Consider the following 55,554-nt stretch of genomic DNA (forward strand, 5'->3'; position numbering starts at 1 on the left):
GGCTTTACAAGCACCCTGTTGAGTTCTCAAAGAACAACCACACACCGATCAGAAGACCCAACCAGTGGGCCACCATCCCGGGGCTTTTCGTACCGGTGCTCGGCGCTTTCCAGCGCCAGGCACTTTTACTACGTTACCCGCTGGTTTCTGCCGTGTCAAACCGGTGTTTCGCGGTTCGTCGTGCTTTAACCCGTGTTGCGGGCACCATGTCTCGACCGGCTTGCGCCGCTCTCGTCACGGTGGTGGCAGGCCGGCCGCAGCGGTTTCCCGCTTGCTCGCCCGTTTCCCTGCCGGCTGACTACTTTACCCGGTCGGTTCCGCCGCACCAAATCCGCCTCGCGGCGTTTTCCGTGGGCACCACCCGGCGGGATCCGGCCGGCGAACCCGCCTGACCCCGAAGTCGTCGCCGCGCTCCGGCCGCTTCAGGCTTTCGCCTGTTTCGTCCGTTCCGCGCTGGCAGAGAGAAAGTTACGCGTCCGGCCCGATGATCGTCAAATCTGCCGGACGCGTCCCCCGTCACATCGTCGACAACCGACTATTCGCCCAGCTCAACGCCTGCGAACGACCGCTTTCCCCGGCGCAGCACCAGGTACCGACCGTGCAGCAGGTCGTCCCTGGACACCGTGGCGTCCACCTCGGTCACCCGGTTGTTGTTCACGTAGGCGCCGCCCTCGGCGATCACGCGCCGCGCCTCCTTGAGCCCCGTCGCCAGCCCGGAGTCCCGCAGGAGACCCGCCACGTCCGGCAGCTCGCCAGGGATACGCACCAGACCGGCCTCGGTCAGCGCCGCGCGCAGCGTCTCCGGGGCCAGATCGTCAAGCGAACCGCGCCCGAACAGCGCCTGGCTGGCGGCGACCGCCTGCCGGGTCTCCTCGGCGCCGTGCACCAGGGTGGTCAACTCCTCGGCCAGCGCCCGCTGGGCCAGCCGGGCTGCCGGCCGCTCGGCCGTCGCCTTCGCCAGCTCCTCCAGCTCGTCCCGGGAGCGGAAGCTGAAGTACCGCAGGTAGCGGTCGACCTCTCGGTCGTCGACGTTGAGCCAGAACTGGTAGAAGGCGTACGGGCTGGTCATGGTCGGGTCGAGCCAGACGGCGCCGCCCTCGGTCTTGCCGAACTTCGTGCCGTCGGCCTTGGTGACCAGCGGCGTGGTGAACGCCTGGACCGGCCCCGCGCCGCGCCGCCGGATGTAGTCGACGCCGGCGGTGATGTTGCCCCACTGGTCGGACCCACCGAACTGAAGTTGGCAGCCGTAGCGGCGGTGCAGCTCGAAGAAGTCGTTGGCCTGCAGCAGCTGGTAGCTGAACTCGGTGAAGCTGATGCCCGTCTCCAGCCGCGCGCGCACCACCTCCCGGGCGAGCATCTTGTTGACCGGGAAGTGCTTGCCCACGTCGCGGAGGAACTCGACGACCGACATCTCGCCGGTCCAGTCGAGGTTGTTGACCAGCTGGGCCGCGTTCTCACCCGTGTACGACACGAAGGGCGCGAGCTGCTCGCGGATCCGCTCGACCCAGCCGGCGATCACCTCCGGCGGGTTGAGCGTCCGCTCGGCGCTCTCCTTCGGGTCGCCGATCTGCCCGGTCGCCCCGCCCACCAGCAGCAACGGGCGGTGACCCGCGAGTTGCAGACGGCGGGCCGTGATGACCTGCATGAGCGAGCCGACGTGCAGGCTCTGCGCGGTGGGGTCGAAGCCCACGTAATAGGTGGTGGCCTCCCCGCCGTCGAGCAGCTCGCGCAGCTCGTCGAGGCCGGTCGAGTCCTGGATCAGGCCACGCCAGAGCAGGTCGTCGGTCAGGGAGTACCGCCCGGGCGGCGGGAGGCTGCTGTCGGTCACGGTCACCAATTCTCCCCCATCGCCGGCTCCGACCCGTACCGGGTTTGACGCAACCCGCTCCGGCTAGGCTTGCGCCCCGTTGATCGAGGAGGGGTTCGCCGTGGAGATGCCGGATCTGACGGGTGGTTTCGTCGCCCTGCTCGGCCTGAAATTCGAGGAGGCCACCGCCGACCGGGTGGTCATCAGCTGGCAGGTCCGCCCGGAGCTGCACCAGCCGTTCGGCATCCAGCACGGCGGGGTGTACTGCTCGGTGGTGGAGACCGCGGCCAGCATCGGGGGGGCGCTCTGGCTGGCCGACCGGGGCACGGTGGTCGGGGTGTCGAACCAGACCGATTTCCTGCGGGCCGTCCGCGACGGCGAGCTGCGGGCGGTCGGCACTCCGGTGCACCGGGGTCGCAGCCAGCAGCTCTGGCAGGTGGAGATCAGCGACGCCGACGAGCGGCTGGTCGCCCGTGGTCAGGTCCGGCTGCAGAACCTCTCCCGCGACTGACCGTCGGGCTCGAACGGGCCCGGCCGCGGCAGCGTCGCGCGGCCGCTCACCCGGGGACGGTCAGTTGCGGGCCTCGTCCAGCACCGGCTCGATCGCCTGGTCGGCGTCGTCATCGTTGTCGTCGCCGTCCTCGGCGGGGACCTGGCTCAGACGTACCTCGGTGATGGCCCGGTGGTCGATGCCCGCCACCGTCAGCACCCAGCCGTCCAGGCTCACGTCCTCCCCGGCCACGGTGGGGATGTGCCCGAGGCGGGCCAGCACCAGTCCGGCGACTGTGGTGTAGTCGCCGGCCGGGCGCGAGGGCAGCTCGACGCCGATGTCCGTGAGGTCGTGCACCGGGAAGGTGCCGGGCAGCACCATCGCGCCGTCCGGCTCGCGGCGCACCGAGTAGCCGTCCCGGTCGGTCTCGTCGTAGATCTCCCCGACGATCTCCTCCAGGATGTCCTCCAGCGTCACGATGCCGTCGACGGCGCCGCGCTCGTCCACGACCAGCGCGATGTGCTGGCGCTCGGCCTTGAACTGCCGCAGCGCGTCCACCACCGGCAGCGAGTCGGGCAGCAGCATCGGCGGGCGGGCGATCTCGTCGACCGGGCGGTCGTCGGGCACGCCGACCAGGTCACGCAGGTGGATCACACCGGCGGTGTCGTCCAGGCCGCCGTGGCGCACCACCGGCGCCCGGGAGTGCCCGGTGGCGGCCAGCACCAGCCGCGCGGCCTCCGCGGTGGTCCCGCTGTCGAGCGTGAACACCCGCAACCGGGGTACGAGCACCGCCCGCAACCGCCGGTCGGCGATCTCCACGGCGCCCGCGATGATCGTGCGCTGCTCCTTGGTGAAGCCGTGGTTGCCGGCGACGATGTCGCGCAGCTCGTCCGGGCCGATCTCCTCCGGCTGGTGCTTCGGGTTGAGCCCGACCAGGCGTACGACCAGGTCGCTGGTGGCGCCGAGGGCCCAGACGGCCGGGCGGGTGAGACTGGCGAGCAGGTCGAGCGGGCGGGCCACCAGCAGCGCCCACCGCTCGGCGGACTGCATGGCGATCCGCTTGGGGGCCAGCTCGCCGAAGACCAGGGTGACGAAGGTCAGCGCGAGGGTCACCACCACGATCGCCACCGTCTCGGCGGCGCTCCCGAACACCCCGAGCAGCGGAACGAGGGGCTTGGCCAGGGAGACAGCCGCGGCGGCGGAGGCCAGGAAGCCGGCGAGGGTGATGCCGATCTGGATGGTGGCCAGGAAGCGGTTCGGATCCTTGGCGAGCCGGGCCAGCACCCGTCCCGCCCGGCTGGTGCGCTCCAACCGCTGGATCTGGCTGTCCCGCAGCGACACCAGCGCCATCTCACTGCCGGCGAAGAGCGCGTTGATGACGACCAGGATCCCGACCAGGGCCAGTTGGCTCCCGTAGCTCTGCACGCCCGGTTCGCTCCCTCACGGTGGTGGCACCGGCCGTACGCACGGCGCCCGCCGGTCGGCTGGCCCGCCCGGCGTACGCGCTTCTGTGCCCCGTGCGGCCGCGGCCGAATCCTGCTCCGGCGACGCTACGCCGAATCGGTCGCCGGTGACGCGGGCAGGTCGAGCACGTACGAGTCGCCCTGGGGGCGGAAGCCGAGCCGGTGGTAGTAGGGGGCGACCATGCCGGGCGGGCTGACCACCCGGTGGAAGCCCCGCTCGGTGAAGAGGCGGCTGCGCCGGTAGACGAACTCGCCGGGGGTGAAGTCGCGGAACTTCGGGGTCACGTAGTCCAGGTCGATCTGGGCGACCCCGCGCGCCTCGGCGTGCGACAGCACCACCCCGACCACCTCGTCAGCGGTGACCACGAGGAAGGCCGACCGGTCGGTGGCGGCCGGGTCCCAGTGGAAGTCGGGGTTGAACCGGGCGATGTCCGGCGCGTGGATCCGCAGCGTGTGCGCCAGGAACTGGTCGCCGACGCCGACCTCCACCACCTGGTAGGTCTGCTCGTCGTGGCGGGTCGCGAGCATCCCCCGCAGGTACCAGATGTTGATCACCGCGAGGACGATGTTGAGCCCGACCATGGGCCAGACCTCAAGGGCGGCGTTGTAGCCGATCAGCACGACGCAGCCGACGAGGTTGAGCGCGCGCAGCCGCAGGATGCGCGACTGCAGCAGCGACCACACCAGCACCGCGGAGCCGGCCCAGCCGACCAGATCCAACCAGTTCACCCCGCGAGACTAGTGCCCGCCCAGGTCAGGGGCGTCGGCGGGCAGCTCCAGCAGCCACTCCTCGACCTCGGCCCCGCGCCCGTTGGCGTACCCCGAATCCTCGCCGACCACGACGAACCCGCACTTGCGCAGCACCGCGAGGGAGGCGGCGTTGTCCTTGGCGGCGCGGGCGCGCACCGGCCGGGGCAGCTCGCGCAGCAGGGCGGCGAGGGCCGCGGTGGCGTGGCCCCGGCCCCAGCGGGCCGGGTCGATCCAGTAGCTGACCTCGGTCTGGTCGTCGACCGGGAAGGCGCTGATGTAACCGACCACCTCGCCGTCGGCCTCGATGGTGCGGACCCGGTTCGCCGGGTTGGTGAGCACCCGCGCCCAGTGCCGGGCGAACTCGCGGTGGTCGGACGGGTCCTTGGGGCCGAACGCGGCCATCCGGTTCGCCTCGGGGTCCTGCTGGTGCAGGAAGAACTCCACGAGGTCGTCCTCGTGGACCGGCCGCAGCCGCACATCGGAGGTCATCCGGCGAGGGTACGCAGCGCCGGTGACAGTTCGGAGCCGGTGGCGCGTCGACGGTCGACCGCCGTCCGGCGCGTTCGGCGTCACCGCGGGCCCCGCGCCGCCGACAATGGGTCGACCGACCCTGGGAGTGCCGATGGACCGACCTGTCGTCGTGGGTGTGGACGGCTCGCCGTCCAGCCTCGTCGCCGCCGAGCACGGGGCCCGCGCCGCCCTGCTCCGGTCCCGGCCGCTGCTCCTGGTGCACGGTTACCTGCACCCGCTCGGCTACGGCGTGCCCCTCAACCCGTACGACCTCGGGGTGCCGGCGCCCACCGACCAGGCGCGGAAGATGCTGGAGCGGACGGCTGCCGACCTGGCCGACCGGTGGCCCGGCCTGGCCGTCGAGGCCCGTCAGGTCGCCGGCGGCCCCGGCGCGACGATGGTCGAGGAGTCCCGACGGGCGGATCTCGTCGTGGTGGGCAGCCGCGGTCTGGGCGGGTTCGCGGGTCTGCTGCTCGGTTCGGTCGGCGCGCAGGTGGCCGTGCACGCGCACTGCCCGGTGCTGGTGGTCCGACCGGACGAGCAGCCGATCGACGCGGACGCGCCGGTGCTGGTCGGCGTGGACGGGTCCGAGTCGTCCCGGTTGGCCGTGGGCTACGGCGCCACCGAGGCGGCGCTACGAGACGTCCCGCTGGTGCTCGTGCACGTCGGCCCGCTGGACGGGGACCGGGCGGTGCCGGACGAGGTCGACGAGGCGCAGGCCGCGTACCAGGCCGAGGCGGTGCGGCTGTTGGCCGAGGCGTCCGCGGCTGTCCGGACCGGGCATCCCGATCTGGTGGTGCGGGAGCACCCGGTCCGGGCGGCCGGCGCGGCCCCGGGGCTCATCGAGGCCAGCGGCACGGCGTCGCTGCTGGTCGTGGGCACCCGAGGCCGGCACGGCTTCGCCGGTCTGCTGCTCGGCTCGGTCAGCCAGGCTGCGATTCAGCACGCGCGCTGCCCGGTGCTGGTCGCGCACCCGTACGACCCTCCGAGGTGACCGGCGCGTCGTCGCCCCCGCCGAGCATCTGCAGGAAGTCGGTGGTGAGGGCGAACGGGTCGGCGGGGCCGCTGGCGGGCAGCCGGCGCTCGACCTGGTCGGCCAACTCGCCGGCGGCGCGACGGATGCGGCCGCGCAGGGCGCCGTCGGCGGTGCCACCGGACCAGTCCTCCGGGGCGGCGAAGACGGAGGTGGGGACCACCACCGCCCGCAGGTAGCCGAACATCGGGCGGAGGGCGTGCTCCAGGACGAGGGAGTGCCGGGCGGTGCCGCCGGTGGCCCCGATGAGGACCGGACGGTCGACGAGCGAGTCGGCCTCCAGCACGTCGAAGAAGGACTTGAACAGCCCGTTGTACGACGCGTTGAAGATCGGCGTCACGGCGATGATGCCGTCCGCCCCGGTCACCGCGTCGATGGCCTCGCGCAGGCCGGCCGGCGGGAACCCGGTGAGCATGTTGTTGACCACGTCGTGGGCGTACTCGCGCAGGTCGACGACCCGCAGCTCCACCTCGGCGCCGCGCCGGACCAGCTCGTCGCGGGTCGCCCCGGCGAGCTGGTCGGCGAGCAGCCGGGTGGACGAGGGCTGGCTCAGCCCCGCCGAGACGACGGCGAGCGTACGGCGGGTCATCGGGTCGCCCCCTCCGGCGCCTTGCCCGTCACGTCGTCGACGGCGTGCACGGTGCTGTCCTTCACGCCACCGGCCGCGGCGACCAGCGAGGCGTGGGTGGGCGCCTCCGGCACGTGCGCCGGGCGCAGGGCGGCGAACTCCTTGCGCAGCACCGGCACGACCTCCTCGCCGAGCAGGTCGAGCTGCTCCAGCACCGTCTTGAGCGGCAGGCCCGCGTGGTCCATGAGGAACAGCTGCCGCTGGTAGTCGCCGACGTACTCGCGGAAGCCGAGGGTGCGGTCGATGACCTGCTGCGGGCTGCCCACGGTCAGCGGGGTCTCCCGGGTGAACTCCTCCAGTGACGGCCCGTGCCCGTAGACCGGGGCGTTGTCGAAGTACGGCCGGAACTCCCGGACCGCGTCCTGCGAGTTGCGCCGCATGAACACCTGGCCGCCGAGGCCGACGATGGCCTGGTCGGCGGTGCCGTGACCGTAGTGCGCGTACCGCTGGCGGTAGAGCTCGACCATCCGCTGGGTGTGCTCCTTGGGCCAGAAGATGTGGTTGGCGAAGAAGCCGTCGCCGTAGTACGCGGCCTGCTCGGCGATCTCGGGGCTGCGGATCGAGCCGTGCCAGACGAACGGTGGCACACCGTCGAGCGGGCGCGGCGTCGAGGTGAAGGACTGCAGCGGGGTGCGGTACTTGCCCTTCCAGTCGACCACGTCCTCGCGCCACAGCCGGTGCAGCAGGTCGTAGTTCTCGATCGCGAGGGGGATGCCGGCGCGGATGTCCTTGCCGAACCACGGGTACACCGGGCCGGTGTTGCCGCGGCCCATCATCAGGTCCACCCGGCCGTCGGACAGGTGCTGGAGCATCGCGTAGTCCTCGGCGATCTTCACCGGGTCGTTGGTGGTGATCAGCGTGGTCGCGGTGGACAGCAGCAGCCGTTCGGTGCGAGCCGCGATGTGACCGAGCATGGTGGTCGGGGACGAGGGGACGAACGGCGGGTTGTGGTGCTCACCGGCGGCGAAGACGTCGAGCCCGACCTCTTCGGCCTTCAGCGCGATGGCAACCATCGCCTTGATCCGCTCATGCTCGGTCGGCTCCCGACCGGTGGTCGGATCGACCGTGACGTCACCGACGGTGAAGACTCCGAACTGCATGACAGCTCCTCGCGTGTCAACCGGGTGCCGTCGTAGTACCCGGACGCAGCCCACAACTTATTTGACAAGTCAACTATTCCGTCGGCGGCCTACCTGGCAGTGGCGCCGGTCACCCGCGGGAATCAGCCCCCGGCGACCGAGGGGAGCACCTGCACCTGGGCGCCCTCGCCGACCGGTGTGGCCAGCCCGCCGGAGTGCCGGCAGTCCTCCCCGTCGACGTAGACGTTGACGTAGCGGCGCAGCTCGCCGCGCTCGTCGCGGATCCGCCGAGCCAGCCGGGGATGATCGGCGGCGAGCTCGTCGAGGACCGCCCCCAGCGTGCCGCCCGCGTCGACACTGAGCCGGCTGGCGCCGCCGGCCTCGCCGCGCAGCGGGCCGGGCAACAGCACGGTGACCACTCAGACCACCGCCGCCCGGACGCACAGCACGTCGGGCAGGTGCGCGGCCACCTGCGACCAGGAGTCGCCCTCGTCCCGGCTGGCGTAGACCTCGCCGGAGCGGGTGCCGAAGTAGACGCCGCCAGGTGTGGCGTCGTCCGCGCACATCGCGTCGCGCAGCACCGCCGGATAGAACGGGCCCTCGGGCAGGCCCACCGACAGCGGCTCCCACTTGGCGCCGGCGTCGGCGGAGCGGAACACCCGGCAGCGGTGGTCGGTGGGGAACCGCTCGACGTCGGCCACCAGCGGGAACGTCCACACCATCCCGGGCCGCCCGGGGTGCGACACCATCGGGAAGCCGAAGTCGCTGGGCAGCCCGTCGGCGATCGACGACCAGGTGCGGCCGTCGTCGTCGGAGCGGTAGACGCCGAAGTGGTTTTGCGCGTACAGCCGCTCGGGGTTGCCGGCGTCCCGCGCGACCTTGTGCACGCACTGGCCGAACTCCGGCCACTCGTCGGCCAGGCCGGCGGCGCGGATGCCCACGTTGCCCGGAGCCCAGCTCGCCCCGGCGTCCTGCGAGCGGTAGACGCCACCGGTGGACATGGCGACCAGCACCCGGGCCGGGTCGCGCGGGTGGGGCAGCACGGTGTGCACGGCCTGGCCACCGAACCCGGCCTGCCAGTGCGGGCGGTGCGGGTGGTCCCAGAGGGCGCGGACCAGCTCGAAGCTGCGGCCACCGTCGGTGGAGCGAAACAGCGCCGACGGCTCGGTGCCGGCCCAGACCACGTCCGGCTCGTCGGCGCCGCCCGGCATCAGCTGCCAGACCCGCCCCAGGGTCGCGCCGGTGTCGGCCGGGAACGCGACCGGCGCGTGGTCGGGCTCGTCCCAGGACGCGCCGAGGTCGTCGCTGGTCGCGACGCTGGGCCCGAAGTGCGAGCTGGTCACCCCGGCGAGCAGCCGCGGGGTGGCCCGGCGGGTGTCGAGCGCGACCGCGTAGACGCTCGTCCCCGGGTGGTGCGGGCCGCTGACCTCCCAGGTGCGCCGGTCATCGGTGCTGGTGACGAGGAACAACCCCTTCGCGGTGCCGATCGCGAGCAGCGTTGGCATGGACGTCCTCCGAGCCGTCGGTGGGCAGGTGGGGTGATTATGGCCACACCCCCCGACAGATCCCGCCGGCCACACGCCGGAAGCCGCGCTCAGCGCCGGACGCGGGGCACGTGTCGCCGGTACGCGCTGACCGTCGGATCGCCGTCGAGCCAGAACCGCCAGGGCAGATCGTGCGCGCCGGTCACGCCGACCCGGGGCCCCGCCACCACCGTCTCGTCCGGCACCGGCCGAACCGGCGGACGCAACCGGACCGGACCGTCGCCGAGCAGGTACGCGCCGTACGCCGCGCGGTCGATGCCGAGCGTGGCGCAGAGCCGGGCCGGCCCCCGGGCCAGGTCCACGTCCCGCCGTACCGCCGGCCGGCGAGCCCGCGCGGTGTCCAGGCCCTCGACCACCGCACCGGCGCGCAGCAGCACGGCGGCGGCCTCCCCCTCGACCCCGGTGACCACGTTCATGCACCAGTGCATCCCGTAGGTGAAGTAGACGTAGGCGTGCCCGGCGGGGCCGAACATCACCACGTTGCGCGCGGTGCGGCCCCGGTGGGCGTGCGAGGCCGGGTCACCGGCCGTGCCGGCGTACGCCTCGACCTCGGTGATCCGGACGGTGACCCCGCCGGCGGACAGCCGGCAGCCCAGCAGGCCCCGCGCGGCCGGCAGCAGTGGACCGGCGAGCAGGCCGGCCAGCGCCCCCCGGTCGGCGTCGGTGCTGCGGTCGTCCGGCGCGAGCTCCATGACCCGAACGGTACCCAGCGGCAATCTGATCACCCCGTCGCCGCGCTTCAACAATCTGTTGACAAGGTCACGTTGATGGGGTGTGCTCGGAGCATGACCACCGAGGAGCTGTTCACCGCGCCCGACCCGGCCCGGGCCCGCGCCCACCGCACCCACGAGGCGCTGCAACGGATCAGCGAACGCCACGCCGGCTCCGATGCCCGACGGGGACGCTGGGCCCACCCGTACGTGCTGGACCCGTGGGAGGCGGTGGCTCTGGTCACCGCCCTCGCCGCCGGCGGCGCCGAGCGGGAGCCCACCGAGGAACCGGTGGACGCCGCCGATCTCACCGCCGCGCTGACCCTGCTGCCGCACGTGCGCGCCGAGCTGGACGCCCTGGAGGCAGGGCTGCTGACGCTGGCCCGCGACCGGGGGCTGACCTGGCAGTCCATCGCGTACGGGCTGGGGCTGGGCAGCGCGCAGGCGGCCCGGCAGCGCTACGAGCGGGTCGCCGCCCGCTCGGCCGAGCAGATTGCCTGAGCCACCGGACACGACGCGACCGGCTGACCCCCGACGACCGGGCGGGCGGATCGGCCGGGCACCCCCGCGGCGGCGGCCGGGGCGGGCAGACTGTGCGCACGACGAGGAGGCACCCATGGAACGCGCGGAGATGCTGACGTACTGCCTGGCGAAGCCGGGAGCGTGGCTGGACCGGCCGTGGGAGGGCGACGAGGTGGTGAAGGTGGGCAGCCGGATCTTCGCGTTCCTCGGCAACGGCGACGGAAGGCCCACGGTCGGCATCAAGTGCGGCCAGACCCGGGAGATCGCCGACGAGTGGCTGCGCCGCCACCCCGAGGACGCTCGCCCGATGGCCTACATCGGCCGGTCCGGCTGGAACACCCTGCGCCTCGACGGCGGGATCGACGGCGACGAGCTGACCGAGGCGGTCGACGCGTCGTACGACATGGTGGTGGCCAAGCTCCCCAAGCGGGAGCGCCCGACGGCCTGAACCGACAGTGGCGCCGGCGGCTCGCGCCGACGCCACGGCGAGGTCAGCGGGGTACGACCCGCTCGGTGGCCCAGTCCCGCCAGCCGGCCAGCCGGTCCGCGGCGGCGGCGAGCTGGTCGGCGACCGGGCCGGGGCCGGTCGAGCCGGGGGTGGTCCGGGCCGCGAGGGCCGACCGCACCGAGAGCACGTCGCGCACCGACGGGTCGAGGTGTTCGCTGACCGCGGCCAGGTCGGCGTCGGAGACGTCCTCCAGCTCACACTCCCGGGCCGCACAGAGCGCCACCAGCCGACCGGTGATCTCGTGCGCGTCGCGGAACGGCACGTTGCGCCGGACCAGCCAGTCGGCGACCTCGGTGGCCAGCGAGAAGCCGACCGGGGCGGCGGCGACGAGGCGGTCCACCCGGACCGTCATCGTGGAGATCATTCCCGCCAGGGCCGGCAGCAGCAGCTCCAGGGTGTCGACCGCGTCGAACGCGGGCTCCTTGTCCTCCTGCATGTCCCGGTCGTACGTCATCGGCAGGCCCTTGAGCATGGTCAGCACCGTCATCAGGCCGCCGACCAGCCGCCCGGACTTGCCCCGGGCCAGCTCGGCGATGTCCGCGTTCTTCTTCTGCGGCATGATCGACGAACCGGTCGCGAATGCGTCGTCCAGCTCGACCCAGCCGAACTCGTGTGAGGTCCAGAGCACCACCTCCTCGCCGAGGCGGGACAGGTGCACCCCGATCAGCGCGGTGGTGAAGAGGAACTCGGCCACGAAGTCCCGGTCGGCGACCGCGTCCATCGAGTTGGCGAACGACGTCCGGAAGCCCAGCTCCTTGGCCACGGCCACCGGGTCCAGCGGAAGCCCGGACCCGGCGAGCGCGCCCGCGCCGAGCGGGCTGATCGCCGCCCGGTGGTCCCAGTCGCGCAGCCGCTCCAGGTCGCGCAGCAGCGGCTGCACGTGGGCGAGCAGCCAGTGCCCGAAGGTGACCGGCTGGGCGTGCTGGAGGTGGGTCATGCCGGGCGCGGCGGTGCCGATGTGCCGTTCGGCCTGCTCGGTGAGGGCCTCGGCCAGCTCGACGAGGCGGCTGGCCACCCCCCGCGCGTGGTCACGCAGGTAGAGCCGCAGGTCGGTGGCGACCTGGTCGTTGCGCGACCGGCCGGCGCGCAGCTTGCCGCCGAGGCTGCCCAGGCGCTCCAACAGGCCCCGCTCCAGCGCGGTGTGCACGTCCTCGTCGTCGACTGTGGGCCGGAACGCCCCCGAGGCACAGGCCGCCTCCAGGTCGTCCAGGGCCGCCAGGATCCGGCCCAGCTCCTCCGGGTCGAGCAGGCCGGCGCCGGCGAGGACCCGGGCGTGCGCCCGGGAACCAGCGATGTCGTACGGGGCCAGGCGCCAGTCGAACTGCACGCTCACCGACAGTCGGGCGAGCGCCTCCGCGGGGCCGCCGGCGAACCGGCCACCCCACAGGCTCGTCCGGTTGGTGCCGGCGCTGTTCTCGGTGAGGCTCTTGTCGTCCACGCCGCCCATTGTGGTCCCCATGGTCGTCAGCCACCCAGCCGGGCGTCGCGGGCCGCGGCCATCCGACTCGGAAGGCCCCACAGCTGCACGAAGCCCTTCGCGAGGGACTGGTCGAAGGTGTCGCCGGTGTCGTAGGTGGCCAGTCCGAAGTCGTAGAGGCTCTCCTCGGAGCGCCGGCCGGTGACGGTGGCCCGGCCGCCGTGCAGGGTCATCCGCACCTCGCCGCTCACGTGCCGCTGCGCGTCGTCGATGAACGCGTCAAGCGAGTCCTTCAACGGCGAGAACCACAGGCCGTCGTAGACCAGCTCACCCCAGCGCTGGTCCACGCTCTTCTTGAACCGGGCCAGGTCCCGCTCGACGGTCACCGCCTCCAGCTCCTGGTGGGCGGTGATCAGCGCGATCGCGCCGGGAGCCTCGTACACCTCACGGCTCTTGATGCCCACGAGGCGGTCCTCGACCATGTCGAGCCGGCCCACGCCCTGGGCGCCCGCGCGCCGGTTCAGCTCCAGGATCGCCTGGTACGGGGTGACGGTCTCGCCGTCGATCGCCACCGGCACGCCGCCGTCGAAGGTGATCACGATCTCGTCGGCGTCGCGGGGCTCCGCCGGGTCGTCGGTGTACGAGTAGAGGTCCTCGATCGGGGCGTTCCAGATGTCCTCCAGGAAGCCCGTCTCCACGGCGCGGCCCCACAGGTTCTGGTCGATCGAGTACGGGGACTTCGCCGACACGTCGATCGGCAGCCCCTTCTCCTCGGCGAACGCGATCGCCTTGTCCCGGGTCCAGGCGAAGTCGCGGGCCGGGGCGATGATCTTCAGCTCGGGGGCGAGCGCGCCCAGGCCCACCTCGAATCGGACCTGGTCGTTGCCCTTGCCGGTGCAGCCGTGCGAGACGATCGTCCCGCCGTGCTTGCGCGCCGCCGCCACCAGGTGCTTGACGATCAGCGGCCGGGACAGCGCCGACACCAGCGGGTAGCGGTCCATGTAGAGGGCGTTCGCCCGGATGGCCGGCACGCAGTAGTCGGCGGCGAACTCGTCGCGCGCGTCGACGACCTCGGACTCGGCGGCGCCGCAGTCCAGGGCGCGCTGCCGGATGGCGTCGAGGTCCTCCCCGCCCTGCCCGACGTCGACCGCCACCGCGATCACCTCGGCGCCGGTCTGCTCGGCCAGGTAGGGAATCGCCACGGAGGTGTCCAACCCCCCGGAGTACGCGAGGACGACCCGCTCGGTCATGACGTGGTCCCTTCAACGGTGTCGTCCCGGCGGGCCCAGCCGGCGAGCTTGTCACCGAGCGCGGCCCCGCCGACGGCCTCGCGGGCCACGACGAGGATGGTGTCGTCGCCGGCGATGGTGCCGACGATCTCGGGCAGGCCCGCCCGGTCCAACGCGCTGGCCAGGTACTGGGCCGCGCCCGGCGGGGTGCGCAGCACGGCGATGTTGCCGCTGGCGTCCACCCCGTTGAGCAGTTCCCGCAGCAACCGCACCAGCCGGGCCGGCGCCGCCTCGGCGTCGCGCAGCGGGCGCTGGCCGTCCTCGGGGATCAGGTAGACGGCCGGACCGTCGCCGCCGCGCACCTTGACCGCGCCCAACTCCTCCAGGTCCCGCGAGAGGGTGGCCTGGGTGACCCCGACGCCGTCGGCGGCGAGCAGGTCGGCCAGTTCGGTCTGCGACCGCACGGGCCGGTCCCGGATCAGCTCCACGATCCGGGCGTGCCGGGCGGCGCGGGTCAGCGGGGCGCTCATCGCGTCGTCCCGGACGCCGCGAGCAGGAACGTCAGCAGCGCCTTCTGGGCGTGCAGCCGGTTCTCCGCCTGGTCGAAGACCGCGCTCTGCGGGCCGTCGAGCACCTCGTCGGTGATCTCCTCGCCGCGGTGGGCGGGCAGGCAGTGCAGCACGATCGCGTCCGGTGCGGCCTGGCCGAGCAGCTCCTTGTTGACCTGGTACGGCAGGAACGGGGTGACCCGGTCCAGTCCGTCGGCCTCCTGCCCCATCGACGTCCAGGTGTCGGTGGCGAGCACGTCGGCGTCGCGGACCGCCTGGGCCGGGTCGGTCAGCACCCGTACCGACCCGCCCGTGCCGGCGGCGATCTCGGCGGCCTGCCGCACCACCGCCGCGGCCGGCGCGAACCCGGCCGGGCCGGCGATCCGCACGTGCATCCCGGCCGTCGCCCCGGCCAGCAGGTACGACTGCGCCATGTTGTTGGCGCCGTCGCCCACGTAGGTGAGGGTGCGGCCGGCCGTGCCGCCGCAGCGCTCCCGGATGGTGAGCAGGTCGGCCAGCAGCTGGCAGGGGTGGAAACCGTCGGTGAGCGCGTTGATCACCGGGACGCTCGCGCCGCTCGCCACCTCGGCGATCCGGTCGTCGCCGTGGGTGCGCAGGACGATGGCCGCGACGTAGCGCGACAGCACCCGGCCGGCGTCCGCGAGCGTCTCGCCCCGACCGAAGTGGGTGACCTGGGTGTCCACGACCAGGGGGTGCCCGCCCAGCTCGGCGATGCCGGCGTCGAACGAGATCCGGGTGCGCAGGCTCTGCTTGTCGAAGAGCACCGCCACCGAGCGGGGGCCGGCCAGCGGCTGGTGGCCGAAGCGGTCGGCCTTCATCCGCGCCGCCAGGTCGAGCACGCTGGACTGCTCGGCGGGCGAGAGGTCGTCGTCGCGCAGAAAGTGCCGGATCATGCGGTCGTCCTCGTCGTGGTGGTGGTCGGCGTCCGGTCGGTTCCAACGGCCGTCGCGTCCAGAGCCGCCGGGAGCGCGGCGAGGAAGGCGTCGACCTGGGCGGCGGTGAGGATCAGCGGCGGGGCGAGCCGGAGTACGCCCGGCTGCACCGCGTTGACCAGGAAGCCGGCGTCTCGCAGCGTCTCGGCGAGCACCGGCGCCACCGGCGCGGTGAGGGTCACGCCGAGCAGCAGCCCGGCCCCGCGTACGCCGTCGATCAGCGGGTGGCCCAGCGCCTCGACGCCCCGGCGCAGCCGTTCGCCGACGCGCTTGACGTGGTCGAGCAGCCCCTCGTTGGCGATCGTGGCCACCACGGCGAGGGCGGCGGCGCAGCTCACCGGGTTGCCGCCGAAGGTGGTGCCGTGCGAGCCGGGGGTGAGCAGGTCGGCGGCACGGCCGAAGGCCAGCGTCGCGCCGAGCGGCAGCCCGCCACCCAACCCCTTGGCCAGGGTCACCACATCGGGCTCCACACCCTCGGCCTGGTGGGCGAACCAGTGCCCGGTGCGGCCGATGCCGGTCTGCACCTCGTCGAGCACCAGCAGCGCGCCGTGCCGGTCGGTGATCCGCCGCGCCGCCGCCAGGTAACCGGCCGGCGGAACGACCACGCCGTTCTCGCCCTGGATGGGCTCCAGGATGACCATGGCGGTGGCGTCGGTGACCGCCGCCTCGAGGGCGGCGACGTCGCCGAAGTCGACGTGGGTCACCTCGCCGGGCAGCGGCCGGAACGGGTCGGCCTTGGCGGGCTGGCCGGTCAGCGCGAGGGCGCCCATGGTGCGACCGTGAAAGGCGCCGTTGGTGGCGACCACGTGACTGCGCCCGGTGCGCCGGGACAGCTTGAACGCGGCCTCGTTCGCCTCCGCTCCGGAGTTGGCGAAGAAGACCCGGCCGGGCCGGCCGGCGAGCGCCAGCAGCAGCTCCGCGAGGGCGACCGGCGGCTCGGCGACGTAGAGGTTGGAGACGTGCCCGAGCGTCGCGACCTGCTTGGACACCGCCGCCACCACCGCCGGGTGGGCGTGACCGAGGGCGTTGACAGCGATCCCGCCGACCAGGTCCAGGTATTCCCGACCCGCGTCGTCGACCACCACTGCCCCCGCGCCGGAGACCAGCGCCAGCGGCGGCGTGCCGTAGTTGTCCATCATGGACTGCGTCCAGCGTTGCAGCAGGCTGCTCATGCCCCGACCATCCCGTCCTGAAGGACCACCATCGTTCCGAACCCCTCCGAGGTGAAGACCTCCAGCAGCGTGGAGTGCGCCACCCGCCCGTCCACGACGTGCGCGGCGGGCACTCCCCCGCGCACCGCCCGCAGGCAGGCCTCCATCTTCGGCACCATCCCCGACTCGAGACCGGGCAGCAGCTTGGCCAGGTCGTCCGCGGTGATCTCGGAGATCAGGCTGGTGGTGTCCGGCCAGTCCGCGTACAGGCCGGCCACGTCGGTGAGCACGACCAACTTGCGGGCCCGCAACGCGACAGCGAGGGCGGCGGCGGCGGTGTCCGCGTTGAGGTTGTGCAGGACCCCGTCGGCGTCCGGCGCGACAGTGGAGATCACCGGGATCCGACCGGCGTCGATGAGGTCGGTCACCGCCGACACATCCACCGACTCGACGTCGCCGACCTGGCCGACGTCGACCGGCAGCCCGTCCACGTACGCGGGGCGGCGCACCGCGGTGAACAGCCGGGCGTCCTCGCCGGAGAGCCCGACGGCGAACGGACCGTGCGAGTTGATCAGCCCGACCAGCTCCCGGCCCACCTGCCCGACCAGCACCATCCGGACCACGTCCATCGCCTCGGCGGTCGTCACCCGCAGGCCGCCCCGGAACTCGCTGGCGATGCCGAGCCGGCCCAGCATGGCCGAGATCTGCGGGCCGCCGCCGTGCACCACGACGGGCTTCAGACCGGCGTACCGCAGGAACACCATGTCGGCAGCGAACGCCCGTTGCAGCGCCGGCTCGGTCATGGCGTTGCCGCCGTACTTGACCACCACTGTGGAGCCGGAGAAACGCGCCAGCCAGGGCAGGGCCTCGATCAGCGTCTCCGCCTTGACCTGGGCGCGGGTGAGATCGCCGCTGAGACTCATGTCGAGTACGCCGAGTTCTCGTGCACGTACGCGTGGGACAGGTCGTTGGTCCAGATCGTCGCCACCGCGTCGCCGGCGTGCAGAGCGATCCGGATCGTCACGTCCCGGCCGGTGAGGTCGACCTTCGAGCGGTCCTCGGCGGCCGCGCCGCCCCGGCACACCCACACCCCGTTGACGGCGACGTCCACCTCGTCGGGCTCGAAGGCGGCGGCCGTCGTGCCGACCGCCGCGAGGATCCGGCCCCAGTTCGGGTCGTTGCCGAACAACGCCGTCTTGACCAGGTTGTTGCGGGCCACCGAGCGGCCCACCTCGACGGCGTCGTCCTCGTCGGCGGCGCCGACCACGTCGATGGCGACCTGCTTGGTCGCGCCCTCGGCGTCGGCGATGAGCTGCTGTGCCAGGTCGTGACAGGCCGTGGTGACCGCGGCGGCCAGCTCGTCCAGGGTCGGCTCGATGCCGCTCGCGCCGCTCGACAGCAGCAGCACGGTGTCGTTGGTGGACATGCAGCCGTCGGAGTCGACCCGGTCGAAGGTCACCCGGGTGGCCGCGCGCAGCGCCTCATCCAGCAGAGCCGGCCCGGCCACCGCGTCGGTGGTGAGCACGCACAGCATGGTGGCCATGCCCGGCGCGAGCATCCCGGCGCCCTTGGCCATCCCGCCGACCGTCCAACCGCTGCCGCGCGCGACAGTGGTCTTCGGCCGGGTGTCGGTGGTCATGATCGCCTCGGCGGCGGCCGGACCGCCGTCGCGCGACAGACCCCGGATGGCCGTACGGACCCCGGGCAGCAGCTTCGACATCGGCAGTCGCTCACCGATCAGGCCGGTGGAGCAGACCGCCACCTCGCCGGCGCCGAGGAGGAGCCGCGGGCTGACCGCGCTCAACGCGGAGGCGGTGTGCTCGGCAGTGGCGTGGGTGTCCTGGAAGCCGGCCGGACCGGTGCAGGCGTTGGCGCCACCGGAGTTGAGCACGACCGCCCGGACGACACCGCCCTGCACGACCTGCTGGCTCCAGCGCACCGGCGCCGCCTTGACCCGGTTGGTGGTGAAGACACCGGCGACACCGGCGTCCGGGCCGTCGTTGACCACCAGGGCGACGTCGGCGCCACCGCTGGCCTTCAGACCGGCGGCCACCCCGGCCGCCCGGAAACCCCGAGGGGCGGTGACGCTCATGGTGCGACTCCCCAGATCGACAGGCCCGTCGTCTCCGGCAGGCCGAACATCAGGTTGGCGTTCTGCACGGCCTGGCCGGCGGCGCCCTTGCCGAGGTTGTCCAGTGCGCTGAGCACGATCAGCCGACCCGAGTCGACGTCGACGGTCGCCTGCAGGTGGCACGAGTTGGAACCCAGGGTGGCGGCGGTGTGCGGCCAGCGCCCCTCCGCCAGCACGTGCACGAACGGCGCGTCCGCGTACGCCTGCGCCAGCACCTGCTGCGGGTCGACGCCGCGCGCCGGTACGGCGGTGACCGTGGCCAGGATGCCGCGCGGCATCGGCGCGAGGACCGGCGTGAACGACAGACCGGTCGCCCCGGTCGCCTGCTTGATCTCGGGCACGTGCTGGTGGGTGCCGACCCGGTACGGCGACAGGTCCCCCTGCACCTCGCTGGCCAGCAGGTGCGGCTTCGCCGCCCGGCCCGCGCCGGAGGTGCCCGAGGCGGCGACCACCACGACGTCGGCGGGGCTGGCCGCCCCGTCGGCGAGCAGCGGCGCGAGCGCCAGGGTGATCGCGGCGGCATAGCAGCCGGTGTTCGCCACCCGGGTCGAGCCGGCGATCAGCTCCCGCTGGCCGGGCAGCTCGGGCAGCCCGTAGGTCCACTGGCCGGCGTGCGTGCCGCCGTAGTACTGCGCCCAGGCGTACGGGTCGGCGAGCCGGTGGTCGGCGCCCAGGTCGACGATGCGCACCTCGGGCGGCAGGTGGGCCGCGAGGGCCGCCGACTCGCCGTGCGGCAGCGCCAGGAAGACCAGGTCGGCGTCGGCCAGGGTCGACGGGTCGGTCTCGCCGAGCACCAGGTCGAGCCCGGTGAGCTGCGGGTGCACCACGTCGACGCGGTGCCCGGCCTGGCGGTGCGCGGTGGCGGCGACCAGGTCGAACTCCGGGTGCCCGGCGACCAGGCGCAGCAGCTCGCCTCCGGCGTACCCGCTCGCTCCGGCGACCGCGACTCGGATCCCCATACTCACCTCCGCATGACTATGCAACGAAGGCTAGCAGCCCTGATCGAAGGGCTGCAAGTTCATGCAGTCCACTGCATGGCAATGATGCACGTGGCACCGACACACCTCCGGCCCGGTCGCGGGGCGACACGGGCCGGACGGCGGGGGACGAACACGGGACGCGACGGTCAGAGACGACCCTCCGCGACGGCCCGGCTCACCCAGGGGACGACCTCGTCGAGCATCACGTCCAGCGACGTGGTCGCGGTGAACCCGAGCACCTCACGGGCCTTGGTGACGTCCGGCACGCGCTTCTGCACGTCGTAGCGGAACGGCTCATCGGAGACGTACCGGAACGGCACGTCCGGGCCCTTGATCTTGTGCCAGATCAGCTCTGCCAACTCGAGCACGCTGGTGGACTCCGCTGTCGACAGGTTGAAGTCCTCGTTGCGGGCGGCCGGGTGCTCGATCGCGGTGGCGATCCCCCGGGCCAGGTCGCCGCCGTACGTGTAGTGGCGCACCTGGTTGCCCGCACCGAGGATGTGCAGCGGGTCCTGCCCCTTGACGATCTTCTGCACCAGGTCCGGCACGACGTGCGACATGGCCAGCTTCACGTTGCCCGAGAGCACCTCTGCCTGGCCGAGCGCCCGCCCCTCGCCCACGCCCACGCAGTTGAACGGCCGGACGATGGTGTACGGCACCTGGTACTGCTCCCAGGCGGCGCGGGCGTAGTACTCCACGGCCAGCTTCTGGAACCCGTACGACGACAGTGGCGGTGGGACTCGCCGCTCGTCGCCCTCCCGGCTCGGCCACTGCTCGGTCGACTCGTAGACCATCGAGGAGGAGAGATAGGTGACCTTGGACAGCTGCCCGTCCCGGTGCGCACGGATCGCCGCGTCGCACGTCGCCGCCATGATCCGCTCGTTGGTGGCGAGCAGATCGTAGGCGTACGCGTGGAAGTAGGAGATCCCGCCGATCATCGCCGCCCCGGCCACCAGGTGGTCGCAGCCGTTCAGCAGCTCGGTGAGCAGATCGACGTCGCGGGCGTCACCCTCGACGAAGCGATAGCGGGGATGGTCGTCATAGCTGTGGGTTACCGGCCCGTACTTGGAGAAGTTGTCGACCGCGACCACTTCGTGGCCCCGGTCCAACAGCTCCTCGACGAGGTAGCCGCCGATGAATCCGGCCGAACCAGTTACCAGGACCTTCGCCACGTGCGCTCCTAAGCGGTTTTCTCGTACTCGGTGCTGTTGTCCTGCGGGTCGCGCGGGGCCGGCACGGCCGCCGCGACGGTGCCCGCGGCGAGCTTCTCCCGGCTCAGCCGCCGACCGTAGGCGAAGAAGTACCAGCGCAGGTAACCGGGAAGGAACCGACCCAGGTCGAAGTGGGACTCGCCCAGCGGCCGGTCCAGCCAGATGGTCGGGATCTCGGCCACCGGCAGCCGCAGCCGGGTGGCCTTAGCCGTCAGCTCCAGGCCGATCTCGAACCCGGTCCGGGACTCGATGCCCACCTCCCGGACGAAGGCCGTGGCGTACGCCTTGAAGCTGTTGGTGGCGTCCCGGGTGCCGACCCGGGCGAAGGTGTAGAGGCTGCGCCCGGCCCACCGGGACATCATCCGCTTCAGCCGTGGCCCGCCCACCTGCTGCCCGCCCGGCATGTAGCGGGAGGCCGCGGCCACCACCACGCCCCGGTCCACCAGCCGGGCCAGCTCGTCGATCTGACGCGGGTCGTCGCAGCCGTCGGCCATGGTCACCACCACGACGGGGGCCTGGGCCGCGTCGACACCGAACCGGATCGCGTTCGCGGGCCCTCGGCCGTAGGTGTTGAGCACCGCCCGGACGCGCGGGTCCTGCCGGGCGATCTGCTCGGCGTACGGCACGGTGGTGTCCTCGGGCATGTCGTGCACGATGAGCACCTCGGCCGGAAGCAGCATCTCCCGCAGCATCCGCTCCAGGCAGCGGACGATCGCCTCGCCCTCGTTGTAGACCGGGACGACGACCGACACGCGTGGCGTCACACCCGCACCCCCTGTCCGGTCAGCCCCCACATGTCGATCAGTGGGGTGTCGGTCTCCAGTCGGGCGTACTGCTCGTGCGGCGCGGCGATGACCAGCAGGTCGGCCCGGCGCAGCACCTCGTCCAGGTCGACGAAGCGCTCGTCGGCCACGTACGGGTCGGTGCAGAGCGTCTCCCGGGTCTTCAGCGCCAGGATCTTGCGCAGCTTGTACGCCAGGCTCTCCCGCGGGTCGTCGCTGCCGCCCTTGAACGCCATACCGAGGATGCCGACCGTCATCTCGGACAGGTCGAACCGGTCCTCCAGACGGGACACCAGGTACAGCGGCAGCCCTTCGTTGATCAGCATGGCGGAGTGGCCGAGCACGAAGTTGTTCCGGTTGAACGCCGCGAGCTGCATGGTGTCCTTGAACAGGCACGGCCCGGCGGCGAAGCCGGGCATCGGCAGGTCCGCCGCGCGCGGATAGTCGTACGCCACCGCGTGCCGGATCCGGGCGAAGTCGAGGCCGAAGTCGTTGGCCATCATCCAGAACTGGTTGGCGGTGGCGAACTTGATGTAGCGCCAGGTGTTGGTGAAAAGCTTGGCCAGCTCCGCCTCCTCCGGCTCCAGTGGCACGATCTCCTCGGTGAGGTGCCGGAAGAGCTTCTCCGCGCGGGCCAGCGCCGTCGGCGTCCGGGCCGCCACGATCTGCGGCAGCGTGAACAGCTCGGTCATCGCCCGCCCCTCGGCGATCCGCTCCGGACAGAACGCCACGTCGGCGCGGATGCCCTTGCCGGCCAGCAGCTTCTCGGTCAGCGCGGTCACTCCCGGGTAGACGGTGCTGCGCAGCACCACGAGTTGCCCGTCGCGCAGGTGCTCGGCGCACCGCTCCAGGGCCCGGGGCACCGCGCCGAGGTCCGGGTTGAGGTGCTCGTCGACCGGCGTGCCGACCACCACCACCAGGTGCTCGGAACCGCCCACGCTGGCCGGGTCGGTGGTCGCCCGCAGCCGCCCGGCGGCGACCGCCTCGGCCAACGGGTCCGCGGCGCCGGGCTCGGCGAACGGGAGCCGGGCCGCGTTCACCGTGGCCACCGCGTCGGCGTTGATGTCGTACAGGACCACGGAGAGGCCACGGGCGGCGAAGGCGATGCCCAGAGGCAGACCCACCCGACCGCAGCCACCGACGATGCAGACGTCGGCCGTCGTGACCTGCGCGGCCCGATCCTCGGACATGGATCAACTCCCATGGGGGTGGTGGGGGTGTCTTCCGGTGGTCGCCGGAATTCAAGCAGGCTAACCGCTCGGAGGTGACTCGCGGGTAGCCGAACATGCCGAGGCCGGTGCCCTTTCGGCCGATAGCCCACATGGTGAACGGATCCGGTGACGCAGCGCGATTGGATGAGCCCCCTCAGGAACCGCGGCAGCAGGTGCCTGCGGGCCCAGCGCAGGCCGGCGGTGACCACCGCGAGTACGGCGGCCACCGCGAGCTATCCCCGCACCGGAACCCCTCAGGCGCCGCGCAGGGTCGCGCCGAGGCGCTCAGCCGCGACGGCGACCGCCGCGTCCCGTGCCGCCACGGCCTCCTCGACGGTCAACGTCCGGTCCGGCGCCCGGAACGTCAGCTTGTACGCCAGCGACCGTCGCCCCTCGCCGAGCTGCGCGCCGGAGTACACGTCGAACAGCCGCACGTCCTCCAGCAGCTCCCCGGCGCCCGCCTCCAGCGCACGACGCACCTGCTCCGCCGGCACCGAGTCGTCCACCACCAGGGCCACGTCGATCAGCGCCGGCGGGAAGCCGGACACCGTCGGCGCGGGCGTCACCGGGGTCGGCGGCAGCGCGTCGAGGTCCAGTTCCATCGCGCAGGTGCGGCGGGGCAGCTCCAGCGCCGCGACCACCACCGGGTGCAGCTCGCCGGCGTGCCCGACGACCGTGCCGTCGACGCGCACCTCGGCGCAGCGGCCCGGGTGCCACGGCGCGTACTCGGCCGCCCGCACCTCCACCCGCTCGTCGGGGATCCCGGCGGCGTCGAGCACGTCACGGGCCGTCTCGACGGCGTCCGCCCAGCCGGCCGGTCGACCCGCGCCCCACCAGCCGGCCGGGTCGAGGTCGCCGGCGAGCACCGCCGCGACGTGCACCGGCTGCGCCGGCACCACGGCGTCGGCGGCGGCGAACTCCTCGTCAGTCGGTCGCCGGTCCACGCCCATCGCCGGCGGGCTGCCGGCGCCGGGACGCGGGTGGAAGACCGCGCCGATCTCGTAGAGGGCGAGGTCACGGTGACCCCGGCCGAGGTTGCGCTTGAGAATGCCGAGCAGCGGGCCGAGCAGCATGGTGCGCAGCAGCGGCTCCTCCTCCGACAACGGGTTGGCCAGCCGCACCGCGGGCCGGCGGGGGTCGTCGGCCGGCAGGCCGAGCTGGTCGGCCAGCTCCGGCGACACGAACGGGTGCGCGAGCACCTCCACGTACCCCCGCTCGGCCAGCGACACGGCCACGGCCCGGCGGCGACGCTGGCGCGGGGTCAGCCCGCGACCGGGCGGCGCGGTCGGCAGCACCGACGGGACCTTGTCGTACCCGTCGAGGCGGACGACCTCCTCGACCAGGTCGGCCGGGTCGGTCAGGTCGGGCCGCCAGCTCGGCGGGGTGACGCTCAGCGCCACGCCCGCGCCGCTGGCCGTGCCGACCGCGCCGGGGTCCTCGGACAACCGGTCCGCGCCCTGCGCGACCGTGCAGCCGACCTGCTCCAGCAGGGCGACGACCCGCGCCGGCGGGTACTCGACGCCGACCCGCCGGGTCGGCAGGTCCGCCGGCAGGGTGATCGGGGTACGCGGCCGGACGTGGTCGATGTCCAGGATCTCCGCGCTCGGGGTGCCGCCGCCGTGCTCGGTGAGCAGCTCAACGGCCCGCTCCAACGCGACCAGCGCAACAGCCGGGTCGACGCCCCGCTCCCAGCGCTTCGCGGCCTCGCTGAACAGCTTGTGCCGGCGGGCCGTGCGCCCGACCATCGCCGGGTCCCAGTGCGCCGCCTCGAAGAGCACTGTGGTGGTGCCGGGGACGACCTCGCTGGTCTCGCCACCCATCACCGCCGCGAGGGAGATCGGCCCGGTGTCGTCGCAGATCACCATGTCGTCGGCGGTAAGCACCCGGTTGACGCCGTCCAGGGTGGTCAGCTTCTCCCCCGGCTCGGCGCGGCGGACCACAAGCGGCCCGACGATCCGGTCGGCGTCGAAGGCGTGCATCGGCTGGCCCAGCTCCAGCATCACGTAGTTGGTGATGTCCACCGGCAGCGAGATGCTGCGGATGCCGGCGGTGACCAGTCGCTGGGCCATCCACGACGGGGTGGGCGCGGTCGGGTCGATGCCGCGGACCAGGCGGGCGGTGAACCGGTCGCAGCCGACCGTGTCGCGGACCTCCACCGGGTACGCCGGCGTCGGCGTGCCGCCCGGCGCGGGCGCCATCCCCGGGTCGCGCAGCGGCACGTCGAACGCGTGCGACAGCTCCCGGGCCAGGCCCCGCAGGCTCAGCGCGTACCCCCGGTCCGGGGTGATCTCCAGCTCGAGAACGACGTCGTCGAGGCCGACGACGGGCCGCGCGTCGTCGCCGGGCTTGGCGGACACGTCCGGCGGCAGCACGATGATGCCGGAGTGGTCGTCGCCCAGGCCCAGCTCCTTCGCCGAGCAGATCATGCCGGCCGAGTTGTGCCCGTACGTCTTGCGGGCGCCGATGGCGAACCCGCCGGGCAGCACACCGCCGGGCAGGATCACCACCACCCGGTCACCGGGGGCGAAGTTGCGCGCCCCGCAGACGATCTCCTGCGGCTCGCCGGTGCCATTGGCGGCGCCCACGTCGACCCGGCAGAAGCGGATCGGCTTCTTGAAGCCGGTCAGCTCCTCGATCTCGCGCACCTCGCCGACGACGAGCTGGCCGGTGACGCTCTCGCGCAGGTCCACCACGGACTCGACCTCGATGCCGAGGTTGACCAGGGCCTGCTCCAGGTCACCGGTGGGCAGGTCGGCGGGGAGGTCGACGTACTCCCGCAGCCAGCTGACAGAAACTCGCATGACTTCAGACCACCGTTCCCGTGTCTCGTACCCGCATCGCCTACGCCCCGGTGGAGAGCGCGCGGCTGAACCGCACGTCGCCCTCGAAGAGATGGCGGATGTCGCTGACCCCGTGCCGGACCATCAGGGTCCGGTCGATGCCCATGCCGAAGGCGAATCCGGAGTAGACCTCCGGGTCCACGCCGCAGGCGCGCAGCACCCGCGGGTTGACCATGCCGCAGCCGCCCCACTCGACCCACTGCGGGCCGTCGCGGTGCTCCGGGAACCACACGTCGAACTCCGCTGACGGCTCGGTGAACGGGAAGTAGTGCGGCCGCCACCGGGTCTTCGCCTCCGGGCCGAACATGGCCCGCGCGAAGTGGTCCAGCGTGCCCCGCAGGTGCGCCATCGTGATGCCCTTGTCGACCACCAGGCCCTCGGCCTGGTGGAACACCGGGCTGTGCGTGGCGTCGATCTCGTCCGTGCGGTAGACGCGGCCGGGCACGATCACGTAGATCGGTGGCTTGCGGCTGAGCATGGTGCGGGTCTGCACCGTCGACGTGTGCGTTCGTAGAACAAGGCCCGAGCCCGCGGAGCCATCGGCGGATGCGATGTGGAACGTGTCCATCAGCCCGCGTGCCGGGTGGTCGGCGGGGATGTTCAACGCGTCGAAGTTGACCCACTCCAGGTCGACCTCGGGCCCCTCGGCCACCTCGTAGCCCATCCCGACGAACAGGTCGCTGATCGACTCCATCAGGACGCTCAGCGGATGCCGGGCGCCGCGCGGACGCCTGTTGAAGGGCAGCGTGACGTCCACCCGCTCCTCGACCAGCACCCGCTCGGCCTGCTCGCGCTCCACCACCTCGGCGCGGTCGGCGTACGCGGCTTCGATCGCCCGGCGGGCCTCGTTGACCCGCTTGCCGGCGTCGGACTTCGCGGCCGGCGGCAGCGCGCCGATCTCGCGGCGCGCGAGGGAGACCGGCGACCGGTCCCCCAGGTGCGCCGAACGCAGCGCGGTCAGCGCGTCCGGATCGGCGGCGGCCGTGAACGCCTTCGTGGCGTCGGCGACGGCCTCGTCCAGGGCGGCCGGGTCGAGCAGGGCGACCTGCTTCGGGTCGTACGGATCGTTGCGGTAGCTCATGGCGTACGGGCACTCCCTCACGGCGGCGCCAGCCCTCATCGGGGCGGCTAGGCGAGTCTACGGACGCGCGGCTGTGCCGCAGCCCGCCGGTAGGAGTTGCGCAGGGAGCAGGTCAGGCCCGCCGCCCGCCGACACCGGCGGGCTGGCTAAACGAACGCCGTGTCGCGTTCATGGGCGGATGCTCTCCCCTGCTGTCGGTCGCGCCGGAGGTGGTCACCGTCAGCGCTGCGCTCTCGCTGAAGCGTACAGGCAGACCGCCGCGGCGGCAGCCAGGTTGAGGCTCTCCGCGCGCCCGTACAGCGGCACCCGCACCCGGGCGTCGGCGGCGGCGGTCAACTCCTCGGGCAGGCCGTGCGCCTCCGAGCCGAACAACCACGCGGTGGGCCCGACGAGCCGGCCGTAGTCGGTCAGGTCGTCCAGGTCGTCGTCGCCGTACCCGGTGGTGGCGAAGATCGACAGCCCGGCGGCGCGCAGCGCGTCGACCACCGCGACCGGGTCGGGCGCGCGGACCACGTCGACGTGGAAGAGGCTGCCGGCCGAGGCCCGCACACACTTGCCGTTGTACGGGTCGACCGCGTCCCCGGCGAAGACCACCGCACCCGCGCCGGCCGCGTCGGCGGTGCGCAGCACCGTGCCGGCGTTGCCCGGATCGCGGATCTCGGCGAGCACCGCCACCAACCGGGGCCTGCCGGCGAGGGCCTGCTCCAGCGGCACGTCGAGGTGCCGGCAGACGGCGACCAGCCCCTGCGGGGCGACGGTCTCGGCCAGCGCGGCGAGCGCGTCGTCGGTCACCTCGGAGACCGGCACGTCGGCGCGGGCCGCCGTCGCGGCGAGCTCCGGGTGCCGGTCCAGCGCGGCGGGCGTACCGAACAGCTCGGTGACCACCCCCGGCCGGGCCAGGGCCTCGCGGACCGCCTGCGGGCCCTCGGCCAGGAAACGGCCGGTGGCGTCGCGGTCCCGGCGACGTTGCAGGCGGCGTGCGGCGACGACCCTGGGGGTACGCGGGGTGAAGGCCATGGTGTGTGTTCCTCCGGCACGATTGAGGCGCCCCCCGGACGGCGGTGCCGACACGGGAGACGCCTCGCTCTGGTGCGGGGGGATCAGGCGGCCTGGGCCGCCGCGCCGCCGGTGCCCTCGGCCGCGACCGCGGCCCGGGCCAGCTCGACGATCGCCGCGAAGGCGGCGGCGTCGTTGACAGCCAGGTCGGCCAGGATCTTGCGGTCGACCTCGATGCCGGCCAGACGCAGGCCCTGGATCAGGCGGTTGTAGGTCATCCCGTTGGCCCGGGCGCCCGCGTTGATCCGCTGGATCCACAGCTGCCGGAAGTCGCCCTTGCGGTCGCGACGGTCCCGGTAGGCGTACTGCATCGAGTGCAGCACCTGCTCCTTGGCCTTGCGGTACAGCCGGGAGCGCTGACCGCGGTAACCGCTCGCGGTCTCCAGCAGGGTACGACGCTTCTTCTGGGCGTTTACAGCCCGCTTGACGCGTGCCATCTCAACTCCTTCTTACGTAAAGGTGGCGCGCGTCAGCGGCCGAGCAGCTTCTTGATGCGCTTGACGTCGGCCTTGGCCAGCACGACCGTGCCGGTCAGCCGGCGGGTCTGGGTGGAGGGCTTCTTCTCCAGGTTGTGACGGAGGCCGGCCTGCTGGGCAACGATCTTGCCCTTGCCGGTCACCTTGACCCGCTTACCCATACCCGTGTGGCTCTTCATCTTCGGCATGTGGAACGTCTTCTCCCCTGTTACTCGCCGCTGGTGTCGGCGGCGAGGCCGGTGTCACCGGCTGCTGCGGTCTCGCTGACCGCCGCGGTCTCATCGGCTTCCGGAGCGGCGGACTCGTCCGCTGCCCGGTCCCGAGGTCCGCCGCGGGACGCCGTAGCGGCGACCGCGGAGGCCTTGACGGCCCGATGCGGGGCGAGAACCATGATCATGTTTCGGCCGTCCTGCTTCGGAGCGGCCTCGACGTATCCCAGTTCCGTGATCTCGGATTCGAGCCGGCGCAGGAGCCGGTAACCCAGCTCCGGGCGGCTCTGCTCGCGACCGCGGAACATGATCGTCACCTTGACCTTGTCGCCCGCCTTGAGGAACCGCACCACGTGACCCTTTTTGGTCTCGTAGTCGTGCGGGTCGATCTTCGGACGGAGCTTCATTTCCTTGATGACGGTCTGCTGCTGATTACGCCGCGCTTCGCGCGCCTTGAGTGCGCTCTCGTACTTGAACTTGCCGAAGTCCATGAGCTTGCACACCGGCGGGCGCGCCATCGGCGCAACCTCGACCAGGTCCAGATCGACGTCCGCGGCCAGCTGAAGGGCGCGCTCCAGCGGGACGATGCCCACCTGCTCACCCTCGGGGCCGACCAGTCGGACCTCACGTGCCCGGATCTGCTCGTTCACGCGTGGTTCGACGCTGATGGGGCCTCCTCGAGTCGTTTCTGCTCTGTCGCCGACCCCTGCGGCTCCCGGGTGGGAACCGACCCGGAAAGCAGAAGGCCCCGGCGCATGCCAGGGCCCGCTCGACCGGTCGGCGTGATCACAGGATCACACGTCCGGGACCGGGACGTGCCCGGAACCGGTGACCGGACCCGGCCACCGTGGCGGCGACTCGGGTGGGAGCAGGCGCTCCGCTTTCAAGGCTGTCTGCTCGCATGCGGAGACAGCCTGGTCGACACGACAACAGTACACCGCCGCCTCGCTCGCCCCCAAACCGGGCACCCCGGCCGTGAGCAGCGCCGACGGTGGCGCAGGTCGGCGAGCGGCGGGGTCAGCTGCCGGCGGCGCGCTGGGCGAGGCGGTTCAGGTGGGCCTCGTGCAGCCGGCGCAGGGCGCGGACCCCGTCGACGGCCAGCTCCTTGTCGGCCGCCTGCAGGGCGACCATCGGCAGCAGGTCGTCGTCGTGCAGCTCCAGGCTCGCCCACGGCGCGCCCCGGTCGAAACGGACCCCCCGGACAACCTCCCAGGGCAGCTCGTACGAGCTGATCACGTTGCGCACCCGGATGACCCGCGCGTCCGCCTCCACCCGCGGGCGGGTGAACAGCAGGAAACCCAGCGCCCCGAAGATGCCCAGACCGATCATGGCGATCTGGTCGCCGCGCTGGAAGCTGCCGTAGCCGTCGCCGGTCGGCCCGCTCAGCGAGGTGGCGACCACGGCGAACACCACCACCAGCGCGACCGCCGCCGACCAGCACACCACCCGGATGCGGCGGGGCTTGAGACGGACCAGCTCGGTGTCACTCACCCCACCAGTCTGCCACCCGTACCCGCCGCACAGACGCACCACCCACCGAGCCATCACTCAGCGTCCCGCGACGCGCCCATGCCGGCGCGGCGCGGTTGATCAGTCGAGATCAGCGAAACGGGGGTGTCCCGCACGGGCGGACACCCCCGTCTCAGCGATCCCGTGAACGCTCAGAGGCGGCAGGCGTGGATGTTGGTCACCAGGATGGCGCGGGCGCCCAGCTCGTACAGCTCGTCCATGATCCGGTGCACGTCGTCGCGGAGCACCATGGCCTGCACTGCCACCCAGCCCTCGCGGTGCAGCGGCGACACGGTGGGCGACTCGATGCCGGGGGTCAGCCCGCTGGCGCGGTCCAGCAGACCGGCCGGGACGTCGTAGGCGAGCATCACGTAGCGGCGGGCCACCAGCACGCCGTGCAGGCGGCGCAGCAACTGCTCGGCCTGCGCGTGCGCCGGTGCGCCGGCGCGGCGGACCAGCACCGCCGACGAGCGCAGCAGCGGCTCGCCGAACACCACGAGGCCCGCCTGACGCAGGGTCGCGCCGGTCTCCACCACGTCCGCGATCACGTCGGCGACACCGAGGCGTACGGCGTTCTCCACGGCGCCGTCGAGGCGGATCACCTCGGCCTTGACGCCGGCCTCGTCGAGGTGCCGCTCGACCAGCCCCGGATACGCGGTGGCGATCCGGTGCCCGCCCAGATCCTGCACGGAGGCGATGTCGTCGGGGCGGGCGGCGAAGCGGAAGGTGGCCCGACCGAAGGCGAGGTCGACGACCTCCTCGGCGGGTGCGGCCGAGTCGATCAGCAGGTCCCGGCCGGTGATGCCGAGGTCGAGGTCACCGGAGCCGACGTAGGTGGCGATGTCCTTGGGACGCAGGTAGAAGAATTCGACATCGTTGGCCTCGTCGCGGCAGACGAGGTCCTTGGGGTCGGTGCGCTGGCGGTAGCCCGCCTCACGCAGCATCTGGGCGGCCGGCTCGGCCAGGGTGCCCTTGTTGGGGATGGCGACACGCAACATGACGGAGTGCTCCTTCGATCGAATCTGATCAACGACGGGGCGCACTCACAGATGTCGGTAGACGTCCTTCAGTTCGAGACCGCTGGCGAGCATCAGCACCTGGACCTGGTAGAGCAGCTGGGAGATCTCCTCGGCGGTACGCTGCGGCCCCTCGTGCTCGGCGGCCATCCACGACTCGGCCGCCTCCTCGACAACCTTCTTGCCGATGAAGTGCACGCCCTTGTTCAGCGCGGCGACGGTGCCCGAGCCCGGGGTGCCGGCGGCGGCCTTGGCCTGCAGCTCGGCGAACAACTCCTCGAACGTCTTCACGGGGAACGATTCTTCCAGCCGCCGGGCCGGCGCCCCGAGTCCGGGTCCACCGCGACCCAGCAGACGGACTATTCCCTATCAGCATGGTGGGAAAATCTTCGATCGACGCCCATGGACCTCTACGCTGTCCGCCATGGCCAGCCGCTCACGCCTTTTCGCGCTCACCCTCGCCGGCGTCGTCGTCGCCACCGCCGGATGCGCGCCACAGGACGAGGAACCGACACCCACCGCCACGCCGTCCTGCACGAAGGACAGCCTGCCCACCCGTACGCCGGGCAAGCTCACCATCGCCACCGACCAGCCGGCGTACGAGCCGTGGTTCCGGCAGGACAAGCCGGACAGCGGCGAGGGCTTCGAGGCCGCCGTCGCGTACGCGGTGGCCGAGAAGCTCGGCTACGCCCGGGGCGACGTCACCTGGACCCGGGTCAAGTTCGACACCGCGATCGCGCCCGGGGAGAAGAACTTCGACTTCGACATCAACCAGTTCTCCGTCACCGAGGAGCGCAAGCAGGCGGTGGACTTCTCGGCCCCGTACTACCTGGTACGGCAGACCGTCATCGCGCTGAAGTCCTCGAAGATCGCCGGCAAGACCTCGCTGGCTGACCTGCGCGGCGCCCGGCTCGGCGCCCAGGTCGGCACGACCAGCTACCAGGCGATCACGGACGTCATCAAGCCGTCCGCGAAGCCGCAGGTCTACAACAGCAACGACGACGCCAAGAAGGCCCTGCAGAACGGGCAGATCGACGGGCTCGTGGTGGACCTGCCGACCGCCTTCTACATCACCGGCGCGGAGATCACCGACGCGACGATCGTCGGGCAGGTGCCGCAGGTGGGCGTGCCGGAGGCGTTCGGGCTGCTGCTGGACAAGAACTCGCCGCTGACCCGCTGCGTGAGCGGCGCGGTCGGTCAGCTCAGCGAGGCCGGCACGCTGACCGAGCTGGAGCAGAAGTGGCTCGCGCAGGTGGCGGGGGCGGCCGAGCTGAAGTGACGCCGCGGGAACACACCCCGTCCGCGGCGCAGCTGCGGCGGTCGGCGTACCGGCGTCGGCAGAGCCTGCACAGCGTGCTGATCGCGGCCTTCTCCACGGCGGCGCTCGGCACGTTGCTGGTCGTCGCCGTGACCGGCGCGCCGGGCTGGGACCGGGTCCGGCAGTCGTTCCTGGACCCGCGGATCGGCGCCGACGCGCTGCCTGCCGTGCTGGACGGGCTCTGGCTCAACGTCCGGCTGCTGGTCTGCTGCGCGGCCGGCGCGCTGCTGCTTGGGCTGGTGATCGCCGTGCTGCGGACACTGCGCGGCCCGGTCTTCTTCCCGGTACGGGCGCTGGCCGCCGGCTACACGTACACCTTCCGGGGTCTGCCCCTGATCATCGTGCTGTACCTGCTCACCCTCGGCGTGCCCGGGCTGCGGCTGCGGGGCATGCCGTCGGTGCTGGTGCTCGGCGGGCTCGCGCTGGTGCTCACCTACGGCGGCTACCTGGCCGAGGTGTTCCGGGCCGGCATCGAGTCGGTGCACCCCAGCCAGCTCGCCGCGGCCCGTTCGCTGGGCCTGACCTACCGGCAGACGATGCGGCACGTGGTGCTGCCGCAGGCCGTCCGCCGGGTGGCGCCACCGCTGCTCAACGACGTGGTGGCCCTGCAGAAGGACGTCGGCCTGGTCTCGCTCGCCGGCCCGATCGACGCGGTCCGGGCCGCCCAGATCGCCACCGCCCAGTCGTTCAACTACACCCCGTACGTCGTGGCCGGAGTGCTGTTCGTGCTGCTCGCGATCCCGCTGATCGCCGTCACCGACTGGGTGACGCTGCGCTCGGCCCGTCGCCAGTCGGGAGGCTGACCATGGCGCTGCTGCGCTGCCGGGGCCTGCGCAAGGAGTTCGCCGGCCACGTCGTGCTGGACCGGCTCGACCTGACGGTCGCCGAGCACCGGGTGGTGGCCCTGATCGGGGCGTCCGGGTCGGGCAAGTCCACGCTGCTGCGGTGCGTGAACCTCCTGGAGGAGGTGGACGACGGCACCATCGAGCTGGACGGGGAGGACATCTCCGACCCCCGGGTGGACGCCGACCGGGTCCGTCGGCGGATCGGCATGGTGTTCCAGGCGTACAACCTGTTTCCGCACCTGAGCGTGCTGGACAACATCACCCTCGCGCCCCGGCGGGTGCACCGGCGGTCCCGCGCCGAGGCCGAGGCCCAGGCCCGCGACCTGCTCGACCGGGTGGGGCTGGGCGCGAAGGCGCACGCCTACCCGGACGCGCTCTCCGGCGGGCAGCAGCAGCGGGTGGCGATCGTCCGGGCGCTGGCGAACTCGCCCCGCCTGATGCTGCTCGACGAGGTCACCTCGGCGCTGGACCCGGAACTCGTCGGCGAGGTGCTGGCGATGATCCGGGACCTGAAGGCCGACGGGATGACCATGGTGCTGGCCACCCACGAGATGGGTTTCGCCCGGGAGGTCGCCGACGAGGTGTGCTTCCTCGACGCGGGGCGCGTCGTCGAGAGCGGCCCACCGGAGCAGGTGCTCGGCGAGCCGACGCAGGCCCGCACGCGTCAGTTCCTGCGCCGCATCATCGAAGCCGGCCGACTCTGAGGCCAGCCGACTCTGAGGCCAGCCGGCACCGAAGCAGAGCAGCGCCGAAGGCGGCGTCAGCCGCCGAAGCCGACCCGCTGCGCGTTGCCGGCGGCCACGGTCCGGACGGCCAGCGCCGCGTCGAGCGCCGCCACGGTCGCCGCCCAGCCCTTGTCCTCCGCCGAGCCGGGCAGCCCGGCCCGGTCCCGGGCCTGCTCGATGGTCTCCACGGTGAGCACGCCGTGCGCCACCGGCTTGCCCTCGTCCAGCGCCACCCGGGTCAGCCCGTCGGTGACCGACCGGCACACGTAGTCGAAGTGGGCGGTGGCGCCCCGCACGACCACGCCGAGCGCGACCACCACGTCGCAGCGGCGGGCGAGGGCCTGGGCGACGACCGGCAGCTCCACGGAGCCGGCGACACGCGCCACCACGGACCGCGCCCCGCACGCCTCGGCGGCGGCGACCGCGCGCTCCAGCATGTGATCGGTCAGATCGCCGTGCCATCGTGCGGCCACCACCCCGACGGTCAACCCCGCAGCGTCGACCGCCTCGACTCCCGGCTCGCCGAAACCCGCCATCGTCATGCTCCGATCTCGTCGTCGGCGACCGGACGCCCCAGCGGCGCCTCGGACACCTCGTCCAACTCGTCCAGCAGGTGACCCATCCGGTCCCGCTTGGTGCGCAGGTAGCGCAGGTTCTCCGGGTGCGCGCCGGCCGGCAGGCTCTCGCGGCCGGTGACGGTGAGCCCGTAGCCCTCCAGCCCGGCCCGCTTCGCCGGGTTGTTGGTCAGCAGCCGCATCGAGCGCACGCCCAGGTCGTACAGGATCTGCGCGCCGGTGCCGTAGTCGCGGGCGTCGGCCGGCAGACCCAGGTCGAGGTTGGCGTCCACGGTGTCGCGACCCTGGTCCTGCAACTGGTACGCCTGCAGCTTGTGCAGCAGGCCGATGCCGCGTCCCTCGTGCCCGCGCACGTAGAGCACCACGCCGCGGCCCTCGCGGGCGACCCGGGCCAGCGCGGCGTCCAGCTGCGGCCCGCAGTCGCAGCGCAGCGAGCCGAACACGTCCCCGGTCAGGCACTCGGAGTGGACCCGGACCAGCACGTCCTGACCGTCGCCGAGGTCACCGAGCACCATCGCGACGTGCTCGGCCGGGTCGTGCTCGGCACGGTAGCCGAGCGCCCGGAACACCCCGTGCCGCGTCGGCATCCGGGCGTCGGCGACCAGCTCGACCTGCTTCTCGGTACGCCGCCGGTAGGCGATCAGGTCGGCGATGGTGATCAGCGTGAGGCCGTGCTCGGCGGCGAACTTCTCCAGGTCCGGCAACCGCATCATGGTGCCGTCGTCGTTGACCAGCTCGCAGAGCACGCCGGCCGGGCGCAGCCCGGCGAGCCGGGTCAGGTCGATCGCCGCCTCGGTGTGCCCGGGTCGGCGCAGCACCCCGCCCTCGCGGGCGCGCAGCGGCACCACGTGCCCGGGCCGGGCCAGGTCGGTCGGATCGGTCGCCGCGCCGGCGAGCAGCCGGCTGGTGTGCGCGCGGTCGGCCGCCGAGATGCCGGTGCTGATCCCCTCCCGGGCGTCCACGGTCACCGTGTACGCGGTGCCGCGCCGGTCCTGGTTGGTGTGGTGCATCGGCGGCAGGTCGAGCCGGTCGGCCTCGCTCTCGGTCAACGCCACGCAGACGTACCCGGAGGTGTGGCGCACCATGAACGCCATCAGCTCCGGCGTGGCCCGCTCGGCCGCGAAGATCAGGTCGCCCTCGTTCTCCCGATCGGCGTCGTCGACCACGACGACCGGCCGCCCGGCGGCGATCTCGGCGATCGCCTCGTCGATATCGGCGAAGCTGCTCATGCGACGGCCTCCGTGTAGGTGGGCGGGAGTGCGGCGGCCGGCCTGGTGGCGCGCGAGGTGCGCCACCAGGCGGCGAAGCCCCAGGCGCAGAAGGCGCCGTAGACCAGGTACATGGCCGCCGACGGGTAGAACCCGCCGCGCAGCAGCAGCGGCACGCCGACCGCGTCCACCGCGATCCACACCAGCCAGAACTCGACCCAGCCACGGGCCATGCCGTAGGTGGCCAGCAGACTGCCGGTGAGGATCCAGGCGTCCGGCAGCGGGCCCCAGGAGCCCAGCGCCTTGAGCACCGGGTACGCGGCGGCGGTGCCGACGACGGCGGCCAGCAGCAGCACGAGCCGCTCCCGCCCGGTGGCCCAGCGCGGCAGCACCGCGGCGTGGTCGGCGTCGACGCGGCTGTTGCGACGCCACCGCCACCAGCCGTAGACGCTCACCGCGAAGAAGAACACCTGCCGGCCGGCCTGCCCGTACAGGTCGTGCGCCTGCGGGGTGGCGAACACCCCGCCGAGGAAGACGGTGAACAGCAGCGCGTTGCCGATCATGCCGACCGGCCACGCCCAGACCAGCCGGCGCAGCCCGAGCAGCGCGGAGACCAGCCCGAACACATTGCCGACGATCTCCCGGGCCAGCACCGGCGAGCCGGCCACCTGCACCTGGGCGTCGAGCAGCCAGCCGAGGGGGCCCATCAGGCCACCCCGCCCGTGCTCGGGGTCGCCCCGGAAGCGTCGGTGAGCCGGGCGCCGAGCAGCCGCTCGACGTACTTGGCCAGCACGTCGACCTCCAGGTTGACCGGGTCGCCGACGCCCTTCGCGCCGAGCGTGGTCAGCTTCAGGGTGGTCGGGATCAGCCCGACGGCGAACTCGTCCGCGCCCACCTCGGCCACGGTCAGCGACACGCCGTCGATGGTGATCGAGCCCTTCTCCACCACGTACCGGGCCAGGGCGGCGGGCAGCCGGAACCGCACCGTCTCCCACTGCTCGGCCGGTTCCCGGGAGATCAGTTCGCCGACGCCGTCGACGTGGCCCTGCACGAGGTGCCCGCCGAGGCGGCTGCCCAGCGCCGCCGCCCGCTCCAGGTTGACCGGGTCGCCGGGACGCAGCGCGCCCAGCGCGGACCGGCGCAGGGTCTCGCCCATGACGTCGGCGGTGAAGGTGCCGTCGGCCGCGTCCACCACCGTCAGGCAGACGCCGTTGACGGCGATGGAATCACCGTGGCGGGCGTCCGAGGTGACCAACGGGCCGCGCACGGCGACCAGCGCCGAATCGCCCGCCGTGGCCGTGACCCGGACGATCTCCCCCAACTCCTCGACAATGCCGGTGAACATGTCAGCCCTCCCTTTTGCGGGGCAAAGCGGTGATCCGGAGATCCGGACCGACCTGCGTAACGTCCACGAACTCCAGATCGATGGCCTCAGCGATGGTCGTCACTCCCGCGTCGACCAGGGCGGTGGGGCCGGCGCCGAGCAGCCGGGGCGCGACGTACCCGACGATCTTGTCGACCAGGCCGGCGGCCAGGAACGCGCCGGCCAGCCGGGGGCCGCCCTCCAGCAGCACCGCGCGGACCCCGCGCTGGTGCAGCGCCGCGAGCAGCGCCGACAGGTCGACCCGGCCGTCCGGGCCCGCGCCCACCTCGGCCGCGGTCGCGATCCACGTCCGCGCGGCGCCGTCGCGGACCCGGGCGTCGAAGGGGGTACGCCCCGAGCTGTCCACCACCACCCGCAGCGGCTGCCGGATGGCCAGGCTGCCGTCGCGCAGGTTGCGGGCGGTCAACCGGGGGTCGTCGGCGAGCACGGTGCCCACCCCGGCGACGACCGCGTCGACCGTGCCGCGCAGCGCGTGCACGTCGATCCGGGCCGCCTCCGAGGTGATCCACATGCTGGTGCCGTCCGCGGCGGCGGACCGGCCGTCGACGGTGGCGGCGTACTTCCAGATGACGTACGGCCAGCCCCGGCGCATCGAGGTCAACCACGCGACGTTGCCGGCCTCGGCCTCGTCGCCGCGTACCCCCAGATCCACCTGGACCCCGGCGGCGCGCAACGTGGCGGCGCCGCCGGAGGCCACCGGGTTCGGATCGGGCACGGCGATGACCACGCGGGCCACCCCGGCCTGGACGAGCGCGGTGCTGCAGGGGCCGGTGCGGCCGGTGTGGTCGCAGGGCTCCAGAGTGACGACCGCGGTGCCGCCCTCGGCGCGCGGGCCGGCCTGGGCCAGCGCGACGATCTCGGCGTGCGGCCCACCGGCGTAGGCGTGGAAGCCCTCCCCCACGACCTCGCCGTCGGCGTCGAGCAGCACGCACCCGACCACCGGGTTGGGGCTGGTGGTGCCCAGCCCGCGAGCCGCCAGCTCGATCGCACGCCGCATCGCCTCATCGACGGAGACGCTGGCCATCGCCCTGTTCTGCCCTCTCACTCGCCGGTCCGCGCGCGGGCGGTCAGGGAGGCGGCATGGACCGCGGGCAGGCGGCGGCGGAGTCCGGGTACGGCACAGCCGACCCGGATGGGCGGCACGGCACGCTGACGCCAGCGGCCGGCTGAAGACCCGTCCGTCCCGCGCGCTGTCTCCCATCCGGACTGTCTGGGCGCGGACGAACCGCCCCCAACCGTCGGCCCCGGATTTTCACCAGGTCCACCGGGCGGCAAGCCGTCCGGGTCGCGGGCTGACCACGGTTGGACCGTGGATCACCGCCGGTTCGGAATTTCACCGAGTCCCGCCAGCGCGTGGTGGGTACTCCGCAGTCTTACACGCCGAACGCGGTGTGTCCTTATCCAGGCGAGCTAGTTCACAGCGGGATCACGCGTCAGGTGACGCCGCGCCGCCGGTCCACCGCCACGTACGACCCCGGTTGGCTCTTGGCGACCGTCTTCATCTCCGAGGCCACCGCGATCGCCTCCAGGGGGTCGGTGAACCGCTTGCCGGCGTCGGAGAGGGAGACGCCGATGGACAGCGTGACCAGGGCGGCCCGGCGGATGTTGCCGCGCCGGTCCTTCAGCTCGACGAAGCCGCGCTCACGGTCGGTGGCGTCGTAGAGCGTGTCGGCGGACTTCTCGAAGTCGACCACCGCCCGGGAGGTCAGCGGGCGGACCTGGTCCGGCGCGCAGACGATCACGAAGTCGTCGCCGCCGACGTGACCGAGGAACGCCGGCGGCAGACCCACCGCCACCACCGCCCGGTGCAGGCTGCGGGCCAGCGCGGAGATGAAGTCGTCGCCACGCACGAAGCCGTACCGGTCGTTGACGCTCTTGAACCGGTCGATGTCGATGTAGCCGACCGCGTAGTCCACCCCGTGCCGGACCCGGTCGCTGATCTCCCGCCGGATCCGGCTGTTGCCGGGCAGCCCGGTCAGCGGGGAGACCTCCCGGAACTCCTTGTTGCGGCGCAACGTCGAGGAGACCCGGGCCACCAGCTCGGCGGTGTCGAACGGCTTGACCAGGTAGTCGTCCGCGCCGGCGCTGAGCCCGTGGACCTTGTCGACGGTCATCCCCTTGGCCGTCAACATGATCACCGGAATGGCGGAGGTCATCGGGTCGGCGCGCAGCCGTCGGGTCAGCTCCAGCCCGTCGATGCGGGGCATCATGAGGTCGACCACGGCCAGGTCCGGCCGTTGCCGCTCGATGACCTCCAGGGCCTCCTGGCCGTCACTGGCGTGGATCACCTCGAAGCCGTGCAACCGCAGGTTGAACTCGACGAACCGAGCGATGTCCGCGTCGTCGTCGACGACGAGGATGATGTCCTTGCGGTCGGCCTCCGGCTCCACCTCAGGCCCCGGGCGCCGCGCGCTCCGCCAGGGCCCGCAGTCGCCGGACCGCCTCGGCCGGGTCGGCGGCGCCGTAGACGGCGGTGCCGGCCACGAACGCGTCGGCGCCGGCGGCGGACGCCTGCTCGATGGTGTCGGCGGCGATCCCGCCGTCCACCTCGATGCGCAGCTCCAGGTGGCCGGCGTCGACGTGCCGGCGGGCGGCGCGGACCTTGTCCAGCAGCTGCGGGATGAACCGCTGCCCGCCGAAGCCCGCCTTGATCGTCATGATCAGCAGGGTGTCGAAGCTGGGCAGCAGCTCCAGGTACGGCTCGATCGGGGTGTCCCGGTCGATGGCCAGCCCGGCCTTCGCGCCGGCCGAGCGCAGGTCCTTGGCGAGCGCCACCGGGTCGTCGGCCGCCTCGGCGTGGAACGTGACGTTGTACGCCCCGGCGTCGGCGTAGCCGGGGGCCCACCTACGCGGGTCGGAGATCATCAGGTGCACGTCGAACGGCATCGTGGTGGCGGCTCGCAGGCTCTGCACCACGGGCAGCCCGATGGTCAGATTGGGCACGAAATGGTTGTCCATCACGTCCACGTGCAACCAGTCCGCGGCGTCCTCGACGGCACGGACCTCTTCGGCGAGGCGGGCGAAATCGGCGGCCAGGATGCTCGGCGCGACGATCGGCGGCGGTACGGTCACGGGGCCAGTGTACGAACGCGGCCACCCGCCGCCCGCAGCACGGCACCAACTCCGACACGCTGTGATCCAGCAGTGACCAGTAGTGCAGAATAAGCCGGTCCGGGCCATCGATTCCGGACGAACAGACATCAGTGGCTGGCCGATCGACCCAAACGCGACGACACTCCAACCGGGACGGTGCCGTAGGCTGCACGCCCGCCGGGGTCGCGCCGCGGGGCGCGGTGACCGGTCGCCAGCTCCCGGGAGGGCGGACGATGCGACGGTGGCTTCCAGCGCTGGCGCTGGTCGGCATCACGACGATGCTGCTGGCCGGCTGCGGTCCGGCACGAGGCGCGGACGGTGACCTCACCGACGACTGGCCGGCACTGCGGGTTCCAAGACCGTTCACCCCCGCCACCGACACCTGCCTGCCCCGGATCACCTCGGTCGTGCAGGCCAGCACGTACGAGACGGTCGACTGCGCCCGCAGCCACCTCGCCGAGGCGATCCACGTCGGCACGTTCACCGGCCCGGCCGCGCAGGCCGGCACCCGGCCGGGCCCGGGCTCGACCGCGCTGCGCGCGGCCCGCTCGGAGTGCGACCAGCGGGCCCGGGAGGTGCTCGGCGGCGACTGGCACACGGCCCGGCTCACCCTGACGCTCTCGCTGCCCAGCGGCCCAGCCTGGACCGGCGGCGCACGCTGGTTCCGCTGCGACCTCAGCGAGACCGACAGCATCGACAACACCCGGCCGGTGAACCGCGTCGGCAGCCTGCGCGGGGCGTTGATCGGCGACACCCCGCTGACCCACGGCTGCTTCGACCCCAAGCTGATCGGCGACAACCTCAACTACATGGCCCCGGTGCTCTGCACCGAGCCGCACCGCGCCGAGTTCGTCGGCGTCTACGAGGAACGGGACATGAGCTGGGCCGAGTTCACCCGCGCGGGCGAGCAGGCGCACCGGCGCTGCATGGCGTTGATCGCCACGTACGCGGCCGTGCCGAACAACAGCGACCTGCCGTACCGGGCCGGGTCCATCTACTACCCACCGTCGCAGCGGGAATGGGAGGAGGGCGACCGTGGAGTGCGCTGTTTCCTGTGGAGCGACGACCGCAAACTCACCCGTTCGATGCGCGGCGCCGGCCCCGAGGGACTGCCCGCGATCTGAGTCGCGGTGCCGTATGCTGCTGCGCCGTGGCGCTACCGGCCGGCTGGGGGCCGTCCGGAGGTCACCAGCGGCGGGAGGTCGACGATGCGACGGTGGTTGACGGCGATTGCCGGGGGCGCGGTGGTGGCCCTGGCGCTCACCGGCTGTGGCGCACCCGCCGGAGTCGACCGTGACCTCATCGACGACTGGCCGGCGCCCGTGGTGGCGCAGCAGTTCGTCCCCGCCGCCGGCGTCTGCCACCACTCCTCCCAGCAGGTCGGCTTCCTCAGCGGCTACAACCCCATGGAGTGCGCCGAGTCGCACCGGGTGGAGACCCTGCACGTCGGCACGCTCACCGGCCCCGGCACCGAACGCGGCACACCTCCGCCGCCCGGCTCGGTGGGCATGCGGGCCGCGCAGGCCGGCTGCGAGACGGAGGTCAACAAGGCCGTCGGTGCCGACTGGCGCTCCGGGCGCCTCGGGCTCGCCGTCGTGCTGCCCTCGCCGGCCGCCTGGGCCGGCGGGGCCCGCTGGTACCGCTGTGACGTCACCGAGATCGCCAGCATCGACGACACCGCCGTCGACCTGCGCACCGGCAGCCTGCGGGGTGCCCTGACCGGCGCGTCGCCGCTGGCCTACCGCTGCTTCAACCCCAAGCTGGACAAGGACAAGATCGAGGAGATGGTGGCGGTGTCCTGCACCGCCAAGCACCACGCCGAGTTCGTCGGGATCTGGCAGGCCCCGGACATCAGCTACGCGGAGTTCAACCGCACCACCAAGCGCACCCACCGGGCGTGCCAGTCGGTGACGGCCAAGTACGCCAAGGTGCCCGACAACTCGCAGCTCGACTTCCGCGCCGGAACGATCTACTACCAGCCGTACGAGCAGGAGTGGCGCAACGGCAACCGCGGCGTGCAGTGCTTCCTCTGGATCAGCGACCGGGACCTGACCCGCTCGCTGAAGAACGCCGGCACCAAGGGCCTCCCGGTCACCTGATTCCGGCCGGCACGACCGCACCCGGCCGGCTCGGCCGGGTGCGGTGTCGCGTTCAGCCCTCGCGCGGGGCGGCTGTCAGCCCTTGCGCAGGACGGCGAGGAACATCGCGTCGGTGCCGTGGCGGTGCGGCCAGAGCTGCACGGTGGGGCCGTCGCCCAGGCCGGGCATGCCGGCCGGCAGCAGCGGTCGGGCGTCGACGAAGTCCACCGACACGCCGCTGCGGCGAGCCGCCTCGGTGACCGTCACGTGCGTCTCGACGGTGTGCGGCGAGCAGGTGACGTAGGCGACCAACCCGCCCGGTCGGACCGCCCGCAGCGCGGCGCCCAGCAACTCCCGCTGCAGCCGGGTCAACGGCGGCAGGTCGGAGGGCTGGCGGCGCCAGCGCGACTCGGGCCGGCGACGCAGCGAGCCCAGCCCGGTGCACGGGGCGTCCACCAGCACCCGGTCGAAGTGGCCCTCCGGCAGCTTCGGGTCCGCGCCGACCTCACGACCGTCGGTGGCCACCACGGTCACCGGCAGACCCCGGGTCGCCTGGGACACCAGCCGAGCCCGGTGCTCGGCCACCTCCACGGCGGTCAGGTGGGCGCCGCGCTGCGCGGCCAACGCGCCGAGCAGGCCGGCCTTGCCGCCCGGACCGGCGCACAGGTCCAGCCAGCGCCCGTCCGGGCCGTCCAGCGGCGCGTCGGCGAGCGCGGCGGCCACGAGTTGGGAGCCCTCGTCCTGGACGTGGGCGCGACCGTCGACCACCGCCGGCACGTCGCCCGGGGCGCCGCCGGGAAGATAGACGGCGTACGGCGAGAAGGCGCCGGGCGCGCCGCCGACCTGGTCGGCCAGCTCGATCGGGTCGATCAGGCCGGGACGGGCGCACAGGTGCACCGGGGGACGCTCATTGTCCTCGATCAGGAGCCGGGCGGTCTCGCCCAGGTCGCCGTCGAGCGCCTCGGAGAAGGCCCGCACGATCCACTGCGGGTGGCTGTACGCCAGCGCCAGGTGCCCGACCGGGTCGGTCTCGATCGGCGGGGCGAGCTTGGCCACCCACCCGTCGATGTCGCGGGTGGACACCTCGCGCAGCACCGCGTTGGCGAACCCGGCGGCGCCCGGCGCGACCGAGCGGACCAGGTCCACGGTCGACGACACGGCGGCGTGCGGAGGCACCCGGGTGTGCAGCAGCTGGTACGCCCCGATCCGCAGCGCGTCGCGCGCCGGCGGGTCGATGCGGGCCACGTCCCGCCCGGACGCGTCGCTGAGGATCGCGTCGAGCGTGCCGAGGTGGCGCAGGGTGCCGTAGGTCAGCTCGGTGGCGAACGCGGCGTCGCGGCCGTACAGCCCCTCCTCGCGCAGGATGGTGGGCAGCACCAGGTTGGCGAAGGCGTCGTCGCGGTGCACGGCGGCCACCGCCTCGTACGCCACGCGTCGTGGCCGGTCCAGTGGCGGCCGGGTCGGCCGGCGGTCGCCGCCGCGGCCGGCGGACGAACCGCCTCGGAACGGACGCGTCCCCTCCGGGGCCGTCACGCGAGACCCTCGCCGGCGCTGACGCGGACGCCGCGCGCCCAGTCGGTGGCCGCCATGGCGCGCTTACCCGCGGCGCGGACCTCGCCGAGGCGCACCGGCACGGTGGCCGTGCCGGCCAGCACCCGGTTCTTCTCCACCAGCAACTCCCCCGGTTTCAGGTCCGGGCCGTCGGCCACCGGTGCGACCGGGCCGAGCTTCACCCGCTCGTCCCGGAAGGTCGTCCACGGGCCCGGGGCCGGCGTGCAGGCGCGGATCCGCCGGTCCACCGCGAAGGCCGGGTCACCCCAGCGCACCCGGGCGTCCTCCACGGTCAGCTTCGGCGCCAGCGACACCCCGTCGGCGGGCTGCGGCTCGGCCCGCGCGGTGCCGTCGGCGATCGCGTCGAGCACCGCCACCAGCAGCCCGGCGCCGGAGTCGGCGAGCCGCTCCAGCAGGTCGCCGGAGGTGTCGCCGGGGCGGATCTCGTCGGTCAGGGTGCCGAAGACGGGGCCGGTGTCCAGGCCCTGCTCCAGTTGGAAGACGCTGGCACCGGTCAGCTCGTCGCCGTGCAGCACGGCGTGCTGCACGGGCGCGGCGCCCCGCCAGGCGGGCAGCAGCGAGAAGTGCAGGTTGATCCAGCCGTACCGGGGGATCTCCAGGGCGGCCGGCGGAACCAGCGCGCCGTAGGCGACCACCGGCACGCAGTCCGGGGACAGCTCGCGCAGCCGGTCGAGGAACTCCGGGTCGCGGGGGCGGGCCGGCGTCAGCACCTCGACGCCGTGCTCGTCGGCCCACGCGCCGACCGGGGAGCGGGACAGGCCACGCCCCCGCCCGGCGGGCGCGTCGGGCCGGGTGACCACGGCGACCAGCTCGTGCCGGGAGGCCGCGACGGCGGCCAGGGCGGGCACGGCCACCGCCGGCGTACCGGCGAAGATCACACGCATCCGGGTCACCGACCCAGACCGAAGGGGTCGCTGATGTGCGGGCTGAGCTTGACCGTGGGCGGGGCCGCCGCGTCGTACCACTCGGCCTGGCGGATCGCCTTCATGGCTTCCTTGCGCCCCTCCGGGTCCAGTCGGTCCAGGAAGAGCACCCCGTCGAGGTGGTCGGTCTCGTGCTGCACGCAGCGCGCCATCAGGCCGGTGCCGACGATCTGCATCGGGTCGCCGAACGAGCTGAAGCCCTTGGCGATGACGTTCTGCCGGCGCTTGGTGTCGAAGTAGAGCCCGGGGATGGACAGGCAGCCCTCGGGGCCGTCCTGCTCCTCCTCGTCGGGGAACTCCAGCACCGGGTTGACCAGGTGCCCGAGCACGTCGTCGACGTCGAAGGCGAACACCCGCAGGCTGACACCGAGCTGCGGCGCGGCCAGGCCGGCGCCGTTCTGCTCACGCATCGTGTCGGTGAGGTCGGCGACGAGCCGCCGTAGCTCGGCGTCGAAGTCGACCACCGGATCGGCCGGCGTGCGCAGCACCGGATCCCCAAAAAGACGGATGGGCTGGACGGTCACGCGGGACGGCTCCTTCATCAGGCGGGCGAGCGGTGCCGTACCAGTCTACGGAGTGCTCCCGAGCGCCCCGGCCGGCGTACCTCGATCGGCCACCGCCGGTGTGCCCAGCGTCACGGGCAGGCTCTCGTAGCCGCGCAGGGTCAGGCGGGTCCGGTGCCGAGGCTGCCCCGCCAGGGCCAGCTCGGGCAGACGGCGCAGCAGCATCGGGAACGCCAGCTGCGCCTCCAGCCGGGCCAGGCCGGCGCCGAGGCAGTAGTGCGGGCCGGCGCCGAAGGACAGCGGGTGCGCCTGCTCGCGGGTCGGATCGAAGCGCCCCGGGTCGGGGAACCGGCGCGGGTCGCGGTTGGCCGCGCCGAGCAGCAGCAGCGCCGTACTGCCGGCCGGCAGGTCGAGCCCGCCGCAGCGCACCGGCGCGGTGCTCGTCCGGGTGGTCAGCTGCACCGGGGAGTCGTAGCGCAACAGCTCCTCGACGTACGCCGGGGCGAGCCCGGGGTCGACGCGCAGCGCCGAGGCGGCCTCGGGGTGGCGCAGCAGCACCACCAGGCCGTTGCCGAGCAGGTTGGTGGTGGTCTCGAAGCCGGCGACCAGCAGCACGACCAGGTTGGCCAGCAGTTCGTCGCCGGCGAGCCGGGCGCCGTCGGCGTCGTGCACCTGGACCAGCGCGGTGGTCAGATCATCGGCCGGTGCCCGGCGTCGGGCGACGATCAGCTCGACGAAGTAGTCGCGCAGCTCGGCGGCGCCCGCGTCGGCGACGGCCAGCTCCTCGGTGGTGATCTCCGGCTCCAGCACCCCGGTCAGGTCGCCGGCCCAGCGGCGGAACAGCGGCCGGTCCTGCGCCGGCACGCCGAGCAGCGCGCAGATCACCCCGACCGGCAGCGGGTACGCGAAGTCGGCCAGCAGGTCGATCGGCTCGCCGTCAAAGGCGCGGGCAATCATCGCGTCGAGCAGTTCCTCGGCCTGGGCGCGCACCACGTCGCGCATCCCGGCGATCCGACGCGGGCTGAACGCGCCGGCGGCGAGTCGGCGCATACGGCTGTGATCGGGCGGGTTGGTACGCAGCATGGACCGGGCGATCGACGTGATCGCCGGGCTCTGCCGCCAGTTCGGCCAGACCTGGTCCCGCAGCGCGTCGTCGAGCACCCCGAGCCGGGGGTCGCGCAGCAGCTCGTCGACCTCCGGGTAGCCGGTCACCACGTACATGCCGGGCAACGCCTGCACCACCGGGCCGTGCGAGCGCAGCCGTTCGTACGTCGGGTACGGATCGACGCGTCCCTGCGGCGACATGAGCAGTGTGAGCGCCTCGGCAGCATCCATGGCTGGCCTCCCCCGTCGATGCGTCGGAGGCTCCATCATCCCGGTGCCGCCGGCAGCCGGCATCCCCCGCCCGGCACGCGCGTCAGCCCGGGGCGGTTGCCGCCCGGCTCAGCAGGGCGCGGACCCGCTCGCCGTCGGGGTGACCGAGGTCGTCGAGGATGCCCAGGGCACGCCGCCAGGTACGCGCCGCGCCGGCCGGGTCCCCCGCCGCGTGCCGGCTCTCGCCGAGCCGGGAGAGGGTTTCCGCCTCGTCGTAGCGGTCGCTGATCCGCCGGTACAGCCGCAGCGCCCGCCCGTAACAGCGGACCGCCTCCCGGTGGTCGCCCAGCCGCGCGTGGATGAAGCCGAGGCTGTCCCAGGTGTTCGCCTCACCGTGCCGGTCCCCGGTCCGGCGCAGCAGCGCCAACGCCTGCTCGCAGTGGGCGAGCGCCGGGCGGTACTGGCCGAGCTGGGCGTGCGCCCAACCCACCGCGTTGCGGGCGCTGGCCTCCCCGGCCAGATGGCCGGCGTCCCGGTACAGCGCGAGAGCCCGCCGCACGTGGTCCAGCGCCTCGGCGTACCGGCCGAGGCCGTCGAGCATCGCGCCGAACGCCCGGTGGGTACGCGCCTGCCCGGTGTGGTCACCCAGCGCCCCGAAGAGCGCCAGGGCCTGCCGGTAGTTGCTCGCCGCCTCGTCCACCCGGCCCAGCCGGGACAGCACCCGGGCGAGGTCGCGGTGGGCGTTCGCCTGCCCGAGTCGGTCCCCCGCGCGCCGCGCCCCGGCCAGGGCGGTCCGCTGGGCGACGGCCAGATCCGGCCACCGCCCCCGGCGTTGCAGAAAGTCCACAAGCGTCCACGCGAGCTGCCAGGCGTGACCGTCGAAACCGGCACGTTTCGCGTGCGCGACCGCCGCCAGGAGCACCGGGTATTCGATGGTGAACCAGTCGAGCGCCTGCGCGTGGTCGGTGATCTCCTCGGGCGCCACACCCGGTGGGGCCGCCGCCAGTGCGACCGGATCGCGCCCCGGCTGCAGCAGCAGCGCGGCCGCGTGCGCGGTGTGCAGGTAGTGGTCCAGCCCGCGCCGGATCGCGGCCCGCCGTGCCTCGGGCGGCTCGAGTCGGTCGGCCTGCTCGGCGGCGTACGCCCGGAGCAGGTCGTGCGCGCCGAACCGGCCGGGGGCGTGCTCGCTGACCAGATGGGCGTGGGCCAGCTCCGCCAACAGTCGGGGCACCTGCTCCCGGGGCAGCCCCGCCAGGCTGGCCGCCGCGGCGACCCCGATGTCCGGGCCGGGGTGACAGCCGAACAGCCGGAACAGCCGTGCCGCCGCGGGCGTGAGGCTCCGGTACGACCAGGAGAAGACTGCCTGCACGTCGGTGCCGGCGTCGCCACCGTCCAAGGAGTCCAGCGGGCGCGGCGCCGCGCGCAACTCGGCGGCGAGGGTGGCCAGGGAGAAGGCGGGATTCGCCGCACTCCGCGCGGCGAGCACCGCCAGGGCCAGCGGCAGCCGCGCACATCGCTCGATTATCTCGTCCACGGCCTGCGGCTCGACCGCCAACCGGTCGGCGCCGAGCCGCCGGGCCAACAGCTGCCAGGCCTCGGCGGCGCTGAGCAGCTCGACGCCGACCGGCCGGGCGCCCTCGGTGGCGACCAGGCCGGCCAGCCGGTTGCGGCTGGTGACCAGAACCAGGCAGGTCAGGCTGCCGACCAGCAGCGGGCGAACCTGGTCGGCATCGCGGGCGTTGTCCAGCAGCACCAGCATCCGGCGACCGGCGAGCAGGCTGCGGTAAAGCCCCACCTGCGCGGGCAGGTGGGTGGGGATCCGTTCGGGCGGCACCTCAAGGGCCTCCAGGAAACCCCGTACCGCCTCGACGGTCGTCACCACCGTTCCCGTGGAGTCGAATCCGCGCAGGTCGACGTAGAGCTGGCCGTCCGGGAAGCGGTCGGCGACCCGGTGCGCCCAGTACACCGCCAGCGTCGTCTTGCCCACCCCGGCCGTGCCGGACAGCGTCACCACGGCGGCCGGCGCCCGGCCGCCGTCGCCGGGGGTGTCCAGGCCGGCACAGGCGACATCGAGCTGGGCGAGCTGGGCGGTACGTCCGACGAATCCGGGCAGCGCCGGGGGCAGTTGGCGGGGCACGGGGAAGCGGGTCGGGGCGGCCCGGGTGCCGCCGCTGCGGGCCCGTACGGCCCCGGTGCCCGCCCGGCCGGTGGCCGCGTGGTCCCGCGTCGGACGTCGACGTCGCTCCTCGATCCGGTCCCGCGCGGTGGCCAGCACTCCCTGCTCGGTGGGGGTCGCCCCGAGCAGCCGGATGAGCGCGTCGAACCGCTCCGGCGGGGGCAGGATGTGGCCGGCGAAGTACTCCCCGATGATCCCGCGCGACCAGCCGGTCTTCGCCGCCAACTGCCGGTACGTCAGCCGCGTCTCCCCCTGCTGCCGGGCTTCGCGGCGGCGCAGCTGGCGCAACAGGCCGGCCAGCTCTGACAGGGTCTGCGCCTCGACACCGCCGCGGGCCACGTCGAACGCCGCGGGCGGCCCCTGCGGTGCTCGACGAACGCCGGACGGTACCCGTTGGTCGGACATGCGGCCCCCACCCCCTACCGGTCACCCGGTCGCCCCGGGTGCCGACACGGGCAGGCTAGTTGCGGTCACACACCGCTAGATAGGAGGCGGCCGATGTCTGACAGTTCCACATCGGACCTCTGCCCCGTCCGGCGGTGTCCGACGGTGTCCAGTCCCGTCCAGGATCGCCGTGCTGAACCGACGTCTCGTGCCACCGTCCCTGGTGCGGGTTCGGCCCGCGCCACGAAACCCTGGGGAAGGGGCACCAGATGATCCGTCCACACCCGACCGTTCGACGGTCCACGACGATGCTGCGTCGCATCGCCGTCAGGTCTGGGCGACCGGCACGAACACCGCCATCGACGACACCAACACCGCGACGGCGTGTACGGGCTACGTCCCCACCGGGCGGGTGTGTGCCTGGCGGATGTACTACGAGGACATCTTCTCCGGCATGGCCGGCGTCGGCGCCTCGGGCGTGGTCCTGGGCTGACGCCTCGCGGCGAACCGTCGGTCGAGCCGACGGCCGGGCCGGCGCGCACCCCGCGCGCCGGTCCGGTTCCGCGCTGGGCTCAGGCGCCGACGCCCCGGTCCGCGGCGAGCACGGCGTCGCCGCCGAGCAGCGCCGGCTCGGGCAGCGGCAACTGGATCTTGTGGGCCGCCTCCCAGTCGTAGACCAGCCCGGGGCGCACGTGCGCGGCGAAGTAGTCCACGGCGCTCATCCCGCCCACCACCGGCTCGTCGACCTCGGCGACCAGCTGGGCGGGGACCAGGGAGAAACCGTTCTGGACGGCGGCGCTGAGCCGACGGTGACCGTCGACGACGAAGAAGTACTCGCCGGTGAAGCCGATCTTCAGCGGCTCCAGGGACTCGTCGCCGGCCTCGGCCACGTCGCCGACGAACTCGCTGTCCCAGAGCCCGCGCAGGGTCGCGATGTCCTCGGTCGGGTAGATCCGCGCCGGGTCGAGCAGCAGCAGCGGCGAGCCGTCGCGCAGCACGTCGGCGCCGAGCGTGCCCTCGTACGCGGCGATGATGTGCTCGACCACCTCGGCGGCGGAGGCCCGGGTCGTGTCGCAAATCAGGTCATAGTTGCGCAACCGTGCCTTGTCCACCCCGTAGCGGACGATGAACCGGCTGCGCTCGCTCTCGCTGCGCTCGCGGAGCTTGGCCTTCGCCTCCTCCAGCGAGGCGTAGCTCTCCGCCGGGCCGGACGGGCGGGCCAGCACCCGACGGGCCGCCTCCCCCGGCTCGGTGATCATGTGCACCTTGAGCGCGTCGGTGAAGAAGTGCCAGGCCAGCCGCGAGTCCATGATCAGATGCTCGCCGGAGGCGGCGATGTCGCGCTGGAGCTGATCGACGTAACCGTCGACGGCCTGGTCCAGCTCGGCGTGCAGATTGAGCTGCAGGGCGGTCATCTGCCGCTGCTGCGCCATCTCCCGGTAGAGGTCGCCCACGCTGACCCGGCGCATGCCGAGCCGCTTGGCGATCTCCACCGACACGGTGCTCTTGCCGCTGCCGAGGTCGCCGTTGAAGACGATCGATTGTCGAACGGTCACGACTGGTCCACCCCTGATAACCGGCTTCCTGACATCATCGACATCGCGTCCGACCGGCGCGTTCCCGGCCCGCCCGCCTTCGGGCGGTGCCGTGACCTGGGGCCGTCGTACGACCGAGCATGACGGGCGATGCTACCACCTCGGCGCCAGCGCTTTGCCGGACGCGGTGTGCGGGCGCCACCCGTCAGGCCGGCTTCCGCCCGCCGGCCGCGCCCCCCGGGAAAGCGGCCGCGCCCTGGGAAAACGGTCAGAACAGGCTCAGCGGATCGACCTGGAGACGAACCGGATCGGCGGCCTTGCGGGCGGTGCGCACCCCGGCGGCCGAGTGCAGGGCCTCGGCGAGCGCGGCGGCCCGCGCCCGGGGCACCCGGACCAGCATCCGCTCGCGCCCCTCGTCGGCCGGCACCGGCCCGAGCACCTCGGCGTCGCCGGGCAGCCGGGCCGCGGCGAGCAGGTCGGCCACCGCCTCGGCCGGGCCGGTGACGCTGGCCATCCGCACCGCCGGCGGGAAACCCAGCTCGCGGCGCTCGGCCAGTTCCCGGCCGGCGAACCAGGCGGCGTCCCAGCGCAGCAGCGCCTGCACCGGGGCGAGCGCGCCGTCGGCGACCACCACCACCCGGCCGGCCGGCGCCGGGCGGGCCAGGGCCGTCGCGGCCAGCCACCGGCGCAGCGCCTCCTCGCCGGCACGCAGGTCGGCCCGGGTCAGCAGGGCCCACGAGTCGAGCAGCAGCACCGCGCCGTAGCCGCCTTCGGCGACCGGCTCGGCGCCGGGGGTGGCGACCACCAGCGCCGCACCGCCGGGCACGTCGGTCAGCACCTCCTCCCGTCCCGAGGTCCGCACCGGCACGTCGGGAAAGGCCCGGCCCAGCTCCTCGGCGGTACGTCGGGCACCGGTCACCGCGGCGCGCAGCCGCCGCCCGCCGCACTGCGGGCAGGCGTACGCGGCGGCGACCCGGGCGCACCACCGGCAGGCGGGGGTGCCGCCGGCCGACGGCAGCGCGAGCGGGCCGGCGCAGTGCGCACAGCGCGCCGGGGTACGGCAGTCGGCGCAGGAGACCGAGGGCAGGTAGCCCCGCCGGGGCACCTGCACGAGCACCGGCAGGTCCGCCCGGAGGGCGTCACGGGCGGCCGTCCAGGCGAGGCTGGGCAGCCGCGCGGTGGCCGCACCGGGATCACGGGCGAGCTGTGGGTCGTCACCGGTCGGCGCGATGGCCGGGATACGCGCCCGCACGGTGGCCCGGTCGGCGACTACCTCCCGGGCCCAGCCGGTCTCCAGCAGCAGTTGTGCCTCGGCCGTACGGGCGTACCCGCCGACCAGCGCGCCGGCCTCGCCGAGCTGCGCCCGGGTGAGCAGCACGTCGCGGGCGTGCGGATAGGGCGCCCGGGGTTCGGAGTGCAGGTCGTCCCCGTCGTCCCAGACGGCGACGAGACCGAGCCGGGGCACCGGGGCGAACATCGCGGCCCGGGTCCCGATGACCACCGGCACCTGCCCGCGCCGGGCGGCGAGGAACGCCCGGTAGCGCCGGGCCGGCCCGAGGGCGGCGGAGAGGCTGACGTGCCGCCCCGGGCCCAGCACGCCGGTCAGCGCGGCGTCGAGGCGGTCGAGGTCACGGGCGTCGGGCACCACGACAACGGCCCCCCGCCCACCGGCGACGGTGGCGGCCACCGCGTCGGCGTAGCGGGCTGCCCAGTTCTCGCCGGGCAGCGCGGACCAGACCGCGCGGGGCGCCCGGCCGTCGGTGAGCGCCCGCAGCAGCGCCGGCCCGGTCGGGTAGTCCCGCCACCCTCTCGGGTCGACGGCCTCCCCCGGCACGACGGCCTCCCCCGGCTCGACGGGGCCAACCGCGTCGCTGGCAGCACCGGATTCGGGGGTCGGGGTGGGCTGTTCGTCGTGGGGTTCCTTCTCGACCCGGGCGTGCCGGGGTGGCACGGCGAGCCGGAGCACGTCGGCCAGGTTGCCCGCGTACCGGTCGGCGACCGCCCGGGCCAACCGGGCGATCTCGGGGGCCAGCACCGGCTCGGGCGAGACGACCTTCTCCAGGTAGGCGAGCCGGCCGGTGTGCCCGGAGTCGTCCGCCCGGGCCAGCAGCCAGCCGTCGACCAACTGCCCCGCGAAGCGCACCTTCACCCGGGTGCCGGGCACCGCCACGTCGTCGAGTTCGGCCGGCACCAGGTAGTCGAACGGCCGGTCCAGGTGCGCCAGCGCGACGTCCACGCAGACGCGCGCGACCGGCGACCCGTCCGCGGGTCGCCGGTCGCTACGCCTGGTGGCGGTCAGGCTCCCGCGGCCGACTTGAGGTCGGCGGCCCGGTCGGTGCTCTCCCACGACAGGTCCGGCAACTCCCGGCCGAAGTGGCCATACGCGGCGGTCTGCTGGTAGATCGGGCGGAGCAGGTTGAGGTCCCGGATGATCGCGGCCGGGCGCAGGTCGAACACCTCGGAGACGGCCTTCTCGATCGAGGCCACCGGCACGGTCTCGGTGCCGAACGTCTCGATGAACAGGCTCACCGGGTGCGCCTTGCCGATGGCGTAGGCGACCTGCGCCTCGCACCGCTCGGCCAGGCCGGCGGCGACCACGTTCTTGGCCACCCAGCGCATCGCGTACGCGGCCGAGCGGTCCACCTTGGACGGGTCCTTGCCGGAGAACGCGCCGCCGCCGTGCCGGGCGTACCCGCCGTAGGTGTCGACGATGATCTTGCGGCCGGTCAGGCCGGCGTCACCCATCGGGCCGCCGATCTCGAACCGGCCGGTCGGGTTGACCAGCAGCCGGTAGCCGTCGGTGTCCAGACCGAGGCTCTCCAGCTCGGGCGCGATGACGGAGTCGCGCACGTCGGGTGTGAGCAGCGACTCCAGCGAGATGTCCGCGGCGTGCTGGCTGGACACCACAACGGTGTTCAGGCGGACCGGGCGCAGCCCCTCGTACTCGATGGTGACCTGGGTCTTGCCGTCCGGGCGCAGGTACGGGATGGTCCCGTCCTTGCGCACCGCGGCGAGCCGGCGGGCCAGCCGGTGGGCCAGGGCGATGGGCAGCGGCATCAGCTCGGGGGTCTCCGAGCAGGCGAAGCCGAACATCATGCCCTGGTCGCCGGCGCCCTGGGCGTCCAGCGCGCTCTCCGAGGCACCGGTGCGCAGCTCGAAGGCGTTGTCCACGCCCTGCGCGATGTCCTCGGACTGCGCGCCGATCGAGACGCTGACCCCGCAGGACGCGCCGTCGAAACCCTTCTTCGACGAGTCGTAGCCGATGTCGAGGATGGTGCGCCGGACGATGGTGGGGATGTCGGCGTACGCCTTCGTGGTGACCTCACCGGCGATGTGGACCTGGCCGGTGGTGATCATGGTCTCGACCGCGACCCGGCTGTGCGGGTCCTCGGCGAGCAGCGCATCGAGGATGCCGTCGCTGATCTGGTCGGCGATCTTGTCCGGGTGGCCTTCCGTGACCGATTCGGACGTGAAGAGGCGGCGTGTCACGGCACTCCTAAGCGTGTGAGGTCGTTCCGCGGCAGTCTAGTCACCGCTGCGGCCGGTGTCGGGGTCGGTCGCGCGCTGTTCCACCCGTCAGGAGCGGTTGGCCAGCCGCGCCACGACGAGGTCCCACACGGTGTCGGCCACGGCCTCCTTGGCCTGCTCCGGCAGACGGCTCACCGAGCCGTCCGCGCCGATGACCGTCACCGTGTTGGTGTCGGCGCCGAAGACCCGGTCCGGGCCGACCTCGTTGACCACGATCAGGTCGGCCCGCTTCCGGGCGAGTTTCGCCCGGCCGTTGGCCTCCGCGTCGCCGGTTTCGGCGGCGAACACCACCAGCACCTGCTCCGGTCGCTTGCGCTGGCCGAGCTCCGCCGCGATGTCCGGGTTCGTGACGAGCTCGATGGTGGGAGCGACGCCGTCGTCCGACTTCTTGATTTTGCCAGGCGCGTACGTCGCCGGTCGGAAATCGGCCGGAGCCGCCGCCATCACGACCGCGTCGGCCTCGGCGGCGGCCTTGAGGGTCGCCTCGCGCAGCTCGGCGGTCGTGCCGACGCGGACCAGGTCGACCCCGGCGGGGTCGGCGAGGGAGACGTTGGCCGCGATCAGCGTGACCCGCGCGCCCCGGGCGACCGCCGACCGGGCGAAGGCGTAGCCCTGCTTGCCGGAGGAGCGGTTGCCGAGGAAGCGGACCGGGTCCAGCGGCTCGCGGGTGCCGCCGGCGGTGACCACCACCCGGCGGCCGGCCAGGTCGGCGGGGGCGGACACGCCCCGAGCGAGGACCTGGCGGGCGACCGCGAAGATCTCCGCCGGGTCGGGTAGCCGGCCCTTGCCGGTGTCGACGCCGGTGAGCCGCCCGACGGCCGGCTCGACGACCCGGACGCCCCGGGCCCGCAGCGTGGCGACGTTGGCGACGGTGGCCGGATGCTCCCACATCTCGGTGTGCATGGCCGGAGCCAGCACGACCGGGCAGCGGGCGGTCAGCAGCGTGTTGGTCAGCAGGTCGTCGGCGAGCCCGTGGGCGGCCTTGGCCAGCAGGTCGGTGGTGGTCGGCGCGACCACCACGAGGTCGGCCTGCTTGCCGAGGCGGACGTGCGGCACCTCGTGCACGTCGGACCAGACGTCGTCGGCGACCGGTTGACCGGAGAGCGCCGCCCAGGTCGGGGCCCCGACGAACTTCAGCGCCGACGCGGTCGGCACGACCCGGACCCGATGGCCCGACTCGGTGAAGAGTCGCAGCAGCTCACACGCCTTGTAGGCGGCGATGCCGCCGCCGACCCCGAGGACGATCGAGGCGGACATCGACGGGTGCGGGCTTACGGCTGGTCGGTCGGCTCAGCGGTGAGCAGGCCCGCGTTGATCTCGCGCATGGCGATGGAGAGGGGCTTCTCCTGCGGGGTCGTCTCGACGAGCGGACCGACGTACTCCAGGAGGCCCTCACCGAGCTGGCTGTAGTAGGCGTTGACCTGGCGCGCGCGCTTGGCGGCGAAGATGACCAGCGCGTACTTCGACGTCGTCTTCTCAAGGAGCTCGTCGATCGGCGGGTTGGTGATGCCTTCGGGGTTGGCGATGGATCCCACGAATTAACCTCTGC

The 55,554-nt window shown here is 73.2% G+C and carries 55 protein-coding genes, 1 pseudogene and 1 riboswitch; of the genes and pseudogenes, 10 read left to right on the forward strand and 46 right to left on the reverse strand.

The features are described from left to right. Positions 1-392 (forward strand): annotated as a pseudogene (locus tag ACFYPR_RS16345) (hypothetical protein); the annotation flags it as partial. Between the two features lie 143 nt (positions 393-535). Here the strand turns inward: ACFYPR_RS16345 and tyrS are convergent. Further along, a complete protein-coding gene (gene tyrS / locus ACFYPR_RS16350; RefSeq protein WP_354857887.1) occupies positions 536-1,828 on the reverse strand; it encodes a tyrosine--tRNA ligase in 1,293 nt (430 codons plus the stop codon). 106 nt (positions 1,829-1,934) lie between these two features. On the opposite strand from tyrS, the gene ACFYPR_RS16355 reads away from it, so the two are divergent. Then, entirely contained in the window at positions 1,935-2,318 is a 384-nt protein-coding gene (locus ACFYPR_RS16355; RefSeq protein WP_354857884.1) for a PaaI family thioesterase, read from the forward strand. Between the two features lie 60 nt (positions 2,319-2,378). On the opposite strand, the gene ACFYPR_RS16360 is transcribed toward ACFYPR_RS16355, so the two are convergent. The 3 genes from ACFYPR_RS16360 to ACFYPR_RS16370 all read right to left on the reverse strand — a co-directional run bounded on the left by ACFYPR_RS16360 (position 2,379) and on the right by ACFYPR_RS16370 (position 4,999). Further along, entirely contained in the window at positions 2,379-3,722 is a 1,344-nt protein-coding gene (locus ACFYPR_RS16360; RefSeq protein ID WP_354857877.1) for a hemolysin family protein, read from the reverse strand. 125 nt (positions 3,723-3,847) lie between these two features. Beyond that, positions 3,848-4,489: a hypothetical protein gene (locus ACFYPR_RS16365; protein ID WP_354857874.1), complete on the reverse strand. Its 642-nt coding sequence runs from the start codon at positions 4,487-4,489 to the stop codon at positions 3,848-3,850. 9 nt (positions 4,490-4,498) lie between these two features. Beyond that, entirely contained in the window at positions 4,499-4,999 is a 501-nt protein-coding gene (locus ACFYPR_RS16370; protein ID WP_387260665.1) for a GNAT family N-acetyltransferase, read from the reverse strand. Between the two features lie 133 nt (positions 5,000-5,132). Between ACFYPR_RS16370 and ACFYPR_RS16375 the strand changes: the two genes are divergently transcribed. Further along, on the forward strand, positions 5,133-6,014 hold the full coding sequence (locus ACFYPR_RS16375; RefSeq protein ID WP_387260667.1) for a universal stress protein: 882 nt from the start codon (positions 5,133-5,135) through the stop codon (positions 6,012-6,014). Here the strand turns inward: ACFYPR_RS16375 and ACFYPR_RS16380 are convergent. The 5 genes from ACFYPR_RS16380 to ACFYPR_RS16400 form a co-directional block, all read right to left on the reverse strand. Next, positions 5,944-6,642 carry an FMN reductase gene (locus ACFYPR_RS16380; protein WP_387260669.1) on the reverse strand — a complete coding sequence of 233 codons (699 nt, stop codon included), beginning with the start codon at positions 6,640-6,642 and terminating at the stop codon, positions 5,944-5,946. The genes ACFYPR_RS16375 and ACFYPR_RS16380 overlap by 71 nt on opposite strands. Further along, entirely contained in the window at positions 6,639-7,781 is a 1,143-nt protein-coding gene (locus ACFYPR_RS16385; protein WP_387260672.1) for an LLM class flavin-dependent oxidoreductase, read from the reverse strand. The genes ACFYPR_RS16380 and ACFYPR_RS16385 overlap by 4 nt, the downstream gene beginning before the upstream one ends. 122 nt (positions 7,782-7,903) lie before the next feature. Further along, complete coding sequence (locus tag ACFYPR_RS16390; RefSeq protein ID WP_007458463.1) at positions 7,904-8,179, reverse strand: ubiquitin-like small modifier protein 1; 276 nt, start codon at positions 8,177-8,179, stop codon at positions 7,904-7,906. Further along, positions 8,180-9,265: a WD40/YVTN/BNR-like repeat-containing protein gene (locus ACFYPR_RS16395; RefSeq protein WP_387260675.1), complete on the reverse strand. Its 1,086-nt coding sequence runs from the start codon at positions 9,263-9,265 to the stop codon at positions 8,180-8,182. Between the two features lie 89 nt (positions 9,266-9,354). Further along, positions 9,355-9,996 carry a DNA-3-methyladenine glycosylase gene (locus tag ACFYPR_RS16400; RefSeq protein WP_354857863.1) on the reverse strand — a complete coding sequence of 214 codons (642 nt, stop codon included), beginning with the start codon at positions 9,994-9,996 and terminating at the stop codon, positions 9,355-9,357. Positions 9,997-10,089: 93 nt separating this feature from the next. Here ACFYPR_RS16400 and ACFYPR_RS16405 point away from each other — a divergent pair, with 93 nt between their 5' ends. Further along, entirely contained in the window at positions 10,090-10,515 is a 426-nt protein-coding gene (locus tag ACFYPR_RS16405; RefSeq protein ID WP_354857861.1) for a DNA-binding protein, read from the forward strand. 115 nt (positions 10,516-10,630) lie between these two features. Further along, positions 10,631-10,984 carry an MmcQ/YjbR family DNA-binding protein gene (locus ACFYPR_RS16410; RefSeq protein WP_387260678.1) on the forward strand — a complete coding sequence of 118 codons (354 nt, stop codon included), beginning with the start codon at positions 10,631-10,633 and terminating at the stop codon, positions 10,982-10,984. A 43-nt stretch (positions 10,985-11,027) separates the two neighbouring features. On the opposite strand, the gene argH is transcribed toward ACFYPR_RS16410, so the two are convergent. The 20 genes from argH to ACFYPR_RS16510 form a co-directional block, all read right to left on the reverse strand. Then, on the reverse strand, positions 11,028-12,491 hold the full coding sequence (argH, locus tag ACFYPR_RS16415; RefSeq protein ID WP_354857880.1) for an argininosuccinate lyase: 1,464 nt from the start codon (positions 12,489-12,491) through the stop codon (positions 11,028-11,030). Between the two features lie 17 nt (positions 12,492-12,508). Next, the gene (locus tag ACFYPR_RS16420) at positions 12,509-13,711 is read right to left on the reverse strand and encodes an argininosuccinate synthase (RefSeq protein WP_354857857.1); all 1,203 of its coding nucleotides are present in this window, start codon (positions 13,709-13,711) and stop codon (positions 12,509-12,511) included. Continuing rightward, positions 13,708-14,220: an arginine repressor gene (locus tag ACFYPR_RS16425; RefSeq protein WP_355067116.1), complete on the reverse strand. Its 513-nt coding sequence runs from the start codon at positions 14,218-14,220 to the stop codon at positions 13,708-13,710. The genes ACFYPR_RS16420 and ACFYPR_RS16425 overlap by 4 nt, the downstream gene beginning before the upstream one ends. Beyond that, positions 14,217-15,152: an ornithine carbamoyltransferase gene (argF, locus tag ACFYPR_RS16430; protein ID WP_355067115.1), complete on the reverse strand. Its 936-nt coding sequence runs from the start codon at positions 15,150-15,152 to the stop codon at positions 14,217-14,219. The genes ACFYPR_RS16425 and argF overlap by 4 nt, the downstream gene beginning before the upstream one ends. Then, positions 15,149-16,363, reverse strand: a complete 1,215-nt coding sequence (locus ACFYPR_RS16435; RefSeq protein WP_355067114.1) for an acetylornithine transaminase — start codon at positions 16,361-16,363, stop codon at positions 15,149-15,151. Before ACFYPR_RS16435 ends, argF begins: the two co-directional genes overlap by 4 nt. Then, positions 16,360-17,265 carry an acetylglutamate kinase gene (argB, locus tag ACFYPR_RS16440; RefSeq protein ID WP_355067113.1) on the reverse strand — a complete coding sequence of 302 codons (906 nt, stop codon included), beginning with the start codon at positions 17,263-17,265 and terminating at the stop codon, positions 16,360-16,362. Before argB ends, ACFYPR_RS16435 begins: the two co-directional genes overlap by 4 nt. Then, positions 17,262-18,434, reverse strand: coding sequence for a bifunctional glutamate N-acetyltransferase/amino-acid acetyltransferase ArgJ (gene argJ, locus ACFYPR_RS16445; RefSeq protein ID WP_387260682.1), 1,173 nt, complete (start codon positions 18,432-18,434; stop codon positions 17,262-17,264). Before argJ ends, argB begins: the two co-directional genes overlap by 4 nt. Beyond that, the gene (gene argC, locus ACFYPR_RS16450) at positions 18,431-19,432 is read right to left on the reverse strand and encodes an N-acetyl-gamma-glutamyl-phosphate reductase (RefSeq protein WP_354857842.1); all 1,002 of its coding nucleotides are present in this window, start codon (positions 19,430-19,432) and stop codon (positions 18,431-18,433) included. The genes argJ and argC overlap by 4 nt, the downstream gene beginning before the upstream one ends. Before the next feature lie 167 nt (positions 19,433-19,599). After that, positions 19,600-20,625, reverse strand: coding sequence for an NAD-dependent epimerase/dehydratase family protein (locus ACFYPR_RS16455; RefSeq protein WP_355067111.1), 1,026 nt, complete (start codon positions 20,623-20,625; stop codon positions 19,600-19,602). Positions 20,626-20,633: 8 nt separating this feature from the next. After that, complete coding sequence (locus tag ACFYPR_RS16460) at positions 20,634-21,428, reverse strand: glycosyltransferase family 2 protein (protein ID WP_387182285.1); 795 nt, start codon at positions 21,426-21,428, stop codon at positions 20,634-20,636. Then, on the reverse strand, positions 21,425-22,636 hold the full coding sequence (locus ACFYPR_RS16465; RefSeq protein WP_354857834.1) for a nucleotide sugar dehydrogenase: 1,212 nt from the start codon (positions 22,634-22,636) through the stop codon (positions 21,425-21,427). Before ACFYPR_RS16465 ends, ACFYPR_RS16460 begins: the two co-directional genes overlap by 4 nt. A gap of 275 nt (positions 22,637-22,911) precedes the next feature. Beyond that, a complete protein-coding gene (gene pheT, locus ACFYPR_RS16470) occupies positions 22,912-25,458 on the reverse strand; it encodes a phenylalanine--tRNA ligase subunit beta (protein ID WP_387260684.1) in 2,547 nt (848 codons plus the stop codon). A gap of 40 nt (positions 25,459-25,498) precedes the next feature. Further along, on the reverse strand, positions 25,499-26,578 hold the full coding sequence (pheS, locus tag ACFYPR_RS16475) for a phenylalanine--tRNA ligase subunit alpha (RefSeq protein ID WP_355136430.1): 1,080 nt from the start codon (positions 26,576-26,578) through the stop codon (positions 25,499-25,501). A 219-nt stretch (positions 26,579-26,797) separates the two neighbouring features. Continuing rightward, complete coding sequence (locus tag ACFYPR_RS16480) at positions 26,798-27,595, reverse strand: TrmH family RNA methyltransferase (RefSeq protein ID WP_387260687.1); 798 nt, start codon at positions 27,593-27,595, stop codon at positions 26,798-26,800. Between the two features lie 83 nt (positions 27,596-27,678). Then, positions 27,679-28,071, reverse strand: a complete 393-nt coding sequence (rplT, locus tag ACFYPR_RS16485; protein WP_030335718.1) for a 50S ribosomal protein L20 — start codon at positions 28,069-28,071, stop codon at positions 27,679-27,681. Positions 28,072-28,103: 32 nt separating this feature from the next. Further along, entirely contained in the window at positions 28,104-28,298 is a 195-nt protein-coding gene (rpmI, locus tag ACFYPR_RS16490) for a 50S ribosomal protein L35 (RefSeq protein ID WP_007458415.1), read from the reverse strand. A gap of 20 nt (positions 28,299-28,318) precedes the next feature. After that, complete coding sequence (gene infC, locus ACFYPR_RS16495; protein ID WP_328655039.1) at positions 28,319-28,969, reverse strand: translation initiation factor IF-3; 651 nt, start codon at positions 28,967-28,969, stop codon at positions 28,319-28,321. A gap of 367 nt (positions 28,970-29,336) precedes the next feature. After that, entirely contained in the window at positions 29,337-29,810 is a 474-nt protein-coding gene (locus tag ACFYPR_RS16500; protein WP_354857826.1) for a PH domain-containing protein, read from the reverse strand. Positions 29,811-29,980: 170 nt separating this feature from the next. Continuing rightward, on the reverse strand, positions 29,981-30,826 hold the full coding sequence (gene hisG, locus ACFYPR_RS16505; RefSeq protein WP_355067107.1) for an ATP phosphoribosyltransferase: 846 nt from the start codon (positions 30,824-30,826) through the stop codon (positions 29,981-29,983). Positions 30,827-30,871: 45 nt separating this feature from the next. Further along, the gene (locus tag ACFYPR_RS16510) at positions 30,872-31,135 is read right to left on the reverse strand and encodes a phosphoribosyl-ATP diphosphatase (RefSeq protein WP_234589761.1); all 264 of its coding nucleotides are present in this window, start codon (positions 31,133-31,135) and stop codon (positions 30,872-30,874) included. A gap of 133 nt (positions 31,136-31,268) precedes the next feature. Here ACFYPR_RS16510 and ACFYPR_RS16515 point away from each other — a divergent pair, with 133 nt between their 5' ends. Genes ACFYPR_RS16515 through ACFYPR_RS16525 form a run of 3 tightly spaced genes read left to right on the forward strand, consistent with a single transcriptional unit; the run spans position 31,269 to position 33,711 of the window. Beyond that, positions 31,269-32,123, forward strand: a complete 855-nt coding sequence (locus ACFYPR_RS16515) for a transporter substrate-binding domain-containing protein (RefSeq protein WP_355067106.1) — start codon at positions 31,269-31,271, stop codon at positions 32,121-32,123. Then, positions 32,120-32,965 carry an amino acid ABC transporter permease gene (locus ACFYPR_RS16520; protein WP_354857819.1) on the forward strand — a complete coding sequence of 282 codons (846 nt, stop codon included), beginning with the start codon at positions 32,120-32,122 and terminating at the stop codon, positions 32,963-32,965. The genes ACFYPR_RS16515 and ACFYPR_RS16520 overlap by 4 nt, the downstream gene beginning before the upstream one ends. 2 nt (positions 32,966-32,967) lie before the next feature. After that, a complete protein-coding gene (locus tag ACFYPR_RS16525; RefSeq protein WP_363939852.1) occupies positions 32,968-33,711 on the forward strand; it encodes an amino acid ABC transporter ATP-binding protein in 744 nt (247 codons plus the stop codon). 56 nt (positions 33,712-33,767) lie between these two features. Here the strand turns inward: ACFYPR_RS16525 and ribH are convergent, their stop codons facing one another. From ribH to rpe, 7 genes are all read right to left on the reverse strand, one after another. Then, positions 33,768-34,268 (reverse strand): 6,7-dimethyl-8-ribityllumazine synthase, encoded by a 501-nt coding sequence (gene ribH / locus ACFYPR_RS16530; protein WP_234589790.1) that lies wholly within the window; start codon positions 34,266-34,268, stop codon positions 33,768-33,770. A gap of 2 nt (positions 34,269-34,270) precedes the next feature. Next, entirely contained in the window at positions 34,271-35,536 is a 1,266-nt protein-coding gene (locus tag ACFYPR_RS16535) for a bifunctional 3,4-dihydroxy-2-butanone-4-phosphate synthase/GTP cyclohydrolase II (protein WP_354857814.1), read from the reverse strand. Continuing rightward, on the reverse strand, positions 35,533-36,222 hold the full coding sequence (gene pnuC, locus ACFYPR_RS16540; protein WP_354857812.1) for a nicotinamide riboside transporter PnuC: 690 nt from the start codon (positions 36,220-36,222) through the stop codon (positions 35,533-35,535). The genes ACFYPR_RS16535 and pnuC overlap by 4 nt, the downstream gene beginning before the upstream one ends. Beyond that, positions 36,222-36,860 carry a riboflavin synthase gene (locus ACFYPR_RS16545; RefSeq protein ID WP_355067105.1) on the reverse strand — a complete coding sequence of 213 codons (639 nt, stop codon included), beginning with the start codon at positions 36,858-36,860 and terminating at the stop codon, positions 36,222-36,224. Before ACFYPR_RS16545 ends, pnuC begins: the two co-directional genes overlap by 1 nt. Before the next feature lies 1 nt (position 36,861). Further along, the gene (gene ribD, locus ACFYPR_RS16550; RefSeq protein ID WP_354857808.1) at positions 36,862-37,923 is read right to left on the reverse strand and encodes a bifunctional diaminohydroxyphosphoribosylaminopyrimidine deaminase/5-amino-6-(5-phosphoribosylamino)uracil reductase RibD; all 1,062 of its coding nucleotides are present in this window, start codon (positions 37,921-37,923) and stop codon (positions 36,862-36,864) included. 161 nt (positions 37,924-38,084) lie between these two features. Then, positions 38,085-38,254, reverse strand: a riboswitch (FMN riboswitch). A gap of 78 nt (positions 38,255-38,332) precedes the next feature. Next, entirely contained in the window at positions 38,333-39,289 is a 957-nt protein-coding gene (locus tag ACFYPR_RS16555; protein WP_355067104.1) for a response regulator, read from the reverse strand. A gap of 1 nt (position 39,290) precedes the next feature. Then, positions 39,291-39,971, reverse strand: a complete 681-nt coding sequence (gene rpe, locus ACFYPR_RS16560; protein WP_354857803.1) for a ribulose-phosphate 3-epimerase — start codon at positions 39,969-39,971, stop codon at positions 39,291-39,293. A gap of 254 nt (positions 39,972-40,225) precedes the next feature. On the opposite strand from rpe, the gene ACFYPR_RS16565 reads away from it, so the two are divergent. Both ACFYPR_RS16565 and ACFYPR_RS16570 read left to right on the forward strand, forming a co-directional pair. Further along, entirely contained in the window at positions 40,226-41,116 is an 891-nt protein-coding gene (locus tag ACFYPR_RS16565) for a septum formation family protein (protein ID WP_387260691.1), read from the forward strand. Positions 41,117-41,200: 84 nt separating this feature from the next. Then, positions 41,201-42,091: a septum formation family protein gene (locus tag ACFYPR_RS16570; protein ID WP_355136416.1), complete on the forward strand. Its 891-nt coding sequence runs from the start codon at positions 41,201-41,203 to the stop codon at positions 42,089-42,091. 75 nt (positions 42,092-42,166) lie between these two features. Here ACFYPR_RS16570 and ACFYPR_RS16575 read toward each other — a convergent pair whose 3' ends face one another. The 10 genes from ACFYPR_RS16575 to rpoZ all read right to left on the reverse strand — a co-directional run bounded on the left by ACFYPR_RS16575 (position 42,167) and on the right by rpoZ (position 55,540). Next, complete coding sequence (locus ACFYPR_RS16575) at positions 42,167-43,603, reverse strand: transcription antitermination factor NusB (protein ID WP_355067101.1); 1,437 nt, start codon at positions 43,601-43,603, stop codon at positions 42,167-42,169. After that, positions 43,600-44,526: a methionyl-tRNA formyltransferase gene (gene fmt / locus ACFYPR_RS16580; protein ID WP_355136414.1), complete on the reverse strand. Its 927-nt coding sequence runs from the start codon at positions 44,524-44,526 to the stop codon at positions 43,600-43,602. Before fmt ends, ACFYPR_RS16575 begins: the two co-directional genes overlap by 4 nt. A gap of 5 nt (positions 44,527-44,531) precedes the next feature. After that, positions 44,532-45,089 (reverse strand): peptide deformylase, encoded by a 558-nt coding sequence (def, locus tag ACFYPR_RS16585; protein ID WP_354857793.1) that lies wholly within the window; start codon positions 45,087-45,089, stop codon positions 44,532-44,534. Positions 45,090-45,134: 45 nt separating this feature from the next. Continuing rightward, a complete protein-coding gene (locus tag ACFYPR_RS16590; protein ID WP_387260694.1) occupies positions 45,135-46,403 on the reverse strand; it encodes a cytochrome P450 in 1,269 nt (422 codons plus the stop codon). Positions 46,404-46,485: 82 nt separating this feature from the next. Further along, on the reverse strand, positions 46,486-48,963 hold the full coding sequence (locus ACFYPR_RS16595) for an ATP-binding protein (protein ID WP_387260697.1): 2,478 nt from the start codon (positions 48,961-48,963) through the stop codon (positions 46,486-46,488). A gap of 551 nt (positions 48,964-49,514) precedes the next feature. Continuing rightward, positions 49,515-50,498 (reverse strand): AAA family ATPase, encoded by a 984-nt coding sequence (locus ACFYPR_RS16600; protein WP_354857784.1) that lies wholly within the window; start codon positions 50,496-50,498, stop codon positions 49,515-49,517. A 247-nt stretch (positions 50,499-50,745) separates the two neighbouring features. Next, entirely contained in the window at positions 50,746-52,713 is a 1,968-nt protein-coding gene (locus ACFYPR_RS16605; RefSeq protein WP_355067096.1) for a primosomal protein N', read from the reverse strand. 59 nt (positions 52,714-52,772) lie between these two features. Next, entirely contained in the window at positions 52,773-53,966 is a 1,194-nt protein-coding gene (gene metK / locus ACFYPR_RS16610; protein ID WP_354862956.1) for a methionine adenosyltransferase, read from the reverse strand. 87 nt (positions 53,967-54,053) lie between these two features. Next, on the reverse strand, positions 54,054-55,262 hold the full coding sequence (gene coaBC / locus ACFYPR_RS16615; protein WP_387260699.1) for a bifunctional phosphopantothenoylcysteine decarboxylase/phosphopantothenate--cysteine ligase CoaBC: 1,209 nt from the start codon (positions 55,260-55,262) through the stop codon (positions 54,054-54,056). A gap of 14 nt (positions 55,263-55,276) precedes the next feature. Next, positions 55,277-55,540 (reverse strand): DNA-directed RNA polymerase subunit omega, encoded by a 264-nt coding sequence (rpoZ, locus tag ACFYPR_RS16620; protein WP_007075826.1) that lies wholly within the window; start codon positions 55,538-55,540, stop codon positions 55,277-55,279. Positions 55,541-55,554 lie beyond the last annotated feature (14 nt).

The sequence above is a fragment of the Micromonospora sp. NPDC005254 genome, assembly GCF_042872525.1.
In the GTDB taxonomy this organism is placed as follows: Bacteria; Actinomycetota; Actinomycetes; order Mycobacteriales; family Micromonosporaceae; genus Micromonospora.

What these genes read in the sequence shown, in the direction of transcription:
- ACFYPR_RS16355 (WP_354857884.1), top strand. Translation starts at nt 1,935, where the DNA reads ATGCCGGATCTGACGGGTGGTTTCGTCGCCCTGCTCGGCCTGAAATTC.
- ACFYPR_RS16370 (WP_387260665.1), bottom strand. Translation starts at nt 4,999, where the DNA reads ATGACCTCCGATGTGCGGCTGCGGCCGGTCCACGAGGACGACCTCGTG.
- ACFYPR_RS16375 (WP_387260667.1), top strand. Translation starts at nt 5,133, where the DNA reads ATGGACCGACCTGTCGTCGTGGGTGTGGACGGCTCGCCGTCCAGCCTC.
- ACFYPR_RS16380 (WP_387260669.1), bottom strand. Translation starts at nt 6,642, where the DNA reads ATGACCCGCCGTACGCTCGCCGTCGTCTCGGCGGGGCTGAGCCAGCCC.
- ACFYPR_RS16385 (WP_387260672.1), bottom strand. Translation starts at nt 7,781, where the DNA reads ATGCAGTTCGGAGTCTTCACCGTCGGTGACGTCACGGTCGATCCGACC.
- ACFYPR_RS16395 (WP_387260675.1), bottom strand. Translation starts at nt 9,265, where the DNA reads ATGCCAACGCTGCTCGCGATCGGCACCGCGAAGGGGTTGTTCCTCGTC.
- ACFYPR_RS16400 (WP_354857863.1), bottom strand. Translation starts at nt 9,996, where the DNA reads ATGGAGCTCGCGCCGGACGACCGCAGCACCGACGCCGACCGGGGGGCG.
- ACFYPR_RS16405 (WP_354857861.1), top strand. Translation starts at nt 10,090, where the DNA reads ATGACCACCGAGGAGCTGTTCACCGCGCCCGACCCGGCCCGGGCCCGC.
- ACFYPR_RS16410 (WP_387260678.1), top strand. Translation starts at nt 10,631, where the DNA reads ATGGAACGCGCGGAGATGCTGACGTACTGCCTGGCGAAGCCGGGAGCG.
- argH (WP_354857880.1), bottom strand. Translation starts at nt 12,491, where the DNA reads ATGGGCGGCGTGGACGACAAGAGCCTCACCGAGAACAGCGCCGGCACC.
- ACFYPR_RS16420 (WP_354857857.1), bottom strand. Translation starts at nt 13,711, where the DNA reads ATGACCGAGCGGGTCGTCCTCGCGTACTCCGGGGGGTTGGACACCTCC.
- ACFYPR_RS16425 (WP_355067116.1), bottom strand. Translation starts at nt 14,220, where the DNA reads ATGAGCGCCCCGCTGACCCGCGCCGCCCGGCACGCCCGGATCGTGGAG.
- argF (WP_355067115.1), bottom strand. Translation starts at nt 15,152, where the DNA reads ATGATCCGGCACTTTCTGCGCGACGACGACCTCTCGCCCGCCGAGCAG.
- ACFYPR_RS16435 (WP_355067114.1), bottom strand. Translation starts at nt 16,363, where the DNA reads ATGAGCAGCCTGCTGCAACGCTGGACGCAGTCCATGATGGACAACTAC.
- argB (WP_355067113.1), bottom strand. Translation starts at nt 17,265, where the DNA reads ATGAGTCTCAGCGGCGATCTCACCCGCGCCCAGGTCAAGGCGGAGACG.
- argJ (WP_387260682.1), bottom strand. Translation starts at nt 18,434, where the DNA reads ATGAGCGTCACCGCCCCTCGGGGTTTCCGGGCGGCCGGGGTGGCCGCC.
- argC (WP_354857842.1), bottom strand. Translation starts at nt 19,432, where the DNA reads ATGGGGATCCGAGTCGCGGTCGCCGGAGCGAGCGGGTACGCCGGAGGC.
- ACFYPR_RS16465 (WP_354857834.1), bottom strand. Translation starts at nt 22,636, where the DNA reads ATGTCCGAGGATCGGGCCGCGCAGGTCACGACGGCCGACGTCTGCATC.
- pheT (WP_387260684.1), bottom strand. Translation starts at nt 25,458, where the DNA reads ATGCGAGTTTCTGTCAGCTGGCTGCGGGAGTACGTCGACCTCCCCGCC.
- pheS (WP_355136430.1), bottom strand. Translation starts at nt 26,578, where the DNA reads ATGAGCTACCGCAACGATCCGTACGACCCGAAGCAGGTCGCCCTGCTC.
- ACFYPR_RS16480 (WP_387260687.1), bottom strand. Translation starts at nt 27,595, where the DNA reads ATGGCCTTCACCCCGCGTACCCCCAGGGTCGTCGCCGCACGCCGCCTG.
- rplT (WP_030335718.1), bottom strand. Translation starts at nt 28,071, where the DNA reads ATGGCACGCGTCAAGCGGGCTGTAAACGCCCAGAAGAAGCGTCGTACC.
- rpmI (WP_007458415.1), bottom strand. Translation starts at nt 28,298, where the DNA reads ATGCCGAAGATGAAGAGCCACACGGGTATGGGTAAGCGGGTCAAGGTG.
- hisG (WP_355067107.1), bottom strand. Translation starts at nt 30,826, where the DNA reads ATGTTGCGTGTCGCCATCCCCAACAAGGGCACCCTGGCCGAGCCGGCC.
- ACFYPR_RS16515 (WP_355067106.1), top strand. Translation starts at nt 31,269, where the DNA reads ATGGCCAGCCGCTCACGCCTTTTCGCGCTCACCCTCGCCGGCGTCGTC.
- ACFYPR_RS16525 (WP_363939852.1), top strand. Translation starts at nt 32,968, where the DNA reads ATGGCGCTGCTGCGCTGCCGGGGCCTGCGCAAGGAGTTCGCCGGCCAC.
- ribH (WP_234589790.1), bottom strand. Translation starts at nt 34,268, where the DNA reads ATGGCGGGTTTCGGCGAGCCGGGAGTCGAGGCGGTCGACGCTGCGGGG.
- ACFYPR_RS16535 (WP_354857814.1), bottom strand. Translation starts at nt 35,536, where the DNA reads ATGAGCAGCTTCGCCGATATCGACGAGGCGATCGCCGAGATCGCCGCC.
- pnuC (WP_354857812.1), bottom strand. Translation starts at nt 36,222, where the DNA reads ATGGGCCCCCTCGGCTGGCTGCTCGACGCCCAGGTGCAGGTGGCCGGC.
- ACFYPR_RS16545 (WP_355067105.1), bottom strand. Translation starts at nt 36,860, where the DNA reads ATGTTCACCGGCATTGTCGAGGAGTTGGGGGAGATCGTCCGGGTCACG.
- ribD (WP_354857808.1), bottom strand. Translation starts at nt 37,923, where the DNA reads ATGGCCAGCGTCTCCGTCGATGAGGCGATGCGGCGTGCGATCGAGCTG.
- ACFYPR_RS16565 (WP_387260691.1), top strand. Translation starts at nt 40,226, where the DNA reads ATGCGACGGTGGCTTCCAGCGCTGGCGCTGGTCGGCATCACGACGATG.
- ACFYPR_RS16570 (WP_355136416.1), top strand. Translation starts at nt 41,201, where the DNA reads ATGCGACGGTGGTTGACGGCGATTGCCGGGGGCGCGGTGGTGGCCCTG.
- fmt (WP_355136414.1), bottom strand. Translation starts at nt 44,526, where the DNA reads ATGCGTGTGATCTTCGCCGGTACGCCGGCGGTGGCCGTGCCCGCCCTG.
- ACFYPR_RS16590 (WP_387260694.1), bottom strand. Translation starts at nt 46,403, where the DNA reads ATGGATGCTGCCGAGGCGCTCACACTGCTCATGTCGCCGCAGGGACGC.
- ACFYPR_RS16595 (WP_387260697.1), bottom strand. Translation starts at nt 48,963, where the DNA reads ATGTCCGACCAACGGGTACCGTCCGGCGTTCGTCGAGCACCGCAGGGG.
- coaBC (WP_387260699.1), bottom strand. Translation starts at nt 55,262, where the DNA reads ATGTCCGCCTCGATCGTCCTCGGGGTCGGCGGCGGCATCGCCGCCTAC.